Annotated in this window: 52 protein-coding genes and 1 pseudogene (1 of these 53 only partly in view); 22 read left to right on the forward strand and 31 right to left on the reverse strand. The window is 74.7% G+C overall.

The window, feature by feature from the left end; genetic code table 11:
* Positions 1–170 precede the first annotated feature (170 nt).
* Positions 171–587, forward strand: a complete 417-nt coding sequence (locus AB0C99_RS13715) for a type II toxin-antitoxin system PemK/MazF family toxin (RefSeq protein ID WP_362474093.1) — start codon at positions 171–173, stop codon at positions 585–587.
* Here the strand turns inward: AB0C99_RS13715 and AB0C99_RS13720 are convergent.
* Positions 572–1,405, reverse strand: coding sequence for a TIGR02452 family protein (locus AB0C99_RS13720; RefSeq protein WP_362474096.1), 834 nt, complete (start codon positions 1,403–1,405; stop codon positions 572–574). The genes AB0C99_RS13715 and AB0C99_RS13720 overlap by 16 nt on opposite strands.
* 145 nt (positions 1,406–1,550) lie before the next feature.
* Between AB0C99_RS13720 and egtA the strand changes: the two genes are divergently transcribed.
* From egtA to egtD, 4 genes are read left to right on the forward strand one after another with little or no spacing between them, the layout of a single operon-like run.
* Positions 1,551–2,804, forward strand: coding sequence for an ergothioneine biosynthesis glutamate--cysteine ligase EgtA (egtA, locus tag AB0C99_RS13725; protein ID WP_362474099.1), 1,254 nt, complete (start codon positions 1,551–1,553; stop codon positions 2,802–2,804).
* Positions 2,801–4,117, forward strand: a complete 1,317-nt coding sequence (gene egtB / locus AB0C99_RS13730) for an ergothioneine biosynthesis protein EgtB (protein ID WP_362474102.1) — start codon at positions 2,801–2,803, stop codon at positions 4,115–4,117. The genes egtA and egtB overlap by 4 nt, the downstream gene beginning before the upstream one ends.
* On the forward strand, positions 4,117–4,869 hold the full coding sequence (gene egtC / locus AB0C99_RS13735) for an ergothioneine biosynthesis protein EgtC (RefSeq protein ID WP_362474105.1): 753 nt from the start codon (positions 4,117–4,119) through the stop codon (positions 4,867–4,869). The genes egtB and egtC overlap by 1 nt, the downstream gene beginning before the upstream one ends.
* Positions 4,866–5,831 (forward strand): L-histidine N(alpha)-methyltransferase, encoded by a 966-nt coding sequence (gene egtD / locus AB0C99_RS13740; RefSeq protein WP_362474108.1) that lies wholly within the window; start codon positions 4,866–4,868, stop codon positions 5,829–5,831. The genes egtC and egtD overlap by 4 nt, the downstream gene beginning before the upstream one ends.
* Here egtD and AB0C99_RS13745 read toward each other — a convergent pair.
* The 3 genes from AB0C99_RS13745 to AB0C99_RS13755 all read right to left on the reverse strand — a co-directional run bounded on the left by AB0C99_RS13745 (position 5,726) and on the right by AB0C99_RS13755 (position 8,969).
* A complete protein-coding gene (locus AB0C99_RS13745; RefSeq protein WP_362474110.1) occupies positions 5,726–6,694 on the reverse strand; it encodes a lysophospholipid acyltransferase family protein in 969 nt (322 codons plus the stop codon). The two genes, egtD and AB0C99_RS13745, sit on opposite strands and share 106 nt — an antisense overlap.
* The gene (locus AB0C99_RS13750; protein WP_362474113.1) at positions 6,691–7,524 is read right to left on the reverse strand and encodes a GNAT family N-acyltransferase; all 834 of its coding nucleotides are present in this window, start codon (positions 7,522–7,524) and stop codon (positions 6,691–6,693) included. The genes AB0C99_RS13745 and AB0C99_RS13750 overlap by 4 nt, the downstream gene beginning before the upstream one ends.
* Positions 7,525–7,703: 179 nt before the next feature.
* Complete coding sequence (locus AB0C99_RS13755) at positions 7,704–8,969, reverse strand: extracellular solute-binding protein (protein ID WP_362474115.1); 1,266 nt, start codon at positions 8,967–8,969, stop codon at positions 7,704–7,706.
* A gap of 217 nt (positions 8,970–9,186) precedes the next feature.
* On the opposite strand from AB0C99_RS13755, the gene AB0C99_RS13760 reads away from it, so the two are divergent.
* Complete coding sequence (locus tag AB0C99_RS13760; protein WP_362474118.1) at positions 9,187–9,402, forward strand: dodecin; 216 nt, start codon at positions 9,187–9,189, stop codon at positions 9,400–9,402.
* 96 nt (positions 9,403–9,498) lie between these two features.
* Here the strand turns inward: AB0C99_RS13760 and AB0C99_RS13765 are convergent, their stop codons facing one another.
* Positions 9,499–9,987: a hypothetical protein gene (locus AB0C99_RS13765; RefSeq protein ID WP_362474121.1), complete on the reverse strand. Its 489-nt coding sequence runs from the start codon at positions 9,985–9,987 to the stop codon at positions 9,499–9,501.
* A gap of 38 nt (positions 9,988–10,025) precedes the next feature.
* Positions 10,026–11,183, reverse strand: a complete 1,158-nt coding sequence (locus AB0C99_RS13770) for a Dyp-type peroxidase (protein WP_362474124.1) — start codon at positions 11,181–11,183, stop codon at positions 10,026–10,028.
* A 91-nt stretch (positions 11,184–11,274) separates the two neighbouring features.
* Between AB0C99_RS13770 and AB0C99_RS13775 the strand changes: the two genes are divergently transcribed.
* Entirely contained in the window at positions 11,275–12,633 is a 1,359-nt protein-coding gene (locus AB0C99_RS13775) for a right-handed parallel beta-helix repeat-containing protein (protein ID WP_362474127.1), read from the forward strand.
* A 37-nt stretch (positions 12,634–12,670) separates the two neighbouring features.
* Here the strand turns inward: AB0C99_RS13775 and AB0C99_RS13780 are convergent, their stop codons facing one another.
* From AB0C99_RS13780 to AB0C99_RS13790, 3 genes are all read right to left on the reverse strand, one after another.
* A complete protein-coding gene (locus AB0C99_RS13780; RefSeq protein WP_362474130.1) occupies positions 12,671–13,387 on the reverse strand; it encodes a hypothetical protein in 717 nt (238 codons plus the stop codon).
* Positions 13,388–13,642: 255 nt separating this feature from the next.
* Positions 13,643–16,132, reverse strand: coding sequence for an SdrD B-like domain-containing protein (locus tag AB0C99_RS13785; RefSeq protein WP_362474133.1), 2,490 nt, complete (start codon positions 16,130–16,132; stop codon positions 13,643–13,645).
* Between the two features lie 327 nt (positions 16,133–16,459).
* Positions 16,460–16,999 (reverse strand): DUF2165 domain-containing protein, encoded by a 540-nt coding sequence (locus tag AB0C99_RS13790; RefSeq protein ID WP_362474136.1) that lies wholly within the window; start codon positions 16,997–16,999, stop codon positions 16,460–16,462.
* Positions 17,000–17,076: 77 nt separating this feature from the next.
* Between AB0C99_RS13790 and AB0C99_RS13795 the strand changes: the two genes are divergently transcribed.
* Entirely contained in the window at positions 17,077–19,476 is a 2,400-nt protein-coding gene (locus AB0C99_RS13795; RefSeq protein WP_362474138.1) for an excinuclease ABC subunit UvrA, read from the forward strand.
* An 11-nt stretch (positions 19,477–19,487) separates the two neighbouring features.
* On the opposite strand, the gene AB0C99_RS13800 is transcribed toward AB0C99_RS13795, so the two are convergent.
* The 5 genes from AB0C99_RS13800 to AB0C99_RS13820 form a co-directional block, all read right to left on the reverse strand.
* A complete protein-coding gene (locus tag AB0C99_RS13800) occupies positions 19,488–20,315 on the reverse strand; it encodes a tyrosinase family protein (protein ID WP_362474141.1) in 828 nt (275 codons plus the stop codon).
* Positions 20,316–20,358: 43 nt separating this feature from the next.
* Entirely contained in the window at positions 20,359–20,748 is a 390-nt protein-coding gene (locus AB0C99_RS13805; protein WP_362474143.1) for a tyrosinase cofactor, read from the reverse strand.
* 289 nt (positions 20,749–21,037) lie between these two features.
* Positions 21,038–21,784, reverse strand: coding sequence for a succinate dehydrogenase/fumarate reductase iron-sulfur subunit (locus tag AB0C99_RS13810; RefSeq protein WP_362474145.1), 747 nt, complete (start codon positions 21,782–21,784; stop codon positions 21,038–21,040).
* On the reverse strand, positions 21,781–23,724 hold the full coding sequence (locus AB0C99_RS13815; protein WP_362474147.1) for a fumarate reductase/succinate dehydrogenase flavoprotein subunit: 1,944 nt from the start codon (positions 23,722–23,724) through the stop codon (positions 21,781–21,783). Before AB0C99_RS13815 ends, AB0C99_RS13810 begins: the two co-directional genes overlap by 4 nt.
* Positions 23,725–24,348, reverse strand: a complete 624-nt coding sequence (locus AB0C99_RS13820) for a succinate dehydrogenase cytochrome b subunit (protein WP_362474280.1) — start codon at positions 24,346–24,348, stop codon at positions 23,725–23,727.
* Positions 24,349–24,539: 191 nt separating this feature from the next.
* Between AB0C99_RS13820 and AB0C99_RS13825 the strand changes: the two genes are divergently transcribed.
* Positions 24,540–25,436 (forward strand): LysR substrate-binding domain-containing protein, encoded by an 897-nt coding sequence (locus AB0C99_RS13825; protein ID WP_362474149.1) that lies wholly within the window; start codon positions 24,540–24,542, stop codon positions 25,434–25,436.
* Between the two features lie 112 nt (positions 25,437–25,548).
* On the opposite strand, the gene AB0C99_RS13830 is transcribed toward AB0C99_RS13825, so the two are convergent.
* On the reverse strand, positions 25,549–27,720 hold the full coding sequence (locus tag AB0C99_RS13830; RefSeq protein WP_362474151.1) for an EAL domain-containing protein: 2,172 nt from the start codon (positions 27,718–27,720) through the stop codon (positions 25,549–25,551).
* Positions 27,717–28,529, reverse strand: coding sequence for an SAM-dependent methyltransferase (locus AB0C99_RS13835; RefSeq protein WP_362474153.1), 813 nt, complete (start codon positions 28,527–28,529; stop codon positions 27,717–27,719). The genes AB0C99_RS13830 and AB0C99_RS13835 overlap by 4 nt, the downstream gene beginning before the upstream one ends.
* A 912-nt stretch (positions 28,530–29,441) precedes the next feature.
* Here AB0C99_RS13835 and AB0C99_RS13840 point away from each other — a divergent pair.
* The 3 genes from AB0C99_RS13840 (at position 29,442) to AB0C99_RS13850 (ending at position 31,211) form a co-directional block, all read left to right on the forward strand.
* A complete protein-coding gene (locus AB0C99_RS13840; protein ID WP_362474156.1) occupies positions 29,442–29,690 on the forward strand; it encodes a hypothetical protein in 249 nt (82 codons plus the stop codon).
* Positions 29,691–29,718: 28 nt separating this feature from the next.
* On the forward strand, positions 29,719–30,483 hold the full coding sequence (locus AB0C99_RS13845; RefSeq protein WP_362474158.1) for a hypothetical protein: 765 nt from the start codon (positions 29,719–29,721) through the stop codon (positions 30,481–30,483).
* A 167-nt stretch (positions 30,484–30,650) separates the two neighbouring features.
* Complete coding sequence (locus tag AB0C99_RS13850) at positions 30,651–31,211, forward strand: hypothetical protein (RefSeq protein ID WP_362474161.1); 561 nt, start codon at positions 30,651–30,653, stop codon at positions 31,209–31,211.
* A 112-nt stretch (positions 31,212–31,323) separates the two neighbouring features.
* On the opposite strand, the gene AB0C99_RS13855 is transcribed toward AB0C99_RS13850, so the two are convergent.
* Entirely contained in the window at positions 31,324–31,809 is a 486-nt protein-coding gene (locus AB0C99_RS13855) for a hypothetical protein (protein ID WP_362474164.1), read from the reverse strand.
* Between the two features lie 324 nt (positions 31,810–32,133).
* Here AB0C99_RS13855 and AB0C99_RS13860 point away from each other — a divergent pair, with 324 nt between their 5' ends.
* Positions 32,134–32,796 carry a class F sortase gene (locus AB0C99_RS13860; RefSeq protein ID WP_362474167.1) on the forward strand — a complete coding sequence of 221 codons (663 nt, stop codon included), beginning with the start codon at positions 32,134–32,136 and terminating at the stop codon, positions 32,794–32,796.
* 64 nt (positions 32,797–32,860) lie between these two features.
* Here the strand turns inward: AB0C99_RS13860 and AB0C99_RS13865 are convergent, their stop codons facing one another.
* Positions 32,861–33,727, reverse strand: coding sequence for a polysaccharide deacetylase family protein (locus AB0C99_RS13865; RefSeq protein ID WP_362474170.1), 867 nt, complete (start codon positions 33,725–33,727; stop codon positions 32,861–32,863).
* Between the two features lie 90 nt (positions 33,728–33,817).
* On the opposite strand from AB0C99_RS13865, the gene AB0C99_RS13870 reads away from it, so the two are divergent.
* Positions 33,818–34,264 (forward strand): universal stress protein, encoded by a 447-nt coding sequence (locus tag AB0C99_RS13870; protein WP_362474173.1) that lies wholly within the window; start codon positions 33,818–33,820, stop codon positions 34,262–34,264.
* Positions 34,265–34,288: 24 nt separating this feature from the next.
* Here the strand turns inward: AB0C99_RS13870 and AB0C99_RS13875 are convergent, their stop codons facing one another.
* Positions 34,289–35,518: a CapA family protein gene (locus AB0C99_RS13875; protein WP_362474176.1), complete on the reverse strand. Its 1,230-nt coding sequence runs from the start codon at positions 35,516–35,518 to the stop codon at positions 34,289–34,291.
* A 229-nt stretch (positions 35,519–35,747) separates the two neighbouring features.
* On the opposite strand from AB0C99_RS13875, the gene AB0C99_RS13880 reads away from it, so the two are divergent.
* From AB0C99_RS13880 to AB0C99_RS13890, 3 genes are all read left to right on the forward strand, one after another.
* Positions 35,748–36,308 carry a sigma-70 family RNA polymerase sigma factor gene (locus AB0C99_RS13880; RefSeq protein WP_362474179.1) on the forward strand — a complete coding sequence of 187 codons (561 nt, stop codon included), beginning with the start codon at positions 35,748–35,750 and terminating at the stop codon, positions 36,306–36,308.
* 34 nt (positions 36,309–36,342) lie between these two features.
* Entirely contained in the window at positions 36,343–36,774 is a 432-nt protein-coding gene (locus tag AB0C99_RS13885) for a PaaI family thioesterase (protein WP_362474282.1), read from the forward strand.
* Positions 36,775–36,957: 183 nt separating this feature from the next.
* Positions 36,958–37,464, forward strand: a complete 507-nt coding sequence (locus tag AB0C99_RS13890; protein ID WP_362474182.1) for a hypothetical protein — start codon at positions 36,958–36,960, stop codon at positions 37,462–37,464.
* A gap of 13 nt (positions 37,465–37,477) precedes the next feature.
* Here AB0C99_RS13890 and AB0C99_RS13895 read toward each other — a convergent pair whose 3' ends face one another.
* From AB0C99_RS13895 to AB0C99_RS13925, 7 genes are all read right to left on the reverse strand, one after another.
* Entirely contained in the window at positions 37,478–38,692 is a 1,215-nt protein-coding gene (locus AB0C99_RS13895; RefSeq protein ID WP_362474185.1) for a histidine kinase, read from the reverse strand.
* The gene (locus tag AB0C99_RS13900) at positions 38,689–40,428 is read right to left on the reverse strand and encodes a cation acetate symporter (RefSeq protein ID WP_362474188.1); all 1,740 of its coding nucleotides are present in this window, start codon (positions 40,426–40,428) and stop codon (positions 38,689–38,691) included. Before AB0C99_RS13900 ends, AB0C99_RS13895 begins: the two co-directional genes overlap by 4 nt.
* 10 nt (positions 40,429–40,438) lie before the next feature.
* Positions 40,439–40,813 carry a hypothetical protein gene (locus tag AB0C99_RS13905; RefSeq protein WP_362474191.1) on the reverse strand — a complete coding sequence of 125 codons (375 nt, stop codon included), beginning with the start codon at positions 40,811–40,813 and terminating at the stop codon, positions 40,439–40,441.
* 78 nt (positions 40,814–40,891) lie between these two features.
* On the reverse strand, positions 40,892–41,641 hold the full coding sequence (locus AB0C99_RS13910) for a LytTR family DNA-binding domain-containing protein (RefSeq protein WP_362474194.1): 750 nt from the start codon (positions 41,639–41,641) through the stop codon (positions 40,892–40,894).
* A 39-nt stretch (positions 41,642–41,680) separates the two neighbouring features.
* Complete coding sequence (locus AB0C99_RS13915; RefSeq protein WP_362474197.1) at positions 41,681–42,553, reverse strand: DNA-formamidopyrimidine glycosylase family protein; 873 nt, start codon at positions 42,551–42,553, stop codon at positions 41,681–41,683.
* 70 nt (positions 42,554–42,623) lie between these two features.
* Positions 42,624–44,723, reverse strand: coding sequence for a SpoIIE family protein phosphatase (locus AB0C99_RS13920; protein ID WP_362474199.1), 2,100 nt, complete (start codon positions 44,721–44,723; stop codon positions 42,624–42,626).
* A gap of 129 nt (positions 44,724–44,852) precedes the next feature.
* A complete protein-coding gene (locus AB0C99_RS13925; protein WP_362474202.1) occupies positions 44,853–46,082 on the reverse strand; it encodes a DUF6777 domain-containing protein in 1,230 nt (409 codons plus the stop codon).
* Between the two features lie 185 nt (positions 46,083–46,267).
* Here AB0C99_RS13925 and AB0C99_RS13930 point away from each other — a divergent pair.
* The 4 genes and pseudogenes from AB0C99_RS13930 to AB0C99_RS13945 form a co-directional block, all read left to right on the forward strand.
* Positions 46,268–47,119, forward strand: a pseudogene (locus tag AB0C99_RS13930) (YndJ family protein); the annotation flags it as partial.
* Between the two features lie 182 nt (positions 47,120–47,301).
* Positions 47,302–47,856 carry a DUF1990 domain-containing protein gene (locus tag AB0C99_RS13935; RefSeq protein ID WP_362474205.1) on the forward strand — a complete coding sequence of 185 codons (555 nt, stop codon included), beginning with the start codon at positions 47,302–47,304 and terminating at the stop codon, positions 47,854–47,856.
* A 48-nt stretch (positions 47,857–47,904) separates the two neighbouring features.
* On the forward strand, positions 47,905–48,060 hold the full coding sequence (locus AB0C99_RS13940; RefSeq protein WP_362474208.1) for a hypothetical protein: 156 nt from the start codon (positions 47,905–47,907) through the stop codon (positions 48,058–48,060).
* 58 nt (positions 48,061–48,118) lie between these two features.
* Positions 48,119–49,543, forward strand: coding sequence for a lipase maturation factor family protein (locus tag AB0C99_RS13945; protein ID WP_362474211.1), 1,425 nt, complete (start codon positions 48,119–48,121; stop codon positions 49,541–49,543).
* Between the two features lie 121 nt (positions 49,544–49,664).
* On the opposite strand, the gene AB0C99_RS13950 is transcribed toward AB0C99_RS13945, so the two are convergent.
* The 3 genes from AB0C99_RS13950 to AB0C99_RS13960 form a co-directional block, all read right to left on the reverse strand.
* On the reverse strand, positions 49,665–49,835 hold the full coding sequence (locus AB0C99_RS13950; RefSeq protein ID WP_362474214.1) for a hypothetical protein: 171 nt from the start codon (positions 49,833–49,835) through the stop codon (positions 49,665–49,667).
* Positions 49,836–50,074: 239 nt separating this feature from the next.
* Entirely contained in the window at positions 50,075–51,559 is a 1,485-nt protein-coding gene (locus AB0C99_RS13955; protein WP_362474217.1) for an SDR family NAD(P)-dependent oxidoreductase, read from the reverse strand.
* Positions 51,560–51,643: 84 nt separating this feature from the next.
* On the reverse strand, positions 51,644–52,333 hold the full coding sequence (locus tag AB0C99_RS13960; protein ID WP_362474285.1) for an IucA/IucC family C-terminal-domain containing protein: 690 nt from the start codon (positions 52,331–52,333) through the stop codon (positions 51,644–51,646).
* 421 nt (positions 52,334–52,754) lie between these two features.
* On the opposite strand from AB0C99_RS13960, the gene AB0C99_RS13965 reads away from it, so the two are divergent.
* Positions 52,755–53,714 carry a DMT family transporter gene (locus AB0C99_RS13965; protein ID WP_362474220.1) on the forward strand — a complete coding sequence of 320 codons (960 nt, stop codon included), beginning with the start codon at positions 52,755–52,757 and terminating at the stop codon, positions 53,712–53,714.
* On the opposite strand, the gene AB0C99_RS13970 is transcribed toward AB0C99_RS13965, so the two are convergent.
* Together AB0C99_RS13970 and AB0C99_RS13975 are read right to left on the reverse strand one after the other, a co-directional pair.
* Positions 53,595–54,920: a transglycosylase family protein gene (locus AB0C99_RS13970; RefSeq protein WP_362474222.1), complete on the reverse strand. Its 1,326-nt coding sequence runs from the start codon at positions 54,918–54,920 to the stop codon at positions 53,595–53,597. The genes AB0C99_RS13965 and AB0C99_RS13970 overlap by 120 nt on opposite strands.
* Positions 54,921–55,049: 129 nt before the next feature.
* A protein-coding gene (locus AB0C99_RS13975; protein ID WP_362474225.1) for a hypothetical protein crosses the window boundary here: on the reverse strand, positions 55,050–55,154 show its 3' portion. The gene runs 60 nt beyond the window's last position; the window shows 105 of its 165 coding nt (coding positions 61–165); its start codon lies off the right edge, out of view — the gene reads right to left on this strand; it ends in the stop codon at positions 55,050–55,052.

The following is a 55,154-nucleotide window of genomic DNA, read 5'->3' on the forward strand; positions in this document are numbered from 1 at the left end:
GCGCGGGGCCGTTCGGGTGCGCGGGGCCGTTCGGGTGCGCGGGGCCGTTCGGGTGCGCGGGGCCGTTCGGGTGCGCGGGGCCGTTCGGGTGCGCGGGGCCGTTCGGGCGCGCCGGGGCGACTTGTCGACATCCCGGCTCGGGGCGGCGGCGGGCCGCTACCGTGCGGGGGATGACGACTCCGCTGTACTCCACGACCGAGGCCGACCCGCACGCCATCGGGCCGGTCCGCACCTCCTACGCGCCCGCCCACGACGGCGACCCCGACCCGGGCGAGATCGTCTGGACCTGGGTGCCGTACGAGGAGAACGACGGGCGCGGCAAGGACCGACCGGTGCTGGTCGTGGCGCGGGAGGAGCAGGGGACTCTGCTGGCCGTCCAGCTCTCCAGCAGGCCGCACGACCACGACCGCGAGTGGGTCTCGATCGGCTCCGGGTGCTGGGACGCGGAGCGGCGCGAGTCCTGGGTGGACCTGGACCGGGTGCTGCGGGTGCGGGACGAGGGGATGCGGCGGGAGGCGTGCGCGCTGGACCGGCCGCGCTTCGACCGGGTGGTGGCGCGGCTGGCCGAGCGCTACGGCTGGTCCTGACCGAACACCCGGCGGAAGGCGGCCAGGGTGGCGCGCTCGCGGCTGCGGTCCAGGATGCCGAAGACGACCTCGTCGAAGTGGCCGGCGAACCGCCCGGCGCCGGTGAGCAGCGCCTTGAAGGCCCCGGCGACGTCGGCGGGCTCGTTCTGGAAGACGCCGCAGCCCCAGGCGCCCAGCACCAGCCTGCGGTAGCCCTCGGCGGCGGCCGTCTCCAGGACCCGCTCGGCGCGGCCGGCGAGCACGCCGGGGATGCGGGGCTCGTCCTCGGGACGGTGCCGGCGGACCACTCCGGCGTTGGGCGCGGGCGAGGTGAGGAAGCCGACGGTGAAGGGCTCGGTGAGCAGCATGCCCCGGTCGGTGCGGAAGACGGGCACGCCGGGCGAGTGGATGACCCGGTCGGTGTAGAGCGGGTCGCGGTCCTCCCGGTGGTGCGCGTAGTGGCCGGGGACGCGCAGCAGGGTGGCGTAGAGGGCGGAGGAGCGGCAGAGCGCCTCCTCCTGGGCCTGGGCGCCGTTGAGGTAGCCGCCGCCGGGGTTGCGGGCGGAGGCGAAGTTGAGGACGGCGACGGGCCGGGCGGGGTCGGCGCCCACCATCCGGCGGGCGGCGACCAGGCTGCTCTCCTCGGTGACCCGCAGGAGGGTGGCGCGGTCGGTGTCGGGGGTGACGGGGACGGGCCCGGGGCCGTACGGCCGGGTTCCGGCCAGGGCCGCCGCCAGCCGGTCGGCGAGGTCGACGGTGCGGCCGTCCGGGGCCGTGTAGCGGCCCGCCGCCACGATCTCCTCCGTCTCGCGGGCCAGGGCCCGCAGTCGTGCGCTCATGGGCCCGAAGCATGATCGACGCGGCTCCGGGGCGGCAACGGCTTTTCCCGGCCAGCCCGCCGGACGCGCTCTTGCACGCCCGCCCGGGGTGGCTTTAGGTGGAATCAGCGCTTTCCCAGGAGGTGCAACGATGCCCGTGTCGCCGATGAGCGGCATACCCCGCGGCGGCCCCTCGCTCAGCGTGGCGGACGCCGAGGACCTGCTCCGATGTATCTGCTTCAAGACCGGCCCGCCCCGCACGGTCGGGGCCGAGCTGGAGTGGCTCGTCCACGAACTGCGCGACCCCCGCCTGCCCGTCCCGCCGCCCCGGCTCGCGGCGGCCCTCGACACCGTACGGGCCCTGCCGCTGGCCTCGGCCCTCACCTTCGAACCCGGCGGGCAGCTGGAGCTCAGCTCGCCGCCCGCCGCCTCCCTGATGGAGTGCCTGGACGTGCTCGCCACCGACCTGCGGGCGGTGCGCGGGGCGCTCGGCCCGCTCGGCCTCGGGCTCAGCGGCTACGGCGTGGACCCGTGGCACGCGCCCCGGGCGCGGGTGCTGCACGAGCCCCGGTACGACGCGATGGAGATCGCCCTCGGCCGCTCGGGGCCCTCGGGCCGGGCCATGATGTGCGAGTCCGCCTCGGTGCAGGTCTGCCTGGACGCCGGGACGGAGGGCCCCGGCCCGCTGGGCTACCGGCGGCGCTGGGAGCTCGCCCACCGGCTGGGCCCGGTGCTGGTGGCGGCCTTCGCCAACTCCCCCGTGCACGGCGGGCGCAGGACCGGCTGGCGGTCCACCCGGCAGCTCCTGTGGGCCGACCTCGACCCGGCGCGGGCGCTGGCCCCGCCGCCGGACGGCGAGCCGCGCGCCGAGTGGGCGGCGCACGTCCTGGACACCCCGGTGCTGTGCGTGCGGGCCCCCGAGGGGCCGTGGGCGGTGCCGGAGGGGCTGACCTTCCGCGACTGGCTGCGCACCGGGGATCCGCGCCCGCCCGGCGTGGACGACCTGCGCTACCACATCACGACCCTGTTCCCGCCGGTCCGGCCGCGCGGGCACCTGGAGCTGCGGATGATCGACGCGCAGCCGGGGCCCGACGGCTGGATGGTGCCGATCGCGGTGACGACCGCCCTGTTCGAGGACCCGGTGGCGGCCGAGGCGGCGCACCGGGCGACCCTGCCGCTGGCCGCGCGGGCGGCGGCCGGACCCGCGCCGCGCGGCCCGCTGTGGCTGGCGGCGGCCCGCGAGGGGCTCGCGGACCCGGCGCTGCACACCGCCGCGCTGACCGCCTTCGACGCGGCGCTCGACGCGCTGCCCCGGATCGGGGCGACCCCCCGGGTGACCGGCGCGGTCGCCGCGTTCCGCGAACGGTACGTGGTGCCGGGCGGCTGTCCGGCCGACGAGCTCCAGGAGGTGGTGTCATGACCGGGCTGGACACGGAGGCGCTGCGGCTGCGGGCCGTGACGGCGCTGACGGCCGCGCGGGAGCGCACCGCGCTGCTCACCTCCTGCGTCGACGACTCCGAACTGACGGCCCAGCACTCGCCGTTGATGTCCCCGCTGGTGTGGGACCTGGCGCACATCGGCAACCAGGAGGAGCAGTGGCTGTGGCGGGCCGTCGCGGGCGGCGCGGCGCTGCGGCCCGAGATCGACTCGCTGTACGACGCCTTCGAGCACCCGCGCGCCAGCCGCCCCTCGCTGCCGCTGCTGCCCCCGGCCGAGGCCCGCGCCTACGCGGCCGACGTGCGGGGCCGGGTCCTGGACGTGCTGGGCGAGGCGCGCCTGGAGGGCCGCCCGCTGGTCGAGTCGGGCTTCGCCTTCGGGATGATCGCGCAGCACGAACAGCAGCACGACGAGACGATGCTGATCACCCATCAGCTTCGCAGGGGCCCGGCGGCGCTGACCGCCCCTCCTCCGCCACCCGCGCACTCCTCGGGCCCGGTGGCCCGCGAAGTCCTCGTGCCGGGGGGCCCGTTCACCATGGGCACCTCGGACGAGCCGTGGGCGCTCGACAACGAACGGCCCGCGCACACCCGGATCGTGCCCGCCTTCTTCCTCGACACCGTCCCCGTCACCAACGGCGCCTACCAGGCGTTCATGGCCGACGGCGGCTACCGCGAGGAGCGCTGGTGGCACCCCGAGGGCTGGGCGCAGCTGCGCGAACACGGCATCGAGGCGCCGCTGTTCTGGCGGCGGGACGGCGCCGGGTGGCTGCGCCGCCGGTTCGGCGCGACCGAGCCGGTGCCCGCCGACGAGCCGGTGCTGCACGTCAGCTGGTACGAGGCCGACGCCTACGCCCGCTGGGCCGGGCGCCGGCTGCCCACCGAGGCCGAGTGGGAGAAGGCCGCCCGCCACGACCCGGCGGCCGGCCGCTCGCGCCGCTATCCGTGGGGGGACGCCGACCCCGGGCCCGTACACGCCAATCTGGGGCAGCGGCACCTGGGGCCCGCGCCCGCCGGGAGCTATCCCGAGGGGGCGTCCCCGCTCGGGGTGCGGCAGCTGATCGGCGACGTGTGGGAGTGGACGGCCAGCGACTTCCTGCCCTACCCGGGCTTCCGGGCCTTCCCGTACAAGGAGTACTCGGAGGTCTTCTTCGGGCCCGCGCACAAGGTGCTGCGGGGCGGCTCCTTCGCCGTCGACGCGGTGGCCTGCCGGGGCACCTTCCGCAACTGGGACCTGCCGGTGCGGCGGCAGATCTTCGCCGGTTTCCGCACCGCCCGCGACGCGGAGCCCGTCTGATGTGCCGCCACCTCGCCTTCCTCGGCGAACCGGTGGCCCTCGCCGAGCTGCTGCTGCGCCCGCCGCACTCGCTGGAGCACCAGTCCTGGGCGCCGCGCTCGCAGACCAGCGGCGTGGTGAACGCGGACGGCTTCGGCGTCGGCTGGTGGGCCGAGGGCGACCCGGTGCCCGCCCGCTACCGGCGGGCGGTGCCGATCTGGGGCGACCCGTCCTTCGCGGACCTCGCCCGGGTGGTGCGCACCGGCGCGCTGCTGGCCGCCGTGCGGGGCGCGACGCTGCCCGGGGCGGACGGGGAGGCCGCGGCGGCCCCGTTCGCCGGGGACCGCCGCCTGTTCAGCCACAACGGGGCGGTGCCCGGCTGGCCGGGGCCGATGGGCGCGCTGGCGGCGACGCTGCCGGCGGCGGAGCTGCTCGCGCTGGAGGCGCGCACCGACTCGGCGTTCCTGTGGGCGCTGGTGCTGCACCGGCTGCGGGCGGGGGAGGCGCCGGAGGCGGCGCTGGCGGGCACGGCCCGGGAGGCGGCCGAGGCGGCCCCCGGGTCCCGGCTCGACATGCTGCTCACCGACGGGACCGCCATCACGGCCGTCACCTGGGGGAATTCGCTCAGCACGCTGACCGGGCCCGACCGCGTGGTCGTGGCCTCCGAACCGTACGACGACGATCCGCGCTGGCGGCCGGTGCCGGACCGCACGGTCCTCACCGCCACCCGCGCGGGCGTCGCCCTCACTCCGCTTGAGGAGCACTCCCCGTGAGCCCGTTCCAGCTGACCCGTACCCTCGCCGAGGACGCCATGGGCGCCGCGCTGCGCGCCGACGTCCTGCACGGCCTCACCCGCACCCCCAAGGAACTGCCGCCGAAGTGGTTCTACGACGCAAGGGGCAGCGAGCTGTTCGACGAGATCACCCGGCTGCCGGAGTACTACCCGACGCGGGCCGAGCGGGAGATCCTGGTCGCCCGCTCCGGCGAGATCGCGGCGGCGACCGGCGCCCGGACGCTGGTGGAGCTCGGTTCCGGCTCCTCGGAGAAGACCCGGTACCTGATCGACGCGCTGCTGCCGGGGCTCGACGCCTACGTGCCGGTCGACGTGAGCGAGTCGGCGCTCCAGGGCGCGGGCGCGGCGCTGCTGGCGGAGCTCCCGGGGCTGCGGGTGCACGCCCTGGTGGCCGACTTCACCCACGGCCTCGACCTGCCGGACACCCCGGGGCCGCGCCTGGTGGCCTTCCTGGGCGGCACGATCGGCAATCTGCTGCCCGGGGAGCGGCGGGAGTTCCTGCGGGCGGTACGGGGGATGCTGGCGCCCGGTGACGCGCTGCTGCTCGGCACCGACCTGGTGAAGGACGAGGCGACGCTGGTCGCCGCGTACGACGACGCGGCCGGGGTGACGGCCGCGTTCAACCGGAACGTGCTGGCGGTGATCGGCCGGGAGCTGGGGGCCGACGCGGACCCGGCGGACTTCGATCACGTGGCGCTGTGGGACCGCGAGCGGGAGTGGATCGAGATGCGGCTGCGGGCCCGGCACGCGCTGGTGGTGAAGATCCCCGAGCTGGACCTGGTGGTGCCGTTCGAGGCGGGCGAGGAGCTGCGGACGGAGGTGTCGGCGAAGTTCCGTCAGGAGGGCGTGCGCAAGGAGCTGGCGGCGGCGGGGCTGACGCTGGCGCGCTGGTGGACGGACGAGGAGGGGCGGTTCGCGCTGTCGCTGGCGACGGTGGGCTGAGCGGACCGGCCGGCCGCCGCGGGCCGCCGCGGGACCCCGGTCACGGCGGGCCCGCGGCGGTGCCCGTGGACCGCGGTCTCGGCGGCGCGGGCGAGGGCGCGCCGGTCGGGATGCCGCCGGCCGGACAGCGGGTCCAGGACCCGGAGCTCCGCGACGAGCCCCCGCGCCGTCGCGACCCGCCACAGCGACGCGCCCAGCGGGTCGTCCCCGACGAACGCCGCCGGGCCCGCGGGCCGGTAGGCGATCCGTACCGGCTGGACGTCGGTCCCGGTGTCCAGGGCCGCCTGGAACGCCGCCGGACGGAAGGCGCCCCCGGCCCGGCCGCACCAGGTCGACCCCTCCGGGAAGACCACGGCCCGGCCGCCGCCCGCCAGGACGCGGCCCAGCGCGGCCACGGTGCCGGGCAGGCTCCGCAGCCGCTCGCGGTCGACGAAGAGGGTGCCGCCGAGCGCGGCGAGGGCGCCGAGCACCGGCCAGCCGCGCACCTCGCGCTTGGCGAGCATCCGGCCGGGCAGCACGGCGGCGACCAGCGGGATGTCCAGCCAGGAGAGGTGGTTGGCCACCACCAGGAGCGGCGTCCCGGGGGGCACCGCCGGGCCGTGCACCCGGATCCGTACCCCGAAGGCGCGCACCACGGCCCGGCACCAGACGCGGACGCACGCCAGGCGCCGGGCGGGCGGGAGGACGGCCGTGAGCGGGGCGAGCAGCACCCCGAGGAGCACGGCGGCGAGCCCGGCGGCGAGCCGGAGCGCGCCCCGGGCCGCCGCCACGCGCGGGGCGGGCGGCCCGGGGTGGGCGGCGCACCGGCCCGGGGTGCAGGGCGCCGTGGGGAACCACGGCGAGGGGGCCGCGGGGGTGCTCACCGGACCGGGGCGAGCGAGAGGAAGTGGCGCAGGTAGCGGGGGTTGGTGCGGCTCAGCGACAGCAGGACGTAGAGGTCGGCGACGTTGAAGTCGGGGTCGTGGGCGGGGGCGCCGCAGACCCAGGCGCCGAGCCGGAGGTAGCCGCGGAGCAGCGCGGGGAGTTCGGTGCGGCCCTGCGGCGGGGTGACGCCCTCGGGGGTCCACAGCCGGTGCGGGGTGACCCAGTACTCCTCGGGGGCGAGGTGCCTGGTCCTGACGGTGTCCCAGGTGGCGGCGGCGAGGGTGCCGCCGTCGGCGAGCGGCACGGAGCAGCAGCCGGCCAGCCACTCGTGGCCGGTGCGGGTCATGTAGCGGGCGAGTCCGGCCCAGACGAGGGCGATGACGGCGCCGTTGCGGTGGGCGGGGTGGACGCAGGAGCGGCCGACCTCGACCAGGTCGTGGCGGATGGGGGCGAGCCGGGTGAGGTCGAACTCGCTCTCCGCGTAGAGCCGGCCGGCGACGGCGGCGCGCTCGGGCGGCAGTATCCGGTAGGTGCCGACGACCTCGCCGGTGTCCTCGACGCGGACGAGGAGGTGGTCGCAGTACGCGTCGAAGGCGTCGCCGTCGAGGCCGGGTTCGGGTCCGTCGAGGACGGCGCCCATCTCGCCCGCGAAGACCTGGTGGCGCAGCCTCTGGGCGGCGCGGACGTCGTCCTGGTCGCGGGCGAGGCCGACGACGTAGCGGGGCTGCGGGGCGTCCCCGGACTGCGGCTGGGGCTGGGCCTGCGGCTGAGACGGTACGGCGGCGACCGGTGCGGCGGCGAGGGGCTGGGCGAGGGGTACGGCGGCCATGGCGGGCTCCTCCGGCGGTACGGAAGGGGGACGGGGGGCCGGACCGGGTGAGCGGTGGTCCGGCTCCTCGTTTCTTCCGCTGTCGGCTGGATTCGACGTGACCGTGCGGGGGCCGCTCGGTGTGGAGGCGCTGAATGCTGTCCGGCGGGCGGCCCGGGGGCCCGCCCGCCGGGCGGCCGCTACTCGGCGAGGCCGCTGGTGATCTGCTCGGAGGCTTCCTTGGCGGCCTCCTTGGCGTCACCGCCCTGGAGGACCGCGGTCATGTACGGCTTGATGGGGTTGGCGCCCTCGATGTCGGCCCACTGCGGGGAGTTCGGGGTGGCCCGGCCGCGGGCGGCGCCGACGGCCATGGTGGCGGTGGCCTCCTGGTCCTCGACGGCGGAGGCGAGCTTGGCCTTGTTGGGCACGTAGTTCATGGCGCGGGCGAGCTCGGTCTGCCACTTCTCGCCGGCGAGCGCCTTGACGACGTCGAGGGCGGCGGCGCGCTCGGGGGCGTTCTCCGGGATGATCAGGTCGGAGCCGCCGGTGAAGACGGAGCAGGGCTGGCCGGCCTTCTTGCCCGGTATGGGGAAGAAGCCCAGCTTGTCCTTGAGGCCGGGGTTGGCCTTGGTGATGACGGAGACGGCGTTGGGGGTCGCGACGATCTGGGCGACCTTGCCCTTGGCGAACACCTCGGCCTGCGGCGGGTTCTGCTCGTCGGCGTCCTTGGGGCCCTCGCCGAGGGACTGGAGCCGCTTGTAGTAGTCCATGCCCCGCAGGGCCGCCTCGCTGTCCAGGGTGCCGGTCCAGGCGCCGCCCTTGTCGACGGCGAGCTCGCCGCCCTCGTCCCAGATGAAGCCGGACAGGGTGTACCAGTCCTGGCCCGCGAGGTAGATGCCCTGGTTGCCGCCCTTGTTGAGCTTCTCGGTGTCGGCGAGCCACTCGGCGCGGGTGGCGGGCGGCTTGGCGACGCCGGCCTGGGCGAAGAGGTCCTTGTTGTAGATGACGATCCGGTTGGCCGCGTACCAGGGGATGCCGTACTGGGCGCCGCCGATGGAGCCGGGCTCGGCGAGACCGGGGAGCCAGTCCTGGCTGCCGAGGTCGCGGACGGACTCCAGGGTCAGGTCGTAGAGCTTCTCGGTGTCGGCGTACTGCGCGACCTGGGTGTTGCCGACCTCGATGACGTCGGGGCCGCCGGAGCCCTTGATGGCCTCGGTGACCTTCTTCCCGATGCCGGTCCACTCCTGGAAGGTGAACTTCAGCTCGATGTCGTCGTGCTCGGCCTCGAAGGACTCGGTGAACCGCTGGAGGAAGTCGTCGCTGACGCTGTCCTGCATCAGCCAGACGTTGACCGTGCGGGTGCCACCGCCGCCCGGGAGGAGGCTGCACCCCGAGAGGACGAGGGCGGAGACGACTGTCAGGGGACAGGCGAGGCGGCGGATCTTCACGTAGGTCACCTTCGGCATGGGGGGCTGACCCGACGTGTGGGGGGACCGAACGGGAGGTTCGCGCGGGTATGTGGCCTGGATTCTGGTCTGGACCAAACCGGATGGTCAAGTCCTTGACCATCTCGGTCCGGCCGCGGCGCCCCTCGGGGCCCCCGCCGGGCGGCGGCGGACGTGTCGCGGAGCCCGGCGGGGTGGGGCACGGTGGAGGGAACGCACCGAGAGGAGTCCGGCTCCCATGTCGAACCACACCTACCGCGTCACCGAGATCGTCGGCACGTCCACCGAGGGTGTCGACCAGGCCATCCGCAACGGCATCGAACGCGCCTCGCAGAAGCTCCGCGGCCTCGACTGGTTCGTCGTCACCGAGGTGCGCGGGCACCTCGTGGACGGCGCGGTCGAGCACTACCAGGTCGGCCTGAAGGTCGGCTTCCGGCTCGACGACGAGGACTGAGGCGGGGGCGGCCTGGGCGTTCGGCGGGGCGGCCGAGTTCTGAGCCGGGGCGGCCGGACGGGGCCGGGGGCCGAGCCGGGCGCGGCCGAGGGGCCGTCAGGTGCGGCCCTCGTCCTCCTGGGCCCGCGTCAGGGCCTCGGACGGGGCCGCCCAGCGGGCCCGGACGACGGTGAAGCCCGCCGCCTCGGCGGCGTCGCAGACCAGCTCGTCGTCGTCGACCAGCATCCGCACCTCGGTGTCCCCGGCGAGCCGCCGCAGCACCTCCAGCTTGGTCTGCCGCGCCGGGCGGAAGTCGCGGTCCCGGCGCATGTGCACCGGGCCCTCGGGCAGCCCGTGCGCGGCGAGCCAGGCGAGGGTGTCACGGCGGCAGCGCTCGGGCCGGCCGGTGAGGTAGACGACCTCGCACTCCTCGGCGGCCTCCCGGCACAGGGCGACGCCCTCGTCGAGCGGCGGGTCGGCGGGGGCGGCGGCGAAGAAGCCCTTCCAGTCGCGTGGCCGGCCCTCCAGGAAGTGCTGGCGGTGGGCGGTGGAGGCGAGGGTGTTGTCCAGGTCGAAGACGGCCACGGGCCTGCGGTGTCGGGTCACTCCCCCAGCCTAGGCAGGGTCCACGCCCCGGGGCGCGCTCAGCCGAACAGCCCGGAGCCGAGCGGGCGCCGGGCGTCGAAGCCGGGGAGGATCAGGAAGGTCGCGCCGGCCGTCGTGGTGGTGAACCCCAGCAGCGCGTCGGACGTCTCCATGTGGGCGAGGGTGGCGGTGAAGGTCCGCAGGTCGTTCTGGAAGCAGATGAAGAGCAGGCCGGGGGCGGGATCGTCGGTGCCGTACGAGCGGCGGAGCATGTGGCCGGTGCCGACCACGGCCGGGTTCGCCCGGCGCGCGTGGGCGTCCGCCGGGACGAGATAGCGCCCGTCCGGCGTCTTGGCGCCGAGGTCCGGACCCGCCGCCACGGGGCCGCCCGACAGCGGGGCGCCGCTGGCCCGGCGCCGCCCGAACACCGCCTCCTGCTCGGGCACCGACAGGGCGGCGAACCGCGCCAGGTCGAGCTCCATGTGCCGCAGTACGGCGAGGGTGCCGCCGGCGACGGCGGGCGGGCCGGCCAGCCACAGGTCGCGGCGCCGCTCGGCGTCCGTGTGCGGGCCCACGATGCCGTCGACGAAGCCGAGCGGGTTGCGGGGCGCGGTCAGACCCTCGGCCACGGGCACCTCGGCGCCCCGGCGCGCGGACTTCCGCCACCGTTCGCGGACGCGGTCCCCGGCCCGGGCCAGCAGCGCGGCGGCGACGACCGGGAGGAGCAGCGCGTCTCCGGCGCAGATCTGGATCAGCAGGTCGCCGCCCCGGGCCCGGGGCGCGATCCGTTCACGGGAGAACCGGGGCAGGTCCACCGCGCCGGGCAGCGTGGCACCGGCCATGCGGACCAGCCGGGGGCCGATGCCCACGGTCACGGTGAGGTCGCCCGGCGCCAGGCCGAGCAGCCGCGGTTCGGTCCCCGCGACGAGCGCCCGGACGGCCTCGCCGAGTTCGGCGAGCAGCGGGCCGGGGGCCACGTCGGCGCCGAGGTCGGCCACCAGCGCCAGGAGGTTCGGCTGGGCCGTGCGCGGGAGGACGATGCCCGCCTGGTGGGGGCCGGTCGGCGGAACCCCCGCGCCGGGCGCCGGAGCCGGGGAAGGGGGCCCGCCCGGCGGGGCCGCGGGCGCTTCGCACCCCGCGGTGAGCCCGGTGGCCGCCGCGGCCCCGGCGGCCCCGATGAACGCGCGTCGTGACGGACGGGAGTCGGCTCGGTGCATGGGGTGCAGAGTGCCACACCCGAATCGCTCGTGTGGGTCAACCTGCCTTTTTCGGGGTGGAATCGGGTGGTGCCGTGCCAGGATCGGACGCATGCCTCGATTAGCTCTTCGCGTGCTGGCGACCGTCCTGGGCACGCTGACGCTGGTGGCCGGTTGCAGCGACGGCGGTGGCGGTGGTGACGGCGACGACGGACCGGGCGAGGGCCGGCGCCCGAGCGGCGCGCGGGTGACGATCCGGGTCCCCGCCGACGCCCCGACGATCTCGGCCGCGGTGTCGCTGGCGCGCCCCGGCGACCTGGTGCTGGTCGCGCCGGGCACGTACCACGAGTCGGTGAAGGTCTCCACGCCCCGGATCACGCTCCGCGGCGAGTCCCGCGAGAAGGTCGTCATCGACGGACGGCTGCGGCAGCCGAACGGTGTCCTCGTCACGGCCCCCGGGGTGGCCGTGGAGAACCTGACCGTGCGGAACAACACGCAGAACGGCGTGCTGGTCACCGGTTCGGCGAAGGCGGCGGCCGGGCTGCCGGGCGGAGGCGGCGGCTACGACACCGGCGACGAGCCCGTCACCTTCCTGAAGTCGTTCCTGGTCTCGCACGTGACCGCGACCCGCAACGGGCTGTACGGCATCTACGCGTTCTCCGCGCAGAACGGCGTCATCGAGCACTCCTACGCGTCGGGCGGGGCGGACTCGGGGATCTACGTGGGGCAGTGCAAGCCCTGCCGCATCGTGGTGCGGGACAACATCGCCGAACTCAACGCGGTCGGGTACGAAGGCACCAACGCAGGCGGGGACATGTACGTGATCGGCAACCGGCTGGTCGGCAACCGGGTCGGCCTGACCACCGGCTCCGACCACCAGGAGAAACTCCTCCCGCAGCGGGGCGCCGTCATCGCGGGCAACCTGATCGCCGCCAACCAGCAGCGGGCCACCCCGCAGCAGGCCGACGGGGGTTGGGGCGTCGGCGTCGGCGTCGACGGCGGCAGCGACAACCGGTTCGTCCGCAACCGCGTCACGGGCAACGGCACCGCGGGGCTGGTGGTCACCGCGACCGCCGACATCCCCGCGATCGGCAACCGGATCACGGACAACGCCTTCTCCGGCAACGGCGTCGACGTCGGCTGGACGTTCCCCACCGCCGCGCGGGGACGGGGCAACTGCCTGCGCGGCAACGAGCTGCGGACCACCGTGCCCGCCGGGCTCGCGACCACGGCGCCCTGCCCGCTGCCGGACACGACACCTTCGCCGGACGGCCGTTGGGCGGCGCCGACGCCCCCCGACGGCATCCCGTTCTCCGAGGTGGCGGCGCCCGCGCCGCAGCCGCAGCTCCCGCACGCCCTCACCGCGGGTGCCACCGCCGTCCCGGCCGTGCCGGAGCTGCCGGACCTGGCGGGGGTCCCGCTGCCGTCGCCGTCCCTGCTCGCCGCCGGTGCGCGGGTACGGGCGTCCTGAGCGGCGCCGCGCCCCGGAGAGCCGGCGCCGGCTGCCGCTAGTTCTTCGGGGCGGCACCCGCCACCGGGGTGACCGGCCGGAACGGCTGGGTGTCGAACGTGATGTCCACCGGCCGGGGCGCGGAGCCGACCTCGGCGCGGACCCGGCGCATCGTGCCGTCCGGGCCCACCCAGTAGCGCACGTTGCCCGCCGTGTCGGGGCGGTTCCGGGAGGACGGTCCGGTCATGACGTCCACCGGATGCCCGTCCACCCGGTCGCGTCCCCACCAGGCGGCGCCGTTCTGCGCCAGCAGTCCGGCGTTGTCCGGCCGGTCGCTGCCGAGACCGAGCGCGATGGTCAGCGACGTGTCCAGCGAGCTCCCGGCGGACAGCAGCGGGCGGCGGACCCAGCCGGTGCGGGGCGGCGAAGCGGGGGCGTGCTCGGGGGCGTTCGCCATCGGGTGGACGAACACCGAGTCGGCCGTCCACTCGATGAGCCCCTCGCTGGAGGTCTCGCGCCCGGTGCCGTGGACCACCCCGTAGCCGATCCTGCCCCGGTAGTCGACGGACCCGGTCACGGTCAGCCCTCCGGCGGTGCCCGGCACGGTGATCGTCACCGCGCGGCCGCGCGCCTCGTAGTTGCGGAACCGGGTGATCGCCAGGCGGTCCGCCTCGTCCGAGGTCAGCGCACGCGGACCGGCGGGCTCGGAGCCGCCGCCGGTGAGCAGGAACGCGGCGCCGACCGCGACGGCCGCCGTGGCGATGCCGACGGCCACCCGGCGGGGCCGCGGCCACCGGCGCCGTCCGGTCGCACGGTCCGGCCGTGCCCCTCCGTATCTCCCGCTCCGCACCCGGCTCGACGTGGCCACTTCCCCACCCTCTCGGTTCGCCCGCTTGCTTGGACCGCGGACTGCCCGACCGCGAACCAGCAGGCGCGGTCGGGCAGTTCGGATCAGTGCTGTTCGGATCAGTGCTGTTCGGATCAGTGCTGTTCGGATCAGTGCTGTTCGGATCGGTGTCGTCCGGTCAGGTCAGTGCTCCCGGGGACGGCGTTTCCGGCTCACGACCGCGATGGCCAGGCCCGTACCCAGCAACAGGCCGACGAGGCCGATCACCGGCACCGCTCCGGAGGAGCCGGTGTGCGCCAGCGAGCCTCCCGAGTCCCCGTAGCCCCCCTGGTCCCCGTAGTCCGGGGGCGGTGTCGACGCGGAGGGCGAGCTCGGCGTCGGGGTCGGCTTGTGGGGCGGCTTCCCCTTCGGGATGTACACCCCGGCGTCGATGGTGTGGTCGACGCCGCCCGGCCTGCTCGGCGCCGTGACGGGCGCGGAGCCGGCGCAGAGCCGTCCGGTGGTCGGCGGCGTCACGTTGGAGTCGTGCGTCCGGTCGGTGCCGGCTCGCGGCAGCGTGAACCGCAGCCGGTCCGCCGTGGGCCGCCCGGGCACCCCGCTGGTGTCCGCGGTGCACACGTCGAACCGCACCGTGTACTTCGCGCCGGGGACGAGCTGGTACGCGGCGCCGACACCACCGAAGTAGTACTCGCCGGCGTCGTCGGTCCGCGTCGTGGCGACCTGCCTGCCGCCCGCGTCCAGCAGGCTGACCGTCGCCCCGGGCAGCAGCGGCTCCCCCGGGTCCTGGACCCCGTCGCGGTCGCTGTCGAACCAGACCAGGTTGCCGATCTGGACCGGGGCGTTCGCCGCCGCGTAGGCGACGTCGCCGAGCCCGCCGGCCTTGCCGAAGCCGTTCTGCGCCCCGCCGACGAACTGGTAGGCGTTCGTGTTCGGGGCGTTGCCGGGGCCCGCGCCGGTCGTGATGTGGTGGTAACCGGTGCCGGACGTCTCGACGTTGACGGTCGGGTCGAACTCCGTGCTGACGACCCAGTCCTGCTGCGGGATGAAGGCCACGGAGCCCAGCGCGGTCTCCTGGTGCGGCCCCTGGAAGAACTCGCCGGGGAAGTACTCGACGACATCGGGGGCCTGGCCGCCGCTGTTGCCGGGGGTGGCGTGGTTGGGGCAGTTCCCGGTGCCTTCCCACGCGTATCCGCCGGTGGGAACGGCACAGGCCATGTTGATGTCGCCGCCGGCCATGCCGAGTTCCGGCGTGTTGTTCCCGGGACGGGGGTCGAGTCCCCGGGCGCTGAGCACGTCCATGAACCGGTCGCGGAAGCCCAGGATCATCGAGCCGTCGCGGCCGAAGGCGAGGGAGGCGAGCTCCGGCTGCGGGTCGAGGAAGGCGTTGCCCGCCTTGCGCTCGTCCCAGGTGTCCAGGCTGGTGTTCCACGGGTTCCAGCGGGTGGCCTGGGGGGCGGCGCCCGCCCCGGTGAAGACGGTGCCACGCTTGTCGGTGAGGGTGTGGGTCAGGACCGTGGTGAACCGCCTGCCGTCGTACGCGTAGACGACGGCCTTCAGGTCCGCGGGCTTCTGTGTGCTCTCGGCGCTGCACACACCGCCCACGTACAGGGTGTTGTCGTGGGCTTCGAGGCCGAACGGCCGCCAGTCACCGGCGCTCGCGCACCCCGGGTCGGGGATGGGTGTCGTCGCCCTGGGCGCCGATGCGGTGGCCCCCCTCGCGTCGAAGCTCACCAGGCTGCGGTTCAGCAGGTTCACCGCGTACAGCGTGGAGCCGTCCTCCGAGAGGGCCAGGGCGCCGATGCTCTCCTTGCCCGGCGCGTCGACGAATCCCGGGTCCTTGTTCATGTCGCTGTCGTGCTGCGTCCGCGCGACGTCCGGCACCTGGGCGAACAGCTTCGGTGCGCCGGAGCCGTCGACCGGCACCGTGTAGATCGCGCCGGGGCCCTCGGGCCCGTACGGGGCGTAGCGGCGGGCGAACGCGCTCTGGAACAGCCGGGTGCGGTACCTGTCGTAGGCGAGCCCGTACGTCGTGCCCACCTGGGCCTGCGTGGCCAGCACGCTCGGACACGCCACGCCGCCGGGGCAGGTGCCCCGGGTCTGCGTCCCGAACGCCACGAGGGCCCGGGTGTCCGTTCCGGTGGCCCCGTTCTGGACCGGCACGAAGTACCGCGTGTCCGGCAGGGCGTAGTCGGCGGGGTTCCACACGCCCGTGACCACGGAGGCGTTCTTTCCGCCCGAGACGTCCACGAACGACGTGAAGCTGTCGAAGTGGTTCTCCGCCGTCGACGCGGGCGCGGCCCGCAGATAGCCGTCGTACGGCGCGGGGACGCTGACGTCCACGCGGTACCGGCCGCCGCGCAGCGACGTCGACTGCGCCACCACCACCTTTCCGGTGGTGTCCGTGACGGCGGTGACACCGCGCCCGGCGGGGTCGGAGACCCGCACCCTCATGCCGCGCTGCGGCACGTCCATCGTCGTGTTGATGACGCCGGTGCCGAAGAAGTCGCGCAGCACCTGGACCGTCAGCGTGCCGTCCTCGGGCGAGGCGGCGACGGGGCCGGCCGTCGCTCCCAGAGCACCGCCCGCCAGCAAGAGAACGGATAACCCCACGCGTGCCAGCGGGCCCGCGCGCAGCGGGACCGTTCGCCGCGAGCCGGAGTCGACTCGATTCATGGCATCACTCTCCATGTACGGAAAGGAAAAGGACCATCGCTGCCGGGTGGGCCTCTTCGCGATGATTTCTTGAGGGATTTGCGGGCGAGCCGTGGAGGCCGCGGATCAGGAAAGACGCACAGCAGGTCCGACGCGACGCCCTCCACCGTCGACCTCGCCGACAACCGTCGTGAGCAGCGCGCGACACTCTAGGGGCAGACGCTCAGCCGCCACCAGTAGAATTCTGGAATTCATCGGAATCGGCGATATTATCCGAGCGCATGAACAAGATTACCGAATGAATATGCGAATTCCATTGAATGGCTGAATCCGGGCCACTTGTCGACATTACGACGGCCGGCCGGAGCCCCTCCCGGGCAGGTGCACCACGAGGAGCGTGAAGGCCGCGAGCGCGACGTTGCGCGCGGCGGCGTCGAGGCCGTTCCAGTCGGACGACTGCCACATGGCGAACCACTCGCCGCCGATCACGAGGAAGCCGATCCCGAACAGCGTCAGCACCATCACCAGGCCCACCGTGCTCACCGCGCGGGCGCGGTTGTACGTGTCACGGCGCAGTCCCGTGATCCAGAGCCGGGTGGCGGCGAGGAGGACCGCCGCGGCCGTCGCCTCCCAGGCGATGAGGGCGACGTAGGCGGCGTTCTGGAGGGCGGGCGATTCGACCGCCCGCCACATCAGGTCGGGGTCCTTGAAGGTGGTGTCCATGCTCAGGACGTGCCGGACGAAGAGCTGGTTGGTCCCGAAGTCGGTGAGGTTCCCGAACACGACCAGGGTCATGTAGAGGGCGACGGTCGCCGTCAGCGCGGTCGCCGCGACGGGCGGCGAGCCCAGCTTGAGGAGCCGGGTCCGCCGGGGGTGGGCCTGTGTCATGGAGGTGTCCTCTCTCGTCGTCGCCCGTTCGGCTGGCCTGACCAGGGCAAACGGGACGGGCGCCCTAGAATCGGCGGATGCACAGCCGCACCGACTCCCCCGTCGCGCCGCCCGCGCCCGCGACGCCCCACGACCCGTTCGTCCGGGTGCGGGGTGCCCGTGAGCACAATCTGAAGGGTGTCGACGTCGATGTGCCCCGCGACGCGCTGACGGTGTTCACCGGGGTGTCCGGCTCGGGGAAGTCCTCGCTGGCGTTCGGCACGATCTACGCGGAGGCGCAGCGCCGCTACTTCGAGTCGGTCGCGCCGTACGCCCGGCGGCTGATCCACCAGGTGGGGGCGCCGAAGGTCGGGGAGATCACCGGGCTGCCGCCGGCGGTGTCGCTGGAGCAGCGCCGGTCCGCGCCGAACGCGCGCTCCTCGGTCGGCACGGTGACGACGCTGTCGAACTCACTGCGGATGCTGTTCTCGCGGGCGGGCGCCTATCCGCCGGGGGCGCCGCGGCTGGACTCGGACGCCTTCTCGCCGAACACGGCGGCGGGGGCGTGCCCGTCCTGCCACGGCATCGGGCGGGTGCACGGGACGACGGAGGAGCTGCTGGTCCCGGACCCGGGGCTGTCGATCCGGGAGGGCGCGATCGCCGCCTGGCCGGGCGCCTGGCAGGGCAAGAACCTGCGGGACGTGCTGGACGCGCTCGGGTACGACGTGGACCGGCCGTGGCGGGAGCTGGCGGCGGCGGACCGGGAGTGGATCCTGTTCACCGACGAGCAGCCGGTGGTGACGGTCCATCCGGTGCGGGAGGCGGGGCGGATCCAGCGCCCGTACCAGGGCACGTACACGAGCGCCCGGCGCTATGTGATGCGTACCTTCTCGGATTCGAAGAGCGCGTCGCTGCGGGCGCGGGCGGAGCGGTTCCTGACCAGCGGTCCGTGCCCGGTGTGCGGGGGCGGGCGGCTGCGGCCGGAGGCGATGGCGGTGACCTTCGCGGGCCGGGACATCGCGGAGCTCGCCGCGCTGCCGCTGACGGAGCTGGCGCGGACGCTGGAGCGCGCGACGGCGGACGGGGACGCGACGGAGACGGCGCGGGTGCTCGGCGCGGACCTGGTGGCGCGGATCGGGACGGTGACGGAGCTGGGCCTGGGCTATCTGAGCCTGGACCGGGCGACGCCGACGCTGTCCAGCGGCGAGCTCCAGCGACTGCGGCTCGCGACCCAGCTGCGGTCGGGGCTCTTCGGTGTGGTGTACGTGCTCGACGAGCCGTCCGCGGGGCTGCACCCGGCGGACACGGAGGCGCTGCTGGTGGTGCTGGACCGGCTGCGGGCGGCGGGGAACACGGTGTTCGTGGTGGAGCACCAGCTGGACGTGGTGCGGCACGCGGACTGGCTGGTGGACGTGGGGCCGCTGGCCGGGGAGCACGGCGGGCGGGTGCTGTACAGCGGCCCGCCGGCGGGGCTGGCGGAGGTGGCCGGGTCGGCGACCCGGCGCTTCCTCTTCGACCGCCCGGCCGTCCCGGCGCGGGAGGTGCGGGAGCCTTCGGGGTGGCTGCGGACAGGGCCGCTGGACCGGCACAACCTGCGGGGGCTCGATGCCGCCGTGCCGTCGGGGGTGCTGACGGCGGTCACGGGGGTGTCCGGTTCCGGGAAGTCCACGCTGGCGGCGGCGCTGACCGAGGAACTGCCGGGTGTGGAGCGGCTGGTGACGGTGGACCAGAAGCCGATCGGGCGGACCCCGCGCTCCAACCTGGCCACGTACACGGGTCTGTTCGACGTGGTGCGCAAGCTGTTCGCGGCGACCGACGAGGCCCGGGAGCGGGGTTACGCGGCGGGGCGGTTCTCCTTCAACGTGCCGGGCGGGCGCTGCGAGACCTGCCAGGGCGAGGGATTCGTCTCGGTGGAGCTGTTGTTCCTGCCGAGCACGTACGCGCCGTGTCCGGACTGCCGGGGGGCGCGGTACAACCCCGAGACGCTGGAGGTGCGGCTGCGCGGGCTGACCGTCGCGGAGGTGCTGGACCTGACGGTGGAGGCGGCGGCGGGGTTCTTCGCGGAGGTCCCGGCGGCGGCGCGCGGGCTGCGCACGCTGCTGGACGTGGGCCTCGGCTATCTGCGGCTCGGCCAGCCGGCGACGGAGCTGTCCGGCGGGGAGGCGCAGCGCATCAAGCTGGCCACCGAGCTCCAGCGGCCCCGGCGCGCCCACACGCTGTACGTGCTGGACGAGCCGACGACGGGGCTGCACCCGGCCGATGTGGAGGTGCTGGCGCGCCAGTTGCACGGTCTCGCCGACGCGGGGCACACGGTGGTGGTCGTGGAGCACGACATGGACGTGGTGGCGGGCGCGGACTGGGTGATCGACCTGGGTCCGGGCGGTGGCGACGAGGGCGGCCGGATCGTGGCTGCGGGCCCGCCCGCCGCCGTCGCGGCGACGGCGGCGAGCAGGACCGCCCCGTATCTGGCCCGGGCCCTGGGCCTCGCGGGGAGCTAAGTCCGGCGCGGCTAAGCGGCCGTGTCGAAGGTGTAGTGCGGGGTGTGGTCGAGCATGTCGGCCGGGGTCACGTCGTTCCAGGGACGCATGGTGTCGTGGAGGTCGACGACGTTCGGGGTGCCGGCGGCGGGCAGGTAGGCCGAGCGGGGGTGGCGGGCCTGCCAGTCGGCCCACAGCTTGTCGATGAAGGCGTGGTGCATCCAGAACACGGGGTCGTTCGGGGAGACGCCGGTGGCCATCTGGCCGCCGACCCAGACGTGCACCCGGTTGTGCAGGTTGACGCCGCGCCAGCCCTCCAGGTGGTTGCGGAAGCCGTCGGAGGCGCTGTTCCAGGGGGCCATGTCGTAGGTCTCCATGGCGAGGACGGAGTCGACCTCGGCGCGGGTGGGGAGCTGGCGGCCGCCGGCGCCGAGGTCGCGGCGGAGGTAGTCGCGGCCGTCGACGCGGACGGTGATCGTCCAGCGGTTGCCGGAGCGGGCGAAGGCGCCGTCGAGGACCTGTCCGTCGCGGGCCCGGCCGGTGCCGCCGAGGAAGTCGGGGGCCCAGAGGGAGGAGCTCGTGGTGCGGTCGGCGGTCCAGTCCCAGTAGGGCAGGGTGACGCTGGGGTCGACGGACTGGAGCGCCTGCTCGAACTGTATGAGGAAGCGGCGGTGCCAGGGCAGGAAGGACGGCGAGCGGTGGCCGACGCGGTCGCCGCTGTCGGTGTCGCTCATGATGAAGGCGTTGTGGGTGGTGACGAAGGTGTCGTAGCGGCCCGAGCGCTTCAGTTCGAGGAGGGCGGCGACGAAGCGGCGCTTCTCGTCGGCGGTGAGGGCGGCCTGGTTCTTGCGTACGGTCACGGTGGTACGGCTCCTGGGTGGAACGGGCGGTGGCGGGATCGGGTCAGCCGAGGGCGAGGGGGACCAGCGGGGCCCCCTGGAGCTCGCGGACGGCCGCGCGGGCCACGGCCTTGGGCGTGGCGACGGGCTCGTAGTGGTTGATGACGCTGATCCAGGTGCCGTCGGCGTTCCGCATCACGTGCAGTTCCTCGCCGTCGATGGTCACGGAGTAGCCGCCCCCGTGGTGTCCCCCGTGGTGGCCGCCGTGCGCGGGGCCGCCGATGATGCGGCGGCCCTGGTAGACCTCGTCGAAGGCGGCGGGCTCCGGGAGGGCGGCGGGCGCGTCGGCGGGCGGTGTCGCGGCTCCGGCGGAGCCGGCCAGGGCGAGGCCCGCGACGGCACCGGCGGCGCCTGCGGCGACGCCGAGGGCCTGGCGGCGGGTGATGCTGGACATGAGAAACCCCCAAATGGACTGGTACCGCCGGGGGTTTGGTCATATGCCCCCGGCAGGACCCATCAGTACCCGGAGGCGCCTTGACGCCGGAAATCGCCCGGAAGGGGTTGGCCGCTATATGGACGACTCGCCATGATCGGTACAGCGTTGAACGGAGTTGATCTTGCTGTTCCGGCGCACGGAAGCGCCCCGGAACGAAAGTTCTGCGGAGATCGTGACGATCTCGTGAACGATCTTTCGTTCCGGGGCGCGGGACGTGGCGGGGCTCACGCTCCCAGACTGTCCGGATTCAGTCGCGCGCCTTCCGGCGCGCCCGCAGCCACTCCTTGTTCATCGCCGCGATCGAGGGCAGCGGGATGCCCTTCGGGCAGGCGGTCGCGCACTCCCCGGTGAGGGTGCAGCCGCCGAAGCCCTCGGCGTCCATCTGGGCCACCATGTCGAGCACCCGGGTCTCGCGCTCGGGCGCGCCCTGCGGCAGCACGCCCAGGTGGTTGACCTTGGCGGAGGTGAAGAGCATCGCCGAGCCGTTGGGGCAGGCGGCGACGCAGGCGCCGCAGCCGATGCACTCGGCGTGCTCGAAGGCGAAGTCGGCGTCCGCCTTGGGCACCGGGGTGGCGTGCGCCTCGGGGGCGGAGCCGGTCGGGACGCTGACGTACCCGCCCGCCTGGATGATCCGGTCGAAGGCGGACCGGTCGACGACGAGGTCCTTGACCACCGGGAAGGCGGCGGCCCGCCAGGGCTCGACGTCGATGGTGTCGCCGTCCCGGAACGAGCGCATGTGCAGCTGGCAGGTGGTGGTGCGCTCGGGCCCGTGGGCGTCGCCGTCGATGACCAGGCTGCACGCGCCGCAGATGCCCTCGCGGCAGTCGTGGTCGAAGGCGACCGGGTCCTCGCCGCGCAGGATGAGGTCCTCGTTGAGGGTGTCCAGCATCTCCAGGAAGGACATGTCGGGCGAGACGCCCTCGACGTCGTAGGTGGCCATGGCGCCTTCTGTGTCGGCGTTCCGCTGGCGCCAGACGCGCAGGGTGAGCTTCATGCGTAGCTCCGCTGGGTGGGGTGGACGTGTGCGAAGACGAGGTCCTCCTTGTGGAGGACGGGGGTGCCGGACGGGCCGGACTCCCAGGCGGCGACGTACGCGAACTCCTCGTCGCGGCGCGCCGCCTCGCCGTCCGGGGTCTGGGACTCCTCGCGGAAGTGGCCGCCGCAGGACTCCGCGCGGTGCAGGGCGTCGAGACACATCAGCTCGGCGAGCTCGAGGTAGTCGACGATCCGGTTGGCCTTCTCCAGCGACTGGTTGAACTCCTCGCCGGTGCCCGGCACCTTGATCCGGCGCCAGAACTCCTCGCGGATCTCCGGGATCCGGCGCAGCGCCGTGCGCAGCCCCTCCTCGGTGCGGGCCATCCCGCAGAACTCCCACATGAGCTCGCCGAGTTCGCGGTGGAAGGAGTCCGGGGTGCGGTCGCCGTCGACGGCGAGCAGCAGGTTCAGCCGGTCCTCGGTCTCGGCCAGCGCCTCCCGCACCGCCGGGTGTGCGTCGGTGACCGGGGTGTCGTGCGGGTGGCGGGCCAGGTAGTCGTTGATGGTGGCGGGGAGCACGAAGTAGCCGTCGGCGAGGCCCTGCATGAGGGCCGAGGCGCCGAGCCGGTTGGCGCCGTGGTCGGAGAAGTTGGCCTCGCCGATGGCGAACAGGCCGGGGACCGTGGTCTGGAGGTCGTAGTCGACCCAGAGCCCGCCCATCGTGTAGTGCACGGCCGGGTAGATCCGCATCGGCACCTCGTACGGGTCCTCGGCGGTGATCCGCGCGTACATGTCGAAGAGGTTGCCGTACTTCTCCTCGACCTTGGCGCGGCCCATCCGGCGGATCGCGTCGGCGAAGTCGAGGTAGACACCCTGGCCGCCGGGGCCGACGCCGCGCCCCTCGTCGCAGACGTTCTTGGCGGCGCGCGAGGCGATGTCGCGGGGGACGAGGTTGCCGAAGGAGGGGTAGATCCGCTCCAGGTAGTAGTCGCGCTCGTCCTCGGGGATCTCGTGGGCGGGCCGGGTGTCGCCGTGCGCCTTGGGGACCCAGATGCGGCCGTCGTTGCGCAGCGACTCGCTCATCAGCGTGAGCTTCGACTGGTGGTCGCCGGTGCGCGGGATGCAGGTGGGGTGGATCTGGGTGAAGCAGGGGTTGGCGAAGTACGCGCCGCGCCGGTGCGCCCGCCACACGGCGGTGGCGTTGGAGTTCATGGCGTTGGTGGACAGGTAGAAGACGTTGCCGTAGCCGCCGGTGGCGAGGACGACGGCGTCCGCGTAGTGGGTGGAGATCGCGCCGGTGACCAGGTCGCGGGCGACGATGCCGCGGGCCCGCCCGTCGACGACGATCAGGTCGAGCATCTCGGTGCGCGGGTGCATCTCCACGTTCCCGGCGGCGATCTGCCGGGAGAGCGCCTGGTAGGCGCCGAGCAGGAGCTGCTGGCCGGTCTGGCCGCGGGCGTAGAAGGTGCGGGAGACCTGGACGCCGCCGAAGGAGCGGGTGTCGAGCAGTCCGCCGTACTCGCGGGCGAAGGGGACGCCCTGGGCGACGCACTGGTCGATGATCTCGACGGAGATCTGGGCGAGCCGGTGCACGTTGGACTCGCGGGCGCGGAAGTCGCCGCCCTTGACGGTGTCGTAGAAGAGGCGGTGCACGGAGTCGCCGTCGTTGCGGTAGTTCTTGGCCGCGTTGATGCCGCCCTGGGCGGCGATGGAGTGGGCGCGGCGCGGGGAGTCCTGGTAGCAGAACTGGACGACCTGGTAGCCCTGTTCGGCGAGGGTGGCGCCGGCGGAGCCGCCGGCCAGGCCGGTGCCGACGACGATCACGCGGTGGCCGCGCCGGTTGGCGGGGTTGACCAGCTTCGCCTCGAAGCGGCGGGTGTCCCAGCGTTCCGCGATCGGCCCGGCGGGGGCCTTCGTGTCGCTGATCGGGGCGCCCAGGGTGTAGTCGGGGGAGGTCATTCAGCTCACCACTCCGGTCATGACGGCGACGGGTACGGAGACGAAGCCGGCGGTCAGCAGCAGCGCGAGGCCGTTGGCCGTGGCCTTGAGGACGCGCTCGCGGCGGGCGTTGCCGACGCCGAGGGTCTGGGCGGCGCTCCAGAAGCCGTGCCGGACGTGCAGCCCGACGGCCGCCATGGCGACGAGGTAGATCACGTTGCCGTACCAGGTGGAGAAGGTGTCGACGACGTTCTCGTACGGCCTGCCCTCCTGGAAGCCGGGGTGGACGGTGCCGGTGGTCAGGTCGAGGATGTGCCAGACGATGAAGAGGCCGACGATGATCCCGCCCCAGCGCATGGTGCGGGTGGCGTAGCTCGACCGGCGCCGCTTGTGCACGTACGCGGTCGGCCGGGCGCGCAGGTCGCGCCGGCTGAGCTGGTACGCGGAGACGGCATGCGCGACGACGGCGACGACCAGCACGATCCGGGCGGCCCACAGGCCCCACTCGTGGTGCAGCACGGGGGCGCCCATGGTGCGCAGCCAGTGGGCGTAGCCGTTGAACTCCTCGGGGCCGAAGAAGACCTTCAGGTTGCCGGCGACGTGCGCGACGAGATACGCGAGCATCGTCAGACCGCTGACGGCCATGACGGTCTTCTTGCCGATCGTGGACGCCCAGAAGCCGCGGGTGGGGCCCGCGGGCGGGCGGCCCGCCTTCCGGTCGGGATGGGGTGCCAGAGCCATGTCAGCGACGGTAGGGGCGAAGGGCCCGAGAGGTCCAAGACATGGTTCGGCTCATCTCGATAGGGGCCTCCTATCGAACGGGGTAGGCTGGTCCCATGCAGTTCCAGCAGCTCCTGTACTTCGTCGCCGTCGCCGAGACCCGTCACTTCACCCGCGCCGCCGAGCGCGTCCACGTGTCGCAGCCCTCGCTCTCCCAGCAGATCAAGGCCCTGGAGCAGGAGCTGGGGGCGGAGCTGTTCAGCCGGGCCCGGGGCAACATCGCGCTGACCGACGCGGGCGAGGCGCTGCTGCCGCTGGCCCGCCGGATCCTCGCCGACACCGACACCGCCCGGCACGAGGTGCAGGAGCTGGTGCAGCTGCGGCGCGGCCGGGTGCGGCTCGGCGCGACCCCGAGCCTCTGCACGGGGCTGCTCCCGGACGTGCTGCGCGCCTTCCATGACCTGCACCCGGGGATCCGGCTGCTGATCGAGGAGGGCGGCTCGCACGACCTGGTCCGGGAGCTGGCGCGCGGCGCGCTCGACCTGGCGCTGGTGGTGCTGCCGCTGCCGACGCCTTCCCCCGCCCTGACCACGGTGGAGCTGCTGACCGAGGACCTGGTGGTGGTCTCCTCGGCCTCCGCCCCCGCGCCGCGCCGCCCGGTGCGCATCGCCGATCTGCGCGACCAGCCGCTCGTGATGTTCCGGCACGGCTACGACCTGCGGGAGCTGACCGTGGCGGCCTGCCGCGCGGAGGGCTTCGAGCCCTCGTTCACGGTCGAGGGCGGCGAGATGGACGCCGTCCTCGGCTTCGTACGGGCCGGGCTCGGCCTCGCGGTCGTCCCCACCATGGTCGCGGCCCGCGCGAGCCGCGACCTGCGCGTGACGGCGCTGGCCCGGCCGGGCCTCCAGCGCACGATCGCGCTGGCCCACCGCAGCGACGTGGCCCCGCCCCGAGCGGCCCGCGAGCTCCAGCGGCTGCTCATGGCCTCGCGGCGGGGCGGGACGGCGGCCTGACCGGGGGCGTACGCGGGCGCGTGTGAGGTCCGCCCCGCGTGTGAGGCCCACCCAGCGTGTGAGGCCCGCCCCCGCCTGTGAGGCCCGCCCCCGCGCGTGAGACCCGTCCGCGCTACACCGCGTCCGCCAGGACCAGCGAGTGGATCCGGTCCGGGGCGCCGGGGCGGGCGTAGTACCAGCCCTGGGCCGTGTCGCAGCCGAGCTCGCGCAGCTGCTGGGCCTGCGCCCCGGTCTCCACACCTTCGACGGTGACGGCCAGCTCCAGGCTGTGGGCCAGCTGGACGATCCCCTCGACGATCTTGAGGTCGACCAGGTCCACCGGGTGCTGCTGCATCCCCTGCGTGAAGGAGCGGTCCAGCTTGAGCACGCTGACCGGCAGCCGGCGCAGGTTGGCGAGGTTGGAGTAGCCGGTGCCGAAGTCGTCGAGCGCGATGTCCACGCCCATGTCGGCGAGCTGCCGCAGCGGCTTGAGCAGGTCGTCGTCCGCGCCGATGAGCGCCGACTCGGTCACCTCCAGGCACAGCGCGCCCGGTTCGAGCCCGGAGCGCTCCAGCACGTCGACGGTGTCCGCGACGAGCCGGGGGTGGTGCAGCTGGGTCGGCGAGAGGTTGACGTTGATCCGCAGCGGGCCGCCGTCGGCGTGCCGGGTCTGCCAGAACCGGGCCTGCCGCACGGCCTCTTCGAGCACCCAGCGGCCCAGCGGCACGATCAGCCCGGTGTTCTCGGCGAGCGGGATGAAGCGGTCCGGGCCGAGCACCCCGTGCTGCGGGTGGCACCAGCGGACCAGCGCCTCGGCGCCGTGCACGCTGCCGTCGTCCAGGTGGACCAGCGGCTGGTACTCGATGAAGAACTCGCCCCGCTCCAGGGCCGCGGGCAGCGCGGTGGTGAGCCCGTGCCGGGTGATGGCCCGGGCGTCGGCCTCGGCGTCGGCGAACTCGAAGCGGTTGCCGCCCGCCGACTTGGCCCGGTACATGGTGATGTCGGCGCTGCGCAGCACCTCGGCCGCGGTCCGCTCCCCCACCGGGCCCTCGACCACGCCGACGCTGCCGCGCACGGTCAGTTCGCGGCCGTCGACCCGGATCGGGGCGGCGAGCGCGCCGAGCATCCGGTCGGCGAGCTCGGCGACCTTGTGCTCGCTGTCGGAGCCGGTGGTCAGCGCGACGAACTCGTCGCCGCCGAGCCGGGCGACCATCTCGCCGGGCGCCTTGACCGAGCCCTGCAGCCGGTCGGCGACCTCGACGAGCAGCCGGTCGCCGGTGGCGTGGCCGAGGCTGTCGTTGACCACCTTGAAGCCGTCGAGGTCCAGGTAGCACAGCCCGAAGCGCCCGTCGCCCGGGGCCAGCGTCTTCTCCAGGCGCTCGAAGAACAGCGTCCGGTTGGGCAGCCCGGTCAGCGCGTCGTGGGTGGCCTCGTACCGCAACCGCAGGTTGAGCAGGCGCCGTTCGGTGGTGTCCTCCATCAGCGCGAGCTGGTAGCGGGGCACCCCGGCCGCGTCGCGCAGCAGCGAGACGGTGAGGTTGGTCCACAGCACGGTGCCGTCGCCGCGGTAGTACGGCTTCTCCACCCGGTAGTGCTCGCGCTCGCCGCGCACCAGCTCGTCGTACAGGCGCCAGACGTGCGGGCCGTCCTCGGGGTGCGACCACTCGGCGATGTTGCGGCTGAGCACGTGCTGTTCGAGGCCGCCGAACATCCGGGTGAGGGTCTCGTTGACCTCCAGGACGTTGCCGTCGAGGTCGGCGATGCCGATGCCGATCGCCGCGCCCTCGAAGACCGCGCGGAAGCGGCTCTCGGTGGCGTGCAGGGCGAGTTCGGCGGCGCTGCGGGCCGAGAGCGCCGAGTGCGCGATGGTCTCCTGCTCGTTCAGCGTCCGCTCGCGCAGCGCCTGGGCGAAACCGGCGGCCATGGTGTGCTGCAGCCGGGAGCAGCGGGCCCGCAGCTCCTCGGCGCCGGCCCCGGCGACGTCCGGGTCCTCCGCGCAGTACAGCACCAGATAGGCGTCGACGACGCCGAGGCTGCGGGCCAGCGCGTCCGGGTCGGTGCAGTGCGCGGCGATCAGGGCCTGGCCGACCCGGTGCGCGGGCGCGGTGTCGAACGGCCTGGCGCGCAGCGCGGCGCTCAACTCGCGTGCCAGCGGCAGCAGATGGCCTTCGAACTCCTGCCGGGTCAGCGAGGTCATGGTGACCGGGAAGACGGCCCGGCTCCAGATGGTCACGAACCGTCTGAGCCTGTTCTCGGGACCGTCGGCGTCGGCGACGGGGCCGGCCGGCTGAGGCGGGACCTTCACGCCGTGCGCCCCACCCCTGCGAAACCGGAGAAGGCGTAGGGGTCCTCCTCCTCCGCCGGAGCGTCGGCCCGCCAGTGCGGCATCGACACGAGTCCGGGGGCGACGAGTTCGGTGCCGTCGAAGAAGCGGGCGATCTCCTCGCGCGAGCGCATCACCAGCGGGTTGCGGATGTCCCGGTAGACGCCGACCGTGCCGCCGGCCCGCTCGGGCGGCAGCGGGATGCCCTCGTAGGAGGCGTGGGTGAGGATGAGCAGGCTGCCGGGGGCGAGCCCGGCGAGCAGCTCGGCGACGAGGGCGGCCGGGTCCTCGGCGTCCTCCAGGAAGTGCAGCACGGCGACCAGGAGCAGGGCCACCGGCCGTTCCAGGTCGAGGAGTCGGGCGACCTCGGGGCTGTCCAGGATCTCGGCGGGCTTGCGCAGGTCGGCGGCGAGCACGGCCGAGCGGTCGTCACCCGCGAGCACGGCCCGGCTGTGGGCGACGGCCACCGGGTCGTGGTCGACGTAGACGACGCGGGCGGCCTCGCTGGCGGCCTGGGCGACCTCGTGGACGTTGCCGAAGGTCGGTATGCCCGAGCCGATGTCCAGGAACTGCGTGACGCCGGCGTCCACCGCGTACCGCACGGCCCGGCGCATGAAGGCGCGGTTCGCCTGCATGATCTTGGGCAGTCCCGGCACGAACTCCATGGCCTTGCGGGCCGCTTCCCGGTCCACTTCGAAATTGTGCGAGCCGCCCAGATAGAAGTCGTACATACGGGACACGCTCGGCACCGAGATATCGATGCCGGGCGGGGCCCAGGCGGGACGCTCCATCAAAGTCTCCAACAAGTCGCCACGGGGATACGGCCAAGTGTTCGCGGCCGACGTTCGAGCTGAGGCTACTGATCGCCTGCCTGGAGAGCGAGTAGAAACGGAAATTCGCGATCCGTTCTTGGTCACACGCCATTGGCACGCGCGCGGGCGACAGAAAGGTTCGCGCCTTCGGCCCGTGCACATTCACGTGCATACGATCGTGCGCGGTTCCCGCGCCGACCGGACCGGCCCCGCAGCCCTCCGCGGGCCCCCGCCGGGGGGCGACAACCGGCCACCCGCCCGCGATCACCGCACCCCCGCCGGCCGCACCGGAACAATTACCCCCAACAAGCCCCAAGAGGGCCTAATATCCGGCAACTTCGCCCCCGTGCGGACCAGTCGGCACCAACGGGACGACCACGGCAGGGGAAACGTCAAACCCGTGCACCCGGAAAACCCCTCCATCCGGGGAATCCGGAGCCGTTCCGGGCCTACGGCCCGATTTCCGTGATCATGCTGCTCGGCGTGTCTCTGTTGTCACCGTACGGATCGCTCCTCGCGCGGCCCCTGGCGGCCGGGGCGCTCGTGTGGCTGCTCGCCACACCGGTGCCCGTCGCCGCCGACGCCTGCGCCTCCGCCACGACGGGATCCGATGGTTCGAACACCTCGGTCGCCGTCGCCGGATGGGGCCACTGCCGCCCCACCCACCGTCCCCATCCACCCCACCATCCCCACCCGACCCACCCACCGCATCACACGCACCCCCCGCACCCGACCTGTCCACCGGAGCCGACCCCCACGCCGACTCCGACACCCACGCCCACTCCGACGCCGACGCCCACCCCGACCCCTACTCCCACGCCCACTCCCAAGCCGACGCCGCCGCCTCCTCCCCCGCCCCCGAAGCCGACGCCCCCGCCGCCCGTGCGGACGGTGCCGCCGCCCGCCCCCGCGCCGAAGCCCGCGCCGACGACCCCGCGCGCCGAGCCGCCCGCTCCGCCGAAACCTTCCCCCACCCCGACCCTGCGCCCCCGCCCGCCCGCTCCCGTGGCCCTGCCGCACTACCAGCGCACCGCGCGGGCCAAGCCGAAGAGCGCCCCGAACGTCATCACCACGACCCTGCTCATCACCGCCCCGGCCGTGATCGCGACCGCGATCCTGCGCCCGCGCGGTTCCCGCTGAGCCCCGCGCTCGGCCAACGGAGGAAACCTTGTCCGAATGGCTCGTCCTGACCATCGCGATGGCCGCCGCCTGCGCGGTGGTCCTGACCATCGTCATCATCAACAACCGCAAGCTCCCGGAGGACGACGACCCCAGCGAGACCCCTGACGTCATCGAGTACATGACGATGATGATCGGCGTGGTCTACGCCATCGTCCTCGGCCTCGCCATCGCCGGCGTCTGGGAGGCCCGCAGCGCCGCCCAGGAGACCGTGCGCCAGGAGGCGCAGGCCCTGCACGAGATCTCCGCGCGCGCCGAGGTGTACCCCGTCGCCGTCCGCGAACGGATCCGCTCCGACGTCGACACGTACGTCCGCTACGTCGTCGAGGACGAGTTCCCGCACATGACGGACCACGGCGAGCTCAGCGACAAGGGCACCGAGCTCATGGAGAAGGTCCGGCGCAGCGTCACCGACTACCGGCCGGCCGACGACTTCGAGGGCCAGGCGTACCAGCCGCTGGTGGACCAGGTGGGCGTCGCCGACGACGCGCGCGGGGCGCGCGGGCAGAGCGCGGGGGACACGATGCCTGGTGTGGTCTGGTTCGGCCTGATCATCGGCGCCCTGGTCACCGTGGGCCTCATCTTCACGCTCCAGATCCGGCGCACGGGCAAGGAGCTGCTGCTGGCCGGGCTGTTCAGCGCGCTGATCGCGTTCCTGCTCTTCCTCATCTGGGACTTCGACGCGCCGTTCGGCCGGGGCATCGCGGCGACCGCCGCGCCGTTCCTCGACCTGTTCCCGCAGCTCAACGGCTGACCGGGGCGGCCGACGTAGGCCGGGCGGGGGACATCGGTGCCCCATTCGCGCGTCTGGGATCGCGGCTGTGGTAGGGCGCTCCTAGCGTTTCGGACATCGAGGTGCATGTCGTCCGATGTTCGGAAGACCCTTCCGCGGCTGCTCCTCGGGGACCCGGAGGAACCACCATGCGCGCGATACGTGCCGCGTCCACCGTGCTGCTGGGAGCGGCCGCCCTCGCCCTGGCCGCCCCGCTCGCCGTCGCCGCCGACGGCCCTCCGGGAGCGCCCCGGCCGCAGGCGCCGCGCGCCCGGCAGGCGGGCGACTTCGTCATCTCCCCCGGGGTCGTCGCCCCGGGCGGCAGGATCACCCTGAGCGCCCCGGGCTGCGCGAGTACGGCGACGGCGTCGGCGGGCATCTTCGACACGGTCACGATCGCGCCGGGCTCGGCCGCGACCGCGAGCGTGGACGCCGACGCCAAGCGCGGGGCCGTCTACACCGTCTCCTTCAACTGCACCGGCGGGGTCTCCGGCACCGTCGACCTGACCATCAGCGGGGGCGCGACCTCGACGCCGACCGCGCGCTCCACGCTGCTGACCCCGCCGCGCGGGGTGCAGGGCGGCCTCGGCGGCTCCTTCGGCCCGGCGGACACCTGGACGCTCGCGGCCGGCGGGGCGATGGTGCTGGCCGCCGCCACCGGTGTGGTGCTCGTCGTGCGGCGCAGGTCCGCGGCGGACCGGCGGCACTGACCGGGCCGCCCGCGCCGCCCCGCGACGCCCGTCGCCCCCGGGTCCTGGACGAGGACTCGGGGGCGACGGGCGTTGCGACGTGCGCTGCGGACCGGCCGGGAGGTGCGGCGGGTCAGACGCCCGCGCCGGACGTGCGGCGACGGCGGGCGATGAAGAGACCGCCGCCCAGCGCGGCCGCGGCGACCAGGCTGCCGCCGACCGCCATCTCGGTGGAGCTCGGGGCGAGCGAGCCGCCGAGGCCGCCCTGCGAACCGCGGCCCGGCAGCACGCGGAACTGGTGCGTTTCGACGTTGCTGTTGTCCCGGCACTTGACCGCGAGGTTGTAGCTGCCGGGGGTGGCGTTGTTGTAGACGCGGGCGATCGCGCTGGAGAGGCCGTTGGAGTTCACCGAGAGGTTGGTCTCGGGGAACGCGTTCGACGTGACGGTGCCTCCGTGGCCGCAGCCCTTGGCCGTGATGGTGATCGTCGAGCCCGCGTGGACGTCGAACGGATTGACCTGCACATTCGTCGGCCCGTTGGTGGCGGTGGCGAGGGGGGCCGCGAGCCCGAGCGCCGCGAACGCGGTCGCCGTCACCGCCAGAGTGCGTGCAGCACGCATGGTGAACCTCCAGTGGAAGACGCCCCAAAGCGGTGCTCCGGGAGATTCGACGAGTACGCCTTCCATGACGAACCATCACAAGAGGGACACCGTGCCGCATGTCGGGCTTGGGCCACCCCGGTGAGCCGGGGCACCGGCCGAACGGGGGTCCCCGGCTGACGGTTCCGCAGGTCACACGCCGTCAGGCCGATCATCTGACGATTACTCGGATGGGGCATCACCCGGACGCCCCCGCCCCGACGGCCGACACCCGTTCGCCCCGCCCCGATCGCCGGTCCCCCGACGCCCCCTTACCGTTCCCGTGACGCCCACGAAGGGAGAACCATGAGGACCAAGGACTTCAGCGTCCTCGACGCGGCCAGGAGACGCCAACCCTGGGGCGCCCTGGCCCTGGTCATGCTGTCCGGCCTGGCGATGATGCGCAACGGCGTCGGCTTCGAGTCGGGTCCCCCGCAGCCCACCGCCGCGGCCCGCCCGGTCACCCGTCCCGTCGGCCCCGCTCCGACCGCGGCCGCCGGACTCCAGCCGCTGCCCTTCGCCCCCGCCTCCCGGATCAGGATCCCGGCGCTCCGGGTGGCCGCCCCGGTCATGGACGTGGGGCTCGACCCGAACGGCTGGATCGCCGCACCCCCGGCCCAGGACGCCAATCTCGCCGGCTGGTACCAGAACGGCATCGCCCCGGGCCAGCGCGGCACCGCGGTGGTCGTGGGGCACGTCGACAACATGGCGGGCCCCGCCGTCTTCTACGGCCTCGGCTCCCTCCAGAAGGGGCAGCACGTCGAGGTCGAGCGCTACGACGGCCGGGTGGCGGTCTTCGAGATCTACGGCGTGGAGGTGTACGCCAAGGACGACTTCCCCGGCGTACAGGTCTACGCGGACACCGGCGAGCCCGAGCTGCGAGTGATCACCTGCGGCGGCGGCTACTCGCGGTCGCGCGGCTACGACGGCAACGTGGTCGTCTACGCCCGGATGGTGAGCACGCGCTGACCGTCCGCCGTCCCGGACGCGAGGGGCCCCGGCGCGTTCCCGCGCGCCGGGGCCCCTCGCGCGCTCAGCGGCGCGGGACGGTGATGCTGTAGCCCGCGTCGAGGAGCGCGGGCAGATAACGCCGGAGCGCGGCCACGCTGTGCGCCCGGTCGCCGCCCGCGTCGTGGTTGAGCACGACGACCCCGGGTCCGGCGCCGTCGAGGACCCGGCGCACGATGGAGTCGGTGGGCGGCTCCTGCCAGTCCAGGGTGTCCACGGTCCAGGCCATCGGCTCCATGCCGAGCTCGGCGCCGATCTCGAACGAGTGCCGGTTCCAGGCCCCGTACGGCGCCCGGTACCAGAGCGGCGGGGTGCCGAGGGCCCGTTCGATCACGTCGCTGGTGGAGCCGAGCTCCTGGCGGATCCGGGAGGGGCGCAGCTTCGGGATCAGCGGGTGCGACCAGGAGTGGTTGCCGATCACGTGCCCGTCGGCGGCCATCTCCTTGAGCAGGTCCTGGTTGTCCACCGCCATCTCGCCGCAGACGAAGAACATCGCCCGGCAGCCGTGGGCACGCAGGACGGCCAGGATGTCCGGGGTGTAGCGGGGGTCGGGCCCGTCGTCGAAGGTGAGCACCATCGAGCGCCCGACGCCGGTGAGATGGAGGAAGGGCCGGGTGCGCACCGGCGGGACCGCGCGCCGGAAGGCCGGGGGCGCGTAGCCGGTCATCGGCTGGAGGCGGTAGGCGGCGGGCCGCAGCCGGGCCTGCGCCTGGGCGCCGGGCGCGCCCGCCGGGCGGGGCGGGGTCGCCGGGGGCGCGGCTCCGGCACCCGGTCCGGCCTCGGGGCCGCTCAGGCGGTCGGCCGCGAAGACCCCGACCGTGGCCGTGGCGCCGAGGGCGGCGGCGAGCCGCAGCAGCGACCGCCGCCCCACGGGCTTCTCGTCGTTTTTCATGGCCCATGGTTCGTACGCCGGGGCGTGCGGGCTTCTCAGCGACACCGGCGGCCCGGCCGAAAGCACTCGATGAGCCGATAGCCTCGGAGGGTGAGTGGTTACGAACGAGGTACCGACGGCCCGAAGGTGATCGTGGCCGGGGTGGACGGCTCGGAGTCCTCCCTGCGCGCCGCCTCCTACGCGGCCGGTCTGGCCCGGCGGCAGAACGCGCTGCTGGCCCTGGTCTACGTACAGCCGCTGATCACGGCGGGCGCGGCGCTGGGCGCGCCGGTCGCCGGGACCACGGAGGAGATCGCGGAGGGGCTGGTCGCCGACATCCGCGAGTCGACCGAGCGGGTCAAGGAGATCTGGCGGGTGCGCTGGGAGTTCCACACCTTCCGCGGGGACGCCTACGCGGGCCTGGTGGCCGCGGCGGACGAGCTGAAGGCGGACGCGGTGGTGGTGGGCGCCTCGGAGTCGGCCGGGCACCGGTTCGTCGGCTCGGTCGCGGTGCGGCTGGTGAAGGCGGGCCGCTGGCCGGTCACGGTGGTGCCGTAGGGCGCGGATCCCGCCCCCGCGTCGCTACTCGCCCATGACCAGGCCGTCGCGGGCGGCGCCGCGGCCGAGGACGACCTCGCGGAGGGTGTCGCGGGTCTCGGCGTACTGCTCCTCGCCCGCGCGGATCGCCGCGTTCAGGTTCAGCACCCGGCCGCGCGCGGTGTCGAAGAACTGGGGGACGAACTCGGCCTTGACGACCTCCCAGCGCCGTCCGGGCGCGGCGGGCGGGGCGAAGGTGAAGCGGGCGAGGGTGCCCTGGTTGCCGCGCCGGTCGTAGCCGCCCTCGTAGTTGATCATGTCTCCGGCGATCTGGTCGCCCAGGCCGTAGACGATCCACGTGCCGTTGACCTTCTCGTACGCCTGCGGCACGTGCGCGTGGGTGCCGAGGACGAGGTCGATGTCGGGGCGCCCGTTCGTGGCCGAGGCGGTGAGGGCGCGGCCGAGGGAGAGCTGGCGCTCGTCGGGTTCGGTCTGCCACTCGGTGCCCCAGTGGACGGAGACCACGACGACGTCGGCCCCGGCCCGGCGGGCGGCCCGCGCGTCGGTGACGATCCGCTGCTCGTCGAGGAGCTGGACGGCCCAGGGCTGCCCCTCGGGCATGGGGTAGCCGTTGGTGTCGTAGGTGTAGGCGAGCTGGGCCACGGTGGCGCCGCCCGCCTTGAGCAGGGCGGGCCGGCCCGCCTCGGCGGCGGTGCGGGCCGAGCCGGCATGCCGGACCCCCGCCTTGTCGAGCGCGTCGAGGGTGCGGCGCAGTCCGTCGGCGCCGTCGTCGAGGGTGTGGTTGGAAGCGGTGGAGCAGGAGTCGTAGCCGGTGGCCTTGAGCGCGGCGGCGATCTCGGGGGGCGACTTGAAGGCGGGGTAGCCGGTGTAGGGGCCGCCCTCCTCCCCGTAGACGGTCTCCATGTGACAGATGGCCAGGTCGGCGCGGGAGACGACGGGTTTCACACCGGCGAACATGGGGCGGAAGTCGTAGCCCGTGCCGCCCCCGTCGGCGGCGGCCTGCCGGATGATCGAGTCGTGCGGCAGCACGTCCCCAGAGGCGACGAGGGTGAAACGGGCGGGGGCGGAGGCGCCCCCGGGGGCGGCCGGGTGGCGGGGCATCCCGTTGGAGGTCGCCGGGCCGCGGGGCATCCCGTTGGCGGTGGCGGGCGTCTCGGGGGCGGGCGGGGCGTGGTCGCGGGCGGCGCAGCCGGTGGCCGCGGCGAGGAGGAGCGCGGCGAGGGCCGCCGCGCCGGGTCGGGTGCGTGAGGTCATCTGCCGAGCTCCAGCCGTTCATAGGATGAGCATCTGATCCTTTGAATTGAGCCTCGGCAAAGGCCCCAGTCAAGGGTCATTGCCGCACCCGGCGCCAAACCCCGCTGAATCGGACGCAATGCCTCCGGCTGTCCGTTCGCCGTACCGTTCACCGCGCGGTGCGACCGTTCGTCGCACACCGCCGTCCGTTCCCTGTCCCCCGCCGCCCGGATGCGTTCGGATACGGGCCATGACCACGGCAACCACCGACGAGCGGACCCTGAAGGAGCTCCAGTCCGAGCACGGGCCCGCGCTGCTCGCCTTCCTGCTCAAACTGACCCACGGCGACCGGCAGCGCGCCGAGGACCTGGCCCAGGAGACCCTGGTCCGGGCCTGGCTGCACCCCGAGGCGTTCGCCGCGCCCTACGAGTCGATGCGCCCCTGGCTCTTCACGGTGGCCCGGCGGATCGCCATCGACGCCCGCCGCTCCCGGCTCGCCCGCCCCGCCGAGATCGGCGACGGTGTGCTCGCCGTCACCGCCGACCCGGCCGACGCCACCGAGTCCGCCGACGCCGCCCTCGACGTCCGGGCCGCGGTGCGCGACCTCAGCCCGGAACACCGCGCGGTCCTCGTCCGGCTCTACTTCCGCGGCCTGACCGTCAACGAGGCGGCGGCCGACCTCGGCATCCCGGCGGGCACCGTCAAGTCCCGCTCGCACTACGCGCTGCGGCTCCTGGGACGGCGCCTGACCGGCTACCGGCCGCCCCGGCGCACGCCCGTTGCCCGGCCCCGGACCGCCGTCCCACAATGATCCGGTGACACACGATCCCGTGACGACCGGTCACGTGCCGCTGACTCCCGCCGCCGCCGAGAAGATCCTCGCCGACAACTTCGCCCCCTGGGTGCTCGACCTGGGGCTCACCGTGGTCTCCGTAGAAGGCTCGGAAGGCCCGCAGGGCCCGCAGGCCGTGCTGCGGCTGCCCTGGTCCGAACGGCTCGCCCGGGAGGGCGGCGGTCTGTCCGGCCAGGCGCTGATGGCCGCGGCCGACACCGCGGCCGTGCTCGCCGTGTCGGCCGCCCGCGGCGGCTTCGTCCCGGTGACCACGGTCCAGCAGTCCATCAGCTTCCAGCGCGCGGTGGTCGGCGCGGACGTCCTCGTGCGGGCCCGGCTCACCAAGACCGGGAAGCGGATGGCCTTCGCCGACATCACCGTGACCGCCGAGGGCGGCGAGGGGACGGCCGCCCACGCGACGGCGGTGTACGCGCTCCTCGGCTGACCCGCGCGAGCCCCCACGCCCCCTCTCTCACCCTCGTCACACGGCCCCCACCTGCACCGATGTGGCGAGAACCGTATCCGGAACCGCGCGGGCGAGTTGAGCCAAGTGCGCCCCGCGCACGTGCTTCCTGGTGGAGGCTCGTCCTCGGGGCCTCGTGAGGGACGTCCGGGAGAAGGTGGAGCGTTGCTGCCCGAGAGCACGAACGGCGCCGGCGGGGGCGGGCTCGCCGTCCCCATGGACTGGCTCTGCGCCGAGTACGCCGCCGACGACCTGCTGCGCACCAGCGGGCTCGTCGAGCCGGGATCGCTGGAGTTCCGCGCCGGACGGCAGGCCCTGGCCCTGACCGTCCACCTCGCGGGCGCCGGGGTGGACGAGTGGATGCGGCGCACCGCCCACGACCACCCCTGGACCGACTGGGTCGAGGCCCGGCTCGCCGTGACGGCCGCCGGGGGCGACCGGGGCGACGGGTGCGACGGAGGTGACGGGAACCCCGACCTCGCGCTGGCCCGCGCCACCTGGCGGCTGCTGCGCGCGACCGAGCTGCGCGCCGCCGACCTGGCCGACCTCGCGGGGGTGCCCGGCGCGCTGCCCGCGCCGCCCGCGGCCGTCATCGACGAGGAGCGGCAGGTGTGGCTGCCCGCCTGGCAGCTGGGCGTGGCCCTCGCCCACCTCGCGCTGCACCTGTACTGAGCCGCTGGGCCGCTCAGACGGCGGGGTGCACCCCGGGCCGGTATTTGGGCAGCCGTACGGTCACCTTCATGCCGGCGCCGGGACCCGTCTCGATGACGAGCCCGTGCTCCGGCCCGTACACCTGGCGCAGCCGCTCGTCGACGTTGCTCAGGCCGATCCCCGAGGAGGCGGGACGCTCGCCGCGGAGCAGGGCGCGCAGCTCCTCGGGGTCCATGCCGACCCCGTCGTCCTCGATGGTGACGACCGCCTCGGCACCCGCGTCATGGGCCGCGATGACGATCCGGCAGCCGCCGGCGGAGTCCTCCAGGCCGTGCTTGACGGCGTTCTCCACCAGCGGCTGGAGGCACAGGAAGGGCAGCGCCACGGTCAGCACCTCGGGCGCGATCCGCAGGGTGACCTTGAGCCGGTCGCCGAAGCGGGCCCCGGCGAGCGCCAGGTACTGCTCGATGGAGCGCAGTTCGTCGGCGAGCCGGGCGAACTCGCCGTGCCTGCGGAAGGAGTAGCGGGTGAAGTCGGCGAACTCCAGGAGCAGTTCGCGGGCCCGCTCGGGGTCGGTGCGGACGAACGAGGCGATCGCGGCGAGCGAGTTGAAGATGAAGTGCGGGGAGATCTGGGCGCGCAGGGCGCGGATCTCCGCCTCGACGATCCGGGTGCGGGAGCGGTCGAGCTCGGCCAGTTCGAGCTGGACGGAAACCCAGCGGGCCACCTCGGTGGCGGCGCGCACCAGCACCGCCGACTCGCGCGAGCCGTACGCGACGAGGGCGCCGAGCACCCCGTCCTCGCCGGTCAGCGGGGCGACCACCGCCCAGCGCAGCGGGCAGGAGTCGTCGGGGCAGTCGGCGTGGTCGGTGTGGACGGAGCGGCTGCGGCCGGAGGCGAGGGTCTCGGCGACCAGTCCGGCGACCCGGTCCCGGTGGTGGGCGCCGCCGGGCCCGTCCCAGGCGAGCACCTCGGCGCGGTCGGTGAGGCACAGCGCCTCGGTGCCGAGCAGCGGGCGCAGCCGTCCGACGGCGCGGGCCGCGGTCTCGCCGGTGAGTCCGGCGCGCAGCGGGGGCGCGGCGAGCGAGGCGGTGTGCAGGGTGTGGAAGGTGGCGCGTTCGACGGGGCTGCCGAGGCCCGCGTCGGCCGGGCCCCGGCCGCGCCGGGCGGTGATCCGGCCGAGCACGAAGCCGACGGTCAGCAGCACGGCGGCGACGGCGCCCGCGGCGGCCAGCGCGATGCCGCTCACCGCGCGGCCCCCTTCGGTCCGGTCTTGCGGGTCATGCCGAGCTCCTCGGGCAGATGCAGGCGGGCCAGGATCGCGGCGGTCCCGGGCGGCACGCGGCGCGGGGTGGCCAGGGAGACGAGGACCATGCTGAGGAAGCCGAGCGGCACCGACCAGACGGCGGGCCAGGCCATCAGGGTGTGCGGCCAGCCCGCGGGCGGCAGTCCGGCGCGGGTGGCCATGACGGCGGCGAGCGCGGAGCCGCCGCCGAGGAGCAGCCCGGCGGCGGCGCCGGGCGGGGTGAGCCCGCGCCACCAGATGCCGAGGACGAGCAGCGGGCAGAAGGAGGAGGCGGAGACGGCGAAGGCGAGCCCGACGGCGTCGGCGACCGGCACGGCGGAGGCGACGAGGCCGACGCTCAGCGGCACGGCGGTGGCCAGCAGGGAGGCGAGCCGGAAGTGGCGGACGCCCCGGGCGGGCAGCACGTCCTGGGTGAGGACGCCGGCGACGGACATGGTGAGCCCCGAGGCGGTCGACAGGAACGCGGCGAAGGCGCCGCCCGCGAGCAGCGCGCCGAGCAGGTCGCCGAGGATCCCGCCGAGCATCCGTTCGGGCAGCACGAGGACGGCGGCGTCGGCGGCGCCGGTCAGGGCGAGTTCGGGGGCGTAGATCCGGCCGAGCGCCCCGTACAGCGGCGGCAGCAGGTAGAAGACGCCGACCAGGCCGAGGACGACGAGGGTGGTGCGGCGGGCGGCGCGGCCGTGCGGGCTGGTGTAGAAGCGGACGGCGACGTGGGGCAGGCCCATGGTGCCGAGGAAGGTGGCGAGGATCAGCCCGTAGGTGGCGTACAGCTGGTGTCCGTCGCGGCTCCCGGCGAGCGGCTGGGACCAGCCGAGGGGGTCCTCCCCGGTGCCGGTGCGGCGGGGGACGGGGGCGCCCTCGGGGAAGGCGAGGGTGGTGCCCGCCTCGACGCGGTGGGTGCCGGGGGCGAGGGTGACGGGCTCCCCGGCGTACGTCCGGGAGTCGACGCGGCCGGTGACGGCGAGGGTGAGCGGGGTGTCGGCCTCCAGGCGTACGGTCTCGGCGACGCGGACGCTGGTGTGCTCGCGGAAGACGGCGGGGGCGTCGAAGCGGGCGCGGGGGGCGCCGTCGCCGTACCAGGCGGCGGCGAGGAAGAGCACCGGGACGAGGAGGGCGGTGAGCTTGAGCCAGTACTGGAACGCCTGGACGAAGGTGATGCTGCGCATGCCGCCGGCGGCGACGGTGCCGGTGACGACGAGGGCGACGAGGAGGCCGCCGACCCAGTCGGGGGCGCCGGTGAGGATCTCCAGGGTGAGCCCGGCGCCCTGGAGCTGGGGCAGCAGGTAGAGCCAGCAGATGCCGACGACGAAGAGGCTGGCGAGCCTGCGGACCTGCGGCGATTCGAGGCGCGCCTCGGCGAAGTCGGAGAGGGTGTACGCGCCGGAGCGGCGCAGCGGGGCGGCGACGAGGAGCAGCAGGACGAGGTAGCCGGCGGTGTAGCCGACCGGGTACCAGAGCATGTCGGGGCCCTGGACGAGGACGAGTCCCGCGATGCCGAGGAAGGAGGCGGCGGAGAGGTACTCGCCGCTGATGGCGGCGGCGTTGAGGCGGGGGCCGACGGTGCGGGAGGCCACGTAGAAGTCGGAGGTGGTGCGGGAGATGCGCAGGCCGAGGGCGCCGATGAGGACGGTGGCGAGGACGACGGCGGTGACGGCGGCGAGCGCGTAGCTGTGGTTCACGGGGCGGGGTTCACCGCTCGACGAGGCGGGTGAAGTCGCGTTCGTTGCGTTCGGCGCGGCGCACGTACCAGTGGGCGACGGCCCACACGAGGGGGTGGACCCCGACGCCGAGCGCGAGCCAGACGGCGGCCTCGGGGGCGGGCAGGGCGAGCAGCAGCGGCAGCGGGCCGACGAGCAGGACCAGCGCGGCGAGGGCGGTGAGCGCGGCGCGGAGCTGGCTGCGCATCAGGGAGCGTACGTAGGTGTGGCCGAGGGTGGTCTGCTCGCTGATCTCGGAGCGGGCGGGGGCGTGCTGGGGGCGGGGGCCCGGCACGGCGCCGCGGTGGGCCGAGGCGTAGGTGACGGTCTCGCGCGGGGGCCGTCGCGGCGGCTGGTGCTCGGACATCGGCGTCCGCTCTCTCACGGTCTGCTGGGCCCGTGGAGTGTAGGCCGAAGGGCCGGGGCGCCGGTAGGGGCGGGGGCCTCAGGAGGTGCGGCGCATGAGGAGGTCGCGGAGGTGGCGGGCGTGGCGGCGGGAGACGGCGAGTTCGGCGTCGCCGACGCGGACGGAGGTCGCGCCGCCGTCGAGGCGGAGCTCGTCGACGCGGCCGAGGGCGACGAGGTGGCTGCGGTGGATGCGGACGAAGCCTCGGTCGGCCCAGCGCTCCTCCAGGACGGAGAGCGGGATGCGGACGAGGTGGCTGCCGTGGTCGGTGTGCAGCCGCGCGTAGTCGCCGTGGGCCTCGACGTACACGATGGCGTCGACGGGCACGAAGCGGGTGACGCCGCCGAGTTCGACCGGGACCTGTTCGGGCGCGGGCGCCGGGGCGGTGGCGTGGACGAGGTCGTGGACGCGGCGGACGGCCTCGGCGAGCCGTTCGCGGCGCACGGGCTTGAGCACGTAGTCGACGGCCTCCAGGTCGAACGCCTGGACGGCGAAGCCCTCGTGGGCGGTGACGAAGACGATGAGCGGCGGGCGGGCGAACCGGCCGAGCACCCGGGCGAGGTCGAGGCCGCCGAGGCCGGGCATGTGGATGTCGAGGAAGACGACGTCGAGGGCGCCGGGCCCCTCGCCGCCGCCGGGCCCGGGCTCCAGGGCGCGCCCGATCCGGCGCAGCGCCTCGGTGGCGTCGCCCGCCCCCTCGGCGCTGCGCACCCGCGGGTCGGCCCGCAGCAGGTAGAGCAGCTCGCCCAGGGCGGGTGCCTCGTCGTCGACGGCCAGTACGCGCACCATGCGGGGAGTCTAGGGGGTGTCCGGGGCGGCGGGCGAAGGTCACTTGAGCAGGCGTGAGAGCCGGCGGTCGGCCAGCGGCTTCCCGCCGGTCTGGCAGGTCGGGCAGTACTGGAGCGAGCTGTCGCTGAAGGAGACCTCGCGGATGGTGTCCCCGCAGACCGGGCACGGCTCGCCGGTCCGCCCGTGCACCCGCATCCCGCTCTTCTTCTCGGCCTTGAGCCTCCCGGCGGCCACCCCCCGGGAGCGCTCGACGGCCTCGGCGAGGGTCTCCCGCATGGCCGTGTACAGGGCGGCGGTCTCCTCCGGGGTGAGGTTCCCGGTGGGCTTGAACGGGGACATCCTGGCCACGTGCAGGATCTCGTCGCTGTAGGCGTTGCCGATTCCCGCGATCAGGCTCTGGTCGCGCAACGCGCCCTTGATCTGGCGCCGTTCGCCGGCGAGCAGCGCCGTGAACGCGGCCAGGTCGAACTCCGCGGCGAGCGGGTCGGGGCCGAGCCGGGCGACCCCGGGGACCTCGCCGGGCGTGCGGACGAGGTGGACCGCGAGGCGCTTGGTGGTGCCCGCCTCGGTCAGGTCGAAGCCGTCGCCGCCGGTGAGCGCGGTACGCAGGGCCAGCGGGCCCTTCCCCGGCCGCGGCGGGCCGTCGGGCAGCACGTCCTTCCACTGGAGCCAGCCCGCCCGGGCGAGGTGCACGAGCAGGTGGAGCTCCCCCGCGCCGCCCTCGGTGGCGATGTCCAGGAACTTGCCGTGCCGGGCGACACCGGTGACCCGGGCCCCGTCGAGGGCGCCGAGCGGCGGGTCGTAGGTCTTGAGCACGCTGATCGCGACGGGCAGCACGCGGGCGATCTCCTTGCCCACCAGGTGCTCGTCCAGGAAGGCGCGGAGGGCTTCGACCTCGGGCAGTTCGGGCATGGTCCCAGCCTGCCCGAGGACGACGGCGGACGCCCGCCGGGGCCGCCCGCTCCCCCGGCGGCCGGGCCGCTCACTCCTCCGGCGGCTGGTCCGTGACGAACTCGCACCACACGCACTTGCCGCCGCCGCGCGGCTCCACGCCCCACAGGTCGGAGATCCGGTCGACCAGCAGCAGCCCGCGCCCGGACACCCCCGCCTCGCCCGCCTCCCGGCGCCGGGGCAGCGCGCTGGAGCGGTCCTCCACCTCGACCCGCAGCCGCCGCTCGGCGCCGGGCAGCATCCGCAGGGTCACGATGGCGCCGCCGTCGGTGTGCATCAGGGCGTTGGTCATCAGCTCGTCGGCGACCAGCTCGATCTCGTCGGAGCGGGTGCCCGCGCCCCAGGCCCGTACCGCGGCGCGGATCATGTGCCGGGCCGAGCTGAGCGCCTCCGGGTCGTTCTGCCCGACGTGCTGCTGGAGGCGTCCGCCGGGCTGCGGCCGGTCGCCGTCGCGGCGCAGCAGCAGGATCGCCACGTCGTCCTCGCCGCCCCGCTCCTCGACGACGTCGCAGAGGTGGTCGGCGAGCTCCTGGAGGTCCCGGGGGCCGCGCTTGACCAGCGAGGAGAGCCACTGGAGGCCCTCGTCGAGGTCGGCGCCCGGCTTCTCCACCAGGCCGTCGGTGTAGAGCAGCAGGGTCTGGCCGGGGTCGAGTTCGACGGTGGTCACCGGGTAGTCGAGCCGGGCGAACTCGGCGGACAGGCCGAGCGGCAGCCCGCCGTCCACGGGGAGCCGCCGGGCCGTGCCGTCCGGGTCCTGGACGAGCGGGTCCACATGGCCGGCGCGGACGATCTGGACCAGCCCGGTGGCGGGGTCGGCCTCGGCGTAGGTGCAGGTGGCGAAGCGCTCGGTGTCGAGCTCGTGCAGGAAGACGGAGGCGCGGGCCATCACGGTGGCCGGGGTGTGCCCCTCGGCGGCGTAGGCGCGCAGCACGATCCGCAGCTGCCCCATGACGGCGGCGGCGTGGGTGTCGTGGCCCTGGACGTCGCCGATGACCGCGCCGACCCGGCCGCCGGGCAGCGGGATGAGGTCGTACCAGTCGCCGCCGATGTCCCGGCCGAGCCGTGCCGAGCGGTAGCGGACGGCGATCTGGGTGCCGGGCACGTCGATGATGCGGCGGGGCAGCATCGACTGCTGGAGGCCCTCGGCGAGGTCGTGCTCCTGCTCGTACAGCATGGCCCGCTGGAGGCTCTGGGCGATCGAGCTGCCGAGGGCGACGAGCAGGTTGCGCTCGTCGGCGCTGAAGCCGGTCCGCTCGCCGCTGTAGAGCAGGCCGAGGGCGCCGATCGGGCGGGCCTGCGCGATCAGCGGGAGATAGGCGGCGGAGGTGATGCCGAGCCCGCTGATGTGCGGCCACAGCACCGGGAAGGAGGCGGCGAACTCCTCCGGGGACTCGATGAACCGGGGCCGCAGGGTACGGATGACCTCGCCCATCGGGTACGGCTCGTCCACCCGGGTGAAGCGGGTGCCGGGCACGAACGCGCCCTCCGGTCCTTCGGCGACCAGGTGGATCCGCCCGGACTCCAGGAGCCCCACGACGAGACTGGCCGCGCCGAAGTGCTCCAGGCCCTGGGAGTCGTTGAGGAAGTCGATGATGTCCTGCACGGTACGGGCGTGGGCGAGGGCCGCGGTGGTGCCCTCGACGACGCTGGTGCGCTGCCGCCGCCCCTCGTCGAGGCCCAGTCGCGCGGCGGACTCGGTCAGCTCCTCGGAGGCGTCCCGGACGATGCCGACGATGCGGTACGGGCGCCCGTCCGCGTCCCGCCGGACCAGGCCCTGCGTGTGGGTCCAGCGCTGCGCGCCGGTGCGGGTACGGATGCGGAAGTAGGCGCCGTAGCGGTCGCTGCCGTCCTTGAGCGCCTGGGTCACCAGGGTGTCCAGGCGGCGGCTCTCGTCGGGCAGCACCCGCGAGGCCAGACCGGCGGGGTCGCCGTCGTAGGAGTCGGCGTCGAGGTCGAAGACGTTCAGGGCGCCCTCGTCCATGGTCATCCGGCCGGTGAGCAGGTCCCAGTCGAAGCTGCCCATCCGCAGCTCCTGGCCGAACTCGTGAAGAAAACAGCAGGTCGACCCCGCCGAGCCCGCCTCGCAGCGGCACCGCTCGGCCGCCTCCCCGCCCCCGCTGCCCGCATTCATGGGGCCACGCTAGGCGCAGCCCCGCCCCCGCGCACGGCGAAGATCGGAAATGGGTTCGGATCGTGGCCGGGGAGGGGCCGGGCGGGGGGATGGACCGGGGGCCGGACAGGGGGCCGGGCTCCGGGGCGGTCAGCCCGGGAAGGTCGAGGGCTGCTCGGCGGCCGGGTCGTTCGGGAACAGCTCCTCGTAGGAGGGCGGGGGCTCGGCGTTGGGGGGCTCGGGCGGCAGGTCATGGGGCGCATCGGGCATCGGGAGGTCGGGGGTGGAGTGGTCGGGCGTGGAGTGGTCGGGCGTGGTGTGGTCCGGGGTCGAGTGATCCGGGGTGGTCTGGTCCGGAGTCATACGGTCCGGAGTCGAGTGGTGGTCCGGGCTCGGCCGGTCCGGGGCGGGGCCGTCGGGCAGCGGGGCCTCGCGGGACGGGGGCTCGGGGCGCGCGGGGGTGTCCGGGCGGGCGGAGTCGCGCGGGGCGGCGGACAGGTCCGGGGCGGTCGGGGGCGGGGCCGCCCCGGCGTCCGGGAGGGGTTCGGCCGGGGCGGTGACCGGGTCGCAGGCGGCGGGGTCGCAGGGCGGCGGCACGCCGGGCCTGCGGTCCGCCTCGCCGTCGCTGCCCGCCTTCCGTTCGATCCAGGTGTTGTCGGCGAGCCCGGCGATCACCAGGCTGGTGACGACGGTGCTGGTGGGGGTCACGGCGACGACGCGGTCCGGCGCGTAGCCCGGCCAGGGCTTCCCGCCGTGCACGGCGCCCGGGGCGGCGGCCGGGGAGCGCAGCGGGTTCCCGCCGGCGCAGCGGACCCTGGGCGTGCCGTAGTGGTCGACCAGGACCGCGGTGCCCGCCTCCAGGACGGACTGGAAGGCGGTGGCGCGCCCGTCGCGGTAGCCGTGGTCGGTGACCCGGGTGTCGGCGCGCAGCAGGACGGGGGTGAGCCCGCGCAGCCAGCCGGCCACCCCGGTCTCGGGGATCCCGGCGGCCTCGGCGAAGGAACGGACCCGGGGCGCCTCGGCGGTGAGCAGGGCGACCTGCTGGGCGACGTTGCAACTGGCGACGGAGCGGGTGCCCGCGTACAGGCCGGGGGTGGCGCCGCCGACCTCGCGGGCGGCGGGCACCGGGGTGCCGACGACGCCGTCGGGCACCGTGCCGGAGCGCGCGGGGGCGCCCTCCTGCACGGTGGAGGGGGTGAAGGCGTCGGGCCCCTGGGCGGCGGCGGCCTGGAGCAGCACCTCGCGGACGGGCGCGGCGGCCTGTTCCGCGCCCGCCTCGGCCGGCCCGCCGGAGGCGCAGCCCGCCATCAGGAGGGCCGGGGCCAGGGCGGCGCCCGCCACGGCCGCGGGCCGCGTGGGCCATCGTCTGGGTGTGCGCACCTGTGCTCCCGCCTTTCGCCCCCGAGTCGTTCCTTCATGTCTGCCGCAGGGCCCGGGGCGCCGCAATCCACGTACGCCCATCCGGCGCGGAGCCGTCACCCACCCCACTCTTGAACGTGTTCAAGCAAGGCTCTACGCTCACTCCTGAAAAGGTTGAACACGTTCAACGCAAGGGGGTGGCCGCCGTGTCCGTACTGGTGGCGCTGATCGTGACGCTCGGCATGCTGGTGATCGTCCCGCTGGGGCTGCGGCTCCTCGACGGACCGGACGACGGGCCACCCGTGCCGCGCCTGCTGACGCGGGTCTGGCCGCTGCTCGCCCTCCCCGGGGCGGTGGCCCTCTGGCTCCCCCGCTCCCCGCTCGCCGCCGCCCTGGCCGGTGTCTACGCGCTGGCCACCCTGGCCCTCGCGCTGTACGCCCCGGCCCGGCTCGTGGCCGCCCTCTCCGGGCCCCCGGCCGGTGGCGCCGCCCGCGCGCGGCGCCTGCCCGCGCCCGCCGAGGTCGCGGTCCTGACCGCCCTGGTCACGCCCTCGGTCGCGGGCCTCGCCCTGGTCGCCGAGCGCGGCGGGCACGAGCTCTTCGGCTTCGAGCCGGGCATCCTCGCCCTGACCGTCCCGCACTTCCACTTCGCGGGCTTCGCCGCCGCCCTCGTCGCCGGACTGGTCTGCCGGACCAGCGGCGGTCGGGCCGCCCGGTTCGCGGCGTACAGCGTGCCGCTCGGCACCCTGCTGGTCCTGCTCGGCTACTTCGTCGACGACTGGGCAGAGCTGGCCGGAGCCGTCGTGCTCACCGCCGGGATGTGGGCGGTCGCCCTGACGACCTGGCGCGAGCACCGCGCCGCCGCGCCCGACCCGGTCACCCGCGCCCTGCTCGGGGTCTCGGCCGCGATCCTGGCGGTCACCATGCTGCTCGCGCTCAGCTGGGCGCTCGGCGAGGCCACCGGGCTGCCGCACCCGAGCCTGACCTGGATGGCCGCGACCCACGGCCTCGGCAACGCGCTCGGCTTCGCCCTCTGCTCCCTGCTCGCCTGGCGCCGCCACCCGCACGGGCTCGCGAACCGCGCGGACACCCCGGCGGACCGCACGGACACCCCGGCGGACCCCCCAGGCACCCCCGCGCGCCGCGCCGGGACCCGCGCCCGCCGCCCCCTTCCCCGTACCGCACCCGGCACCACCCCCCGTACCGCCCCGCGCACCACTCCCCGAACGGAGCTCCCGGCATGACCCGTCTCCTGCGCAGCCTCTCCGACGGCCCGGCCGGACCGGCCGCCGCGCCCAACTACCCCGAGGTCGGCGCCACCCGCGCCCGCCCGCTGCCTGCCGGCTACCACCACCTCGGCCACAGCGTCCGGGTCGGCCACGGCCGGGCGGACTTCGAGGCCGCCGGCGCGGCCGTGACCAGCTGGGCCATGCACCGGGCGACCGGCGCCCGGGTGACCAGCGCCGCCGACCGCGCCGAGCCCGGTGTCACCCTGGAGGTCTCGCTCGGCCTCGGCCCGGTCCGCTTCAGCGCGCCCTGCCGGGTCATCTGGACCACGGCCACGGAGACCGAGGCGGGCTTCGCCTACGGGACCCTCGCCGGGCACCCGGAGCGCGGCGAGGAGTCCTTCGTGGTCGAGCTGCGCGAGGACGGCGCCGTCTGGTTCACCGTGACCGCGTTCAGCCGCGCCGCCGTCTGGTACACCCGGCTCGGCGGGCCCGTCGTACGGGCGCTCCAGCTCGCCTACGCCCGCCTGCTGGGCCGCTCGCTCACCGCTCTCGTCGCCCGCCGATAGGGGTTACGGTTCTTCTGTACTCTCCCGTGCTTCCCGAAGGAGGCGGCCATGAGCCAGTACGACGAGTACACGACACCCGCGCAGGCCGAGGGCGAACGCCTCGAAGAGGACCTGGACCCGCAGCAGAAGGCGCAGCGCCACCCGCAGACGGTCCGCACCACGCCGTCCCAGGCGGAGGGCGAGCGGAAGGCCGACGAGGAGTAGCGGGACCTGACGGGCGGCCCCCGGTCCTGGGGAGCCGCCCGGCGGCCATGGGCGCCCCATGGGCTGGTTCACCGCACCCGACTACTGGCTGAGCCGGATCGTCTTCCAGCGGGGGCTCGCCGGGCTGTACCTCGTCGCCTTCCTCTCGGCGGCCCTCCAGTTCCGCGCCCTCATCGGGGAGCGCGGGATGCTCCCCGTACCGGCGTACGTGCGCCGGGTCCCGGCGCGTCAGGCACCGAGCCTCTTCCAATGGCGCTATTCCGACCGGCTGTTCGCGTCGGTGGCCTGGGGCGGGGCGGGCCTCGCGCTCGCGATGGCGGCGGGCGCGGGGGACGCGGTGCCGCTGGGCACCTCGATGCTGCTGTGGCTGCTGTTGTGGGGGCTGTACCTGTCGATCGTGAACGTCGGGCAGACCTGGTACGCCTTCGGCTGGGAGTCGCTGCTCCTGGAGACCGGCTTCCTCGCCGTCCTGCTCGGCAACGACGACACCGGGCCGCCGGCGCTGGTGCTGTTCCTGCTGCGGTGGCTGCTGTTCCGGGTGGAGTTCGGGGCGGGCCTGATCAAGATGCGCGGCGACCGCTGCTGGCGCGACCTCACCTGCCTCTACCACCACCACGAGACCCAGCCGATGCCCGGCCCGCTGAGCTGGTTCTTCCACCACCTGCCGAAGCCGCTGCACAAGGCGGAGTGCGCCGCGAACCACGTCGTGCAACTCGCCGTCCCGTTCCTGCTCTTCGCCCCGCAGCCGGTCGCGACCGTCGCGGCGGGCCTGATGGCGGCGACCCAGCTGTGGCTGGTGCTGTCCGGCAACTTCGCCTGGCTGAACTGGCTGACCATCCTCCTCGCCCTGTCCGCGATGAACGGCTCCCTCGTCACGGGCCCGCACCCGCTCCCGGACCCCCCGCTCTGGTACGTGGCGGTCGTCTGCGCCGCCACGGCCCTGGTCCTGGTGCTCAGCCGGCACCCGGTGCGCAACCTGCTCTCCCGGCGGCAGGCGATGAACCGTTCCTTCGACGCCTTCCACCTGGTCAACACGTACGGTGCCTTCGGCACGGTCGGCCGGATCCGGGACGAGATCGTGATCGAGGGCACCGACGACCCGGAGCCGGGCCCGGAGACGGTCTGGCGGGAGTACGGCTTCAGGGGGAAGCCGGGCGACCCCCGCCGGATGCCCCGCCAGTTCGCCCCGTACCACCTGCGGCTGGACTGGCTGATGTGGTTCGCGGCGCTCTCCCCCGGCTACGCCCGCGACTGGTTCGGGCCCTTCGTCGAGCGGCTGCTCGCCGGGGACCGGGACACCCTGCGGCTGCTGCGCCACAACCCCTTCCCCGACGCGCCGCCCGTCCTGGTGCGGGCCCGGCTCTACCGCTACCGGTACACCGGCCCGCGCGAGCTGCGGGAGACCGGGGCGTGGTGGCGGCGCCGGCTGGTGCGGGAGTACCTGCCGCCGATGCGGCTGCGGGAGCCGGAGGCGCGGGACTGAGCCGCCGGGGGCCGCCGGGGGCAGCCCATGAGCCGCCGGGGTCGCCGGGAGCCGCCGGGAATGCCCGTGCCCCCGGGCGCGCGGGGCGGCCGGGGGCACGGGGAAAGGCGTTCGCCGAAACTCAGTCGATGCCCTGCAGGATGTGGGGCTCGGCGAGGTCGTCCTCGTAGCCGGCGAGACGGATCGGGGCCGAGCGGGCCCACACTTCGAGGCTGCCGAGCTCGCCGGACCGGCGCTTGCGCTCGGTCGGTTCGGCCGGGCGCTGCTCCTGCTGGGTCAGTTCTGGTGTCACCGCGCACTCCTTTGTGTCGCGTACCAAGGGGGACTGGGACCGTCGGTCGCGGTGGCGCCGTTCTCCGGGCGGGGCCGCGGCCTTGGTCGGGCCTGTCCCCGGGACGGCCGTGAGGGTTCGGTGAAACCCTGGTGGCCGTCCGTGGACATCAGATTAACCAGATGAGCGCGTCGGCGCTCTATGGGGCACCAAAGTGTGACGCGATCGGGTGAAGTCCTTTACTCCCCGGGCCGGACGAACTACCACTTACCGGGCGCGTAGTCCTTCATGAAGACGCCGTAGAGGTCCTCGCCCAGCTCGCCGCGCACGATCGGGTCGTAGACCCGGGCGGCGCCGTCGACCAGGTCGAGCGGGGCGTGGAAGCCGGCCTCGGCGAGCCGCAGCTTGTCGAAGTGGGGCCGCTCGTCGGTGATCCAGCCGGTGTCGACCGAGGTCATCAGGATGCGGTCGGTCTCGAACATCTCCTGGGCGCTGGTCCGCGTCACCATGTTCATCGCGGCCTTGGCCGCGTTGGTGTTCGGGTGCCCGGCGCCCTTGTAGCCGCGGCTGAAGACGCCCTCCATCGCGGAGACGTTGACGACGTACGAGCGCCCGCTGGGCGCCTTGGCGGCGGCCTCGGCCATCACCGCGCGCAGCTTGCTGATGAGGATGAACGGCGCCGTGTAGTTGCACAGCTGGGTCTCCAGCAGCTCCACCGGGGAGATCTGCTCGATGGACTGCACCCAGGTGTTGGAGTCGACGACGTCCGGCACCAGGCCGCCCGCGTCGATGGCGGTGCCGTCGAGGTGCTTGGCGACGCTCGCGTTGCCCGCGACCAGCGCGAGGTCGGCGACCTGCTGGGCGTCGAGCCCGCTCACCCCGGCCGGGAGCGCCGCGCCGGAGCCGAGCTCGCCGACCGCGCCGGAGCCGAAGGCGCCGATGACGTGGTGGGCGGGCAGCTCGCCGGCGGGCAGCGGGGCGCTCTCGCCCTCGACCAGGGCCGCGTAGGCGGAGGCCAGCCGGCGCACGGTCTGGGTCGCGTTGTTGACCAGGATGTCGAGCGGGCCGGCCGCGGCGACCTGGTCGGCGAGGGCCACGGCCTGCGCCGGGTCGCGCAGGTCGATGCCGACGACCTCCAGGCGGTGCATCCACTCCGCCGAGTCCTCCATCGCCTTGAAACGGCGGATGGCGTCCTTCGGGAAGCGGGTGGTGACGGTGGTGTGGGCGCCGTCGCGCAGCAGCCGCAGCGCGATGTACATGCCGATCTTGGCCCGGCCGCCGGTGAGCAGCGCGCGCTTGCCGGTGAGGTCGGCGCGGGCGTCGCGGCGGGAGCGGTTGAGGGCCGCGCACTCCTGGCAGAGCTGGTGGTAGAAGTAGTCGACCTCGACGTAGCGCGTCTTGCAGGTGTAGCAGGAGCGCGGGCGCTGGAGTATCCCCGCGATCTTGCCGGCCTCGGTGACGGAGGTCGGCAGGATGCCCTCGGTCTCGTCGTCGATGCGCTGGGCGGAGCCGGTGGCGGTGGCCTCGGTGACGGCCTTGTCGTGGGCGGTCTTGGAGGCGCGGCGCTCCTGGCGGCGGCGCTGCTTCACGGTCCGGTAGATCCCGGCGGTCGCGCGCCGGACGGCGATGGCGTCCGGGTGGTCCACGTCGATCTTGTCCAGCTCGTCGAGCACGCTCAGGCAGACGGCCAGGCGCTCGGGGTCGATGCCCGGCCCGTGGTCCTGGGTCTCTTCAGTCACCGTCATGGCCTTCGTGGTTCCTCGATCGCTCGCGCCGTGAATGTCCCGGGAGCCCGCGGGTACTCCGTCGGTACTCCCAAAGACGCAACTTTACGGAGCCGGGGGCCGCGCCTCCAAACCCGTTCGGGGCGGGTGGTCGAACACACAGTCGCCGCAGAGTCCGCCGGAGGGGCAGCGGTAGTACAGGCAGCAGCTCGCCCGGCGCAGCTCCGGGCCCCGGACGGTGCGGGCGAGCTCGGGGTGGTCGAGGAGCCCCCGGACCAGGGCGGCGGCGCGGTCGGCGGCGTCGGGGCGGCCGTGGGCGCGGGCCCAGCGGACCAGCTCGCGCAGGGCGCCGGCGAGCGCGGAGCCCGCGTTGCCCCAGAGCAGCCGCTCGGAGATCCGCCCGTCGCGGGCGAAGGCGGCGTGCAGCGGGACGAGGTGGGCCTCCAGGACCGCGGCCCGCAGCTCGCCGACCCCGGCGGGGCGGCTGCCCGTGCCGGACCACCACAGGTCCTCGGGCGAGGTGAGGGCGCCGTCCCAGTGCAGGGTGCCGGGCGTCAGGTCGGGGAAGCGGCCGTGGAGGGCGGCGGGGCCGAGCGCGGTGGACCAGAGGCGGGCGGCGAGGCCGAGGTGGGCGACGGAGGCGCCGACCCGCCGCTCGGGGGCGCCGAGCCGGGCGGCGACCCGGTCCACGCGCGCGGCGAGCGGGGCGTCCTCCCCCGCGTACAGCAGGGCGAGCGGCCGGTGCGCCGTGCCGGGGGCGGGCGGAGAGGTGCGCAGCGCGAAGAAGCCGCCCACCTGCGCGGTGTCCGGGCGGTAGGCGGGCTCGTCGGCGGGGGCGGGCTCGGCTGCGTACGCGGGCTCGGCGGCGGGGGCGGCGGCACCGGGGGCGCTCGCGGCGCCGTGCGCGTCCGCGTCGCCGGGGGCGCTCTGGTCGGGATCCACGCCCGCATCCTGCCGTACCGGCGCGGCGGCGGGGGCGGGATCCGGGTGCGGGCCGGTGTGGACCGCGTCACGCGCGGGCCGGCTCGATCCGGATTCCCGCCGAGGCGCCGCCCGCCCCCGTCCCGGAGACCGGAATCTCCCCCTTCCACCCGTCCTGACCTGCGCGGGTCTCCAACCCAGGGTGTACGAGGAGGCTTCGTACTCCATCCGCGGTACCCGCGATCGCGTCCCCTGGTACGAGGACGGGAGCGCGCGGGAGAGGGATCGTGGAGGTATGAGCCCCCTCCTGCTGTCCGTGCTCCTGGCCCTGGTCTCGGCGGTCGCCTACGCAGCCGCCGCGATCGTGCAGGAGCGCGTCGCCGACGCCGCCGACGGACCGCGCTACGCCCCGCTGCGCGTCCCCGCCTGGTGGGGTTCGGTGCTGCTCAACGGCCTCGGCGCGGCCCTCCACGTGGCGGCGCTCGCCTACGGCCCGCTCAGCCTGGTCCAGCCGCTGGGCGCCCTGACGATCGTGTTCGCGCTGCCGATGGCGGCGCTGTTCGTGGGCCGCCGGGCGGGCCGCCGGGCCTGGCGGGGCGCGCTGATGGCGACGGCGGGCCTGGCCGGGCTGCTGAGCCTGACCGGCGGCGACGGCTCGGGGACCCTCGCGGCGGACGAGCGGCACCTGCTGGCCGCGGGCACCTTCGGCGTGGTCGTCGTGCTGTTCGTCCTGGCGCGGGTGGTGGGCCGCTCGGTGCTGCGCAGCGTGATCCTGGCCGCGGCGGCCGGGGTGTCGTTCGGGATCGCGTCGGTCTTCACGAAGACGGTCGCCGAGGTGTGGACGCCGGGCGCCCCGCTCGCCGAGTGGGCCAGTCTGCTGACCCTCTCGGCGCTGGCGGTGACCGGGCTGCTGCTCTCCCAGGCGTCGTACCGGGGCGCGGGGCTGGCGGCGCCGCTCGCCACGGTCACCGTGGTCAATCCGGTGGTCGCGGCGACGGTGGGCCTGACGCTGTTCGGCGAATCGTTCCGCTACGGGACGGCCGGCGCCGTCGCCGCGCTGATCTGCGGCGCGGTGACGGCGGGCGGCCTGGTCCAGCTCACGCTCGACCGGCTGGACCGGGCCGCCGGGGCGCGATCAGAGGGGAACGCCCCGGGCGCGGAGGTAGGCCAGGGGGTCGATGTCGGAGCCGTACCCGGGACCCGTGCGCATCTCGAAGTGGAGGTGCGGCCCCGAACTGTTGCCGGTCGATCCTGAGCGCGCGATGCGCTGCCCGGTGTTGACCCGCTGTCCTTCCCGGACGGTGAGGGCGGACAGGTGGGCGTACTGGCTGTAGCGGCCGTCCTCGTGCCGGATGACCACCTGGTAGCCGTACGAGCCGCCCCAGCCGGCGGAGACGACGGTGCCGGTGGCCACGGCCCGTACGGAGGTGCCGGTGGGGACCGGGAAGTCGACACCCGTGTGGTAGCCGCTGGACCAGGAGGAGCCGGCCTTGCGGTAGCGGGTGCCGATGTCGGTGTCGGAGACGGGCGAGGTGAAGCGGTCGGCCTCGGGGGCGGCGGGCCGGGCGGCGGGCTTCTGGGCCGGCTTGGCGGCGGGCCTGACCGCGGGCTTGGCGGCCGGGGTGGCCACGGGCCGGGTGACGGGCTTGGCCGCCGGGCGCGCGGCGGGGGCCTTCGCGGCGGGCTTCGTCTCGGGCTTGGCGGCGGGCTTGGGCGCGGGCTTCGCGGCGGGCTTCGTCTCGGGCTTCGCGGGAGCCTGGGCGCCCTGGGCGGCCTTGGGCTGCGCCATGCGCAGGGTGAGGCGCTGGCCCGGGTGGATGAGGTCGGGGTCGCCGCCGACGACCTTCCGGTTGTCCTGGTAGAGGCGCTGCCAGCCGCCGTGGACGCGCTCCTCGCGGGCGATGGCGGACAGCGAGTCGCCGGGCGCGACGGTGTACATCTCGCGCACGGTCGGCACGGCGGTCGGGCTGGTGCCCGCGGGCTTCTTGCGCTGCGCGGGTAACGCGGCCTTCGCGGCGGTGGCGGTGTCCGCCACCGGGCGGGTGCGCTGGGTCTGCGGCGCCAGGTCCGGGCCGGGGCCGCCGCGCTCCAGGCCCGCGCGCGGCGCGCAGGCGGGCCAGGCGCCCGGGCCCTGCCCCTTGAGGACCCGCTCGGCGACGGCGATCTGCTGGTCCTTGGAGGCGAGGTCGGCGCGCGGCGCGTAGTGCGTGCCGCCGTACCGCTCCCAGGTCGACTGGCTGAACTGGAGCCCGCCGAAGTAGCCGTTGCCGGTGTTGATCTGCCAGTGGGAGGTGGACTCGCAGGCGGCGAGCTTCTCCCAGACGTCGAGCGAGGCCGCCTGCGCCGTGCCCGCGCCGACCAGCGGCAGGGCCACGATTCCGGCGCCTCCCGCGGTGACGGTGAGCGAGGCTCGGTTGATCAGGCTCGGCTGGTACCGGCGGTGTCTCCCGCGTACGGCCATGGGCCCCCCTTGAAGGCGTGTGCAGTCGCCCACGGTAGGGGCGGGCAACCGTACGTGACAAGGGCTCCGGCGCAATCCCCCGGCGGCTCCGTCAGCTCGCGCCCGCCGGGGCCCGGACGGCCCCCGGCCTCAGCCGCCCGCCGGCCCCGGCTGGGGCAGCGGCTCCGGGTCGGGCACCGGGTTCGGCGGCGGCACGGGCGGCGGCGTGGGCACCGGGGGCGGGCCGGGCGGGGC

Source organism: Streptomyces sp. NPDC048659, assembly GCF_040650575.1.
GTDB lineage: Bacteria > Actinomycetota > Actinomycetes > Streptomycetales > Streptomycetaceae > Streptomyces.

Excerpts from the sequence above, each read along its gene's own strand:
- AB0C99_RS13715 (WP_362474093.1), top strand. The coding sequence starts at position 171 with ATGACGACTCCGCTGTACTCCACGACCGAGGCCGACCCGCACGCCATC.
- AB0C99_RS13955 (WP_362474217.1), bottom strand. The coding sequence starts at position 51,559 with ATGACGGTGACTGAAGAGACCCAGGACCACGGGCCGGGCATCGACCCC.
- AB0C99_RS13790 (WP_362474136.1), bottom strand. The coding sequence starts at position 16,999 with ATGACACAGGCCCACCCCCGGCGGACCCGGCTCCTCAAGCTGGGCTCG.
- AB0C99_RS13910 (WP_362474194.1), bottom strand. The coding sequence starts at position 41,641 with ATGGTGCGCGTACTGGCCGTCGACGACGAGGCACCCGCCCTGGGCGAG.
- egtB (WP_362474102.1), top strand. The coding sequence starts at position 2,801 with ATGACCGGGCTGGACACGGAGGCGCTGCGGCTGCGGGCCGTGACGGCG.
- AB0C99_RS13720 (WP_362474096.1), bottom strand. The coding sequence starts at position 1,405 with ATGAGCGCACGACTGCGGGCCCTGGCCCGCGAGACGGAGGAGATCGTG.
- AB0C99_RS13945 (WP_362474211.1), top strand. The coding sequence starts at position 48,119 with ATGGGCTGGTTCACCGCACCCGACTACTGGCTGAGCCGGATCGTCTTC.
- AB0C99_RS13865 (WP_362474170.1), bottom strand. The coding sequence starts at position 33,727 with ATGAAAAACGACGAGAAGCCCGTGGGGCGGCGGTCGCTGCTGCGGCTC.
- AB0C99_RS13775 (WP_362474127.1), top strand. The coding sequence starts at position 11,275 with ATGCCTCGATTAGCTCTTCGCGTGCTGGCGACCGTCCTGGGCACGCTG.
- AB0C99_RS13875 (WP_362474176.1), bottom strand. The coding sequence starts at position 35,518 with ATGACCTCACGCACCCGACCCGGCGCGGCGGCCCTCGCCGCGCTCCTC.
- AB0C99_RS13820 (WP_362474280.1), bottom strand. The coding sequence starts at position 24,348 with ATGGCCGTCAGCGGTCTGACGATGCTCGCGTATCTCGTCGCGCACGTC.
- AB0C99_RS13815 (WP_362474147.1), bottom strand. The coding sequence starts at position 23,724 with ATGACCTCCCCCGACTACACCCTGGGCGCCCCGATCAGCGACACGAAG.
- AB0C99_RS13810 (WP_362474145.1), bottom strand. The coding sequence starts at position 21,784 with ATGAAGCTCACCCTGCGCGTCTGGCGCCAGCGGAACGCCGACACAGAA.
- AB0C99_RS13850 (WP_362474161.1), top strand. The coding sequence starts at position 30,651 with ATGCGCGCGATACGTGCCGCGTCCACCGTGCTGCTGGGAGCGGCCGCC.
- AB0C99_RS13750 (WP_362474113.1), bottom strand. The coding sequence starts at position 7,524 with ATGGCCGCCGTACCCCTCGCCCAGCCCCTCGCCGCCGCACCGGTCGCC.
- AB0C99_RS13970 (WP_362474222.1), bottom strand. The coding sequence starts at position 54,920 with ATGGCCGTACGCGGGAGACACCGCCGGTACCAGCCGAGCCTGATCAAC.
- AB0C99_RS13905 (WP_362474191.1), bottom strand. The coding sequence starts at position 40,813 with ATGTCCGAGCACCAGCCGCCGCGACGGCCCCCGCGCGAGACCGTCACC.
- AB0C99_RS13795 (WP_362474138.1), top strand. The coding sequence starts at position 17,077 with ATGCACAGCCGCACCGACTCCCCCGTCGCGCCGCCCGCGCCCGCGACG.
- AB0C99_RS13935 (WP_362474205.1), top strand. The coding sequence starts at position 47,302 with ATGACCCGTCTCCTGCGCAGCCTCTCCGACGGCCCGGCCGGACCGGCC.
- AB0C99_RS13915 (WP_362474197.1), bottom strand. The coding sequence starts at position 42,553 with ATGCCCGAACTGCCCGAGGTCGAAGCCCTCCGCGCCTTCCTGGACGAG.
- AB0C99_RS13760 (WP_362474118.1), top strand. The coding sequence starts at position 9,187 with ATGTCGAACCACACCTACCGCGTCACCGAGATCGTCGGCACGTCCACC.
- AB0C99_RS13770 (WP_362474124.1), bottom strand. The coding sequence starts at position 11,183 with ATGCACCGAGCCGACTCCCGTCCGTCACGACGCGCGTTCATCGGGGCC.
- AB0C99_RS13860 (WP_362474167.1), top strand. The coding sequence starts at position 32,134 with ATGAGGACCAAGGACTTCAGCGTCCTCGACGCGGCCAGGAGACGCCAA.
- AB0C99_RS13835 (WP_362474153.1), bottom strand. The coding sequence starts at position 28,529 with ATGGAGCGTCCCGCCTGGGCCCCGCCCGGCATCGATATCTCGGTGCCG.
- AB0C99_RS13825 (WP_362474149.1), top strand. The coding sequence starts at position 24,540 with ATGCAGTTCCAGCAGCTCCTGTACTTCGTCGCCGTCGCCGAGACCCGT.
- AB0C99_RS13965 (WP_362474220.1), top strand. The coding sequence starts at position 52,755 with ATGAGCCCCCTCCTGCTGTCCGTGCTCCTGGCCCTGGTCTCGGCGGTC.
- AB0C99_RS13880 (WP_362474179.1), top strand. The coding sequence starts at position 35,748 with ATGACCACGGCAACCACCGACGAGCGGACCCTGAAGGAGCTCCAGTCC.
- AB0C99_RS13940 (WP_362474208.1), top strand. The coding sequence starts at position 47,905 with ATGAGCCAGTACGACGAGTACACGACACCCGCGCAGGCCGAGGGCGAA.
- egtA (WP_362474099.1), top strand. The coding sequence starts at position 1,551 with ATGAGCGGCATACCCCGCGGCGGCCCCTCGCTCAGCGTGGCGGACGCC.
- AB0C99_RS13855 (WP_362474164.1), bottom strand. The coding sequence starts at position 31,809 with ATGCGTGCTGCACGCACTCTGGCGGTGACGGCGACCGCGTTCGCGGCG.
- AB0C99_RS13805 (WP_362474143.1), bottom strand. The coding sequence starts at position 20,748 with ATGTCCAGCATCACCCGCCGCCAGGCCCTCGGCGTCGCCGCAGGCGCC.
- egtC (WP_362474105.1), top strand. The coding sequence starts at position 4,117 with ATGTGCCGCCACCTCGCCTTCCTCGGCGAACCGGTGGCCCTCGCCGAG.
- AB0C99_RS13755 (WP_362474115.1), bottom strand. The coding sequence starts at position 8,969 with ATGCCGAAGGTGACCTACGTGAAGATCCGCCGCCTCGCCTGTCCCCTG.
- AB0C99_RS13785 (WP_362474133.1), bottom strand. The coding sequence starts at position 16,132 with ATGAATCGAGTCGACTCCGGCTCGCGGCGAACGGTCCCGCTGCGCGCG.
- AB0C99_RS13920 (WP_362474199.1), bottom strand. The coding sequence starts at position 44,723 with ATGAATGCGGGCAGCGGGGGCGGGGAGGCGGCCGAGCGGTGCCGCTGC.